Source organism: Crossiella sp. NPDC003009 (assembly GCF_053591555.1).
This window is the reverse complement of record NZ_JBSFUA010000054.1, coordinates 1-50,899: the sequence shown is the minus strand read 5'-3', so window position 1 is coordinate 50,899 and position 50,899 is coordinate 1. Positions and strand designations below refer to the sequence as shown.

The 50,899-nt window shown below is 70.9% G+C and carries 47 protein-coding genes and 1 pseudogene; 32 read left to right on the top strand and 16 right to left on the bottom strand.

Annotation, left to right across the window (positions count from 1 at the left end; all coding sequences use genetic code 11):
• The 3 genes from ACWDY5_RS35770 to ACWDY5_RS35760 form a co-directional block, all read left to right on the top strand.
• A partial coding sequence (locus ACWDY5_RS35770; protein WP_449726554.1) for a carbohydrate ABC transporter permease occupies positions 1–920 on the top strand: 920 nt, incomplete at its 5' end.
• A gap of 16 nt (positions 921–936) precedes the next feature.
• Positions 937–1,803 carry a carbohydrate ABC transporter permease gene (locus ACWDY5_RS35765; protein WP_449726553.1) on the top strand — a complete coding sequence of 289 codons (867 nt, stop codon included), beginning with the start codon at positions 937–939 and terminating at the stop codon, positions 1,801–1,803.
• Positions 1,800–3,743 carry a DUF5107 domain-containing protein gene (locus ACWDY5_RS35760; RefSeq protein WP_449726552.1) on the top strand — a complete coding sequence of 648 codons (1,944 nt, stop codon included), beginning with the start codon at positions 1,800–1,802 and terminating at the stop codon, positions 3,741–3,743. Before ACWDY5_RS35765 ends, ACWDY5_RS35760 begins: the two co-directional genes overlap by 4 nt.
• Here ACWDY5_RS35760 and ACWDY5_RS35755 read toward each other — a convergent pair.
• On the bottom strand, positions 3,708–4,502 hold the full coding sequence (locus ACWDY5_RS35755; RefSeq protein ID WP_449726551.1) for an alpha/beta fold hydrolase: 795 nt from the start codon (positions 4,500–4,502) through the stop codon (positions 3,708–3,710). The two genes, ACWDY5_RS35760 and ACWDY5_RS35755, sit on opposite strands and share 36 nt — an antisense overlap.
• Positions 4,503–4,567: 65 nt before the next feature.
• Here ACWDY5_RS35755 and ACWDY5_RS35750 point away from each other — a divergent pair, with 65 nt between their 5' ends.
• Positions 4,568–5,863 carry a cytochrome P450 gene (locus ACWDY5_RS35750; RefSeq protein ID WP_449726556.1) on the top strand — a complete coding sequence of 432 codons (1,296 nt, stop codon included), beginning with the start codon at positions 4,568–4,570 and terminating at the stop codon, positions 5,861–5,863.
• On the opposite strand, the gene ACWDY5_RS35745 is transcribed toward ACWDY5_RS35750, so the two are convergent.
• Positions 5,844–6,218 (bottom strand): hypothetical protein, encoded by a 375-nt coding sequence (locus tag ACWDY5_RS35745; RefSeq protein WP_449726550.1) that lies wholly within the window; start codon positions 6,216–6,218, stop codon positions 5,844–5,846. The two genes, ACWDY5_RS35750 and ACWDY5_RS35745, sit on opposite strands and share 20 nt — an antisense overlap.
• 112 nt (positions 6,219–6,330) lie before the next feature.
• Positions 6,331–8,112 (bottom strand): discoidin domain-containing protein, encoded by a 1,782-nt coding sequence (locus ACWDY5_RS35740; RefSeq protein ID WP_449726549.1) that lies wholly within the window; start codon positions 8,110–8,112, stop codon positions 6,331–6,333.
• 291 nt (positions 8,113–8,403) lie between these two features.
• Between ACWDY5_RS35740 and ACWDY5_RS35735 the strand changes: the two genes are divergently transcribed.
• The 3 genes from ACWDY5_RS35735 (at position 8,404) to moaA (ending at position 10,598) form a co-directional block, all read left to right on the top strand.
• Positions 8,404–8,976 carry a hypothetical protein gene (locus ACWDY5_RS35735; protein WP_449726548.1) on the top strand — a complete coding sequence of 191 codons (573 nt, stop codon included), beginning with the start codon at positions 8,404–8,406 and terminating at the stop codon, positions 8,974–8,976.
• Positions 8,977–9,131: 155 nt separating this feature from the next.
• Positions 9,132–9,557: an alternative ribosome rescue aminoacyl-tRNA hydrolase ArfB gene (gene arfB / locus ACWDY5_RS35730; RefSeq protein ID WP_449726547.1), complete on the top strand. Its 426-nt coding sequence runs from the start codon at positions 9,132–9,134 to the stop codon at positions 9,555–9,557.
• Between the two features lie 42 nt (positions 9,558–9,599).
• Complete coding sequence (gene moaA, locus ACWDY5_RS35725; protein ID WP_449726546.1) at positions 9,600–10,598, top strand: GTP 3',8-cyclase MoaA; 999 nt, start codon at positions 9,600–9,602, stop codon at positions 10,596–10,598.
• Here the strand turns inward: moaA and fdhD are convergent.
• Genes fdhD through ACWDY5_RS35710 form a run of 3 tightly spaced genes read right to left on the bottom strand, consistent with a single transcriptional unit; the run spans position 10,595 to position 13,922 of the window.
• Entirely contained in the window at positions 10,595–11,428 is an 834-nt protein-coding gene (gene fdhD, locus ACWDY5_RS35720; RefSeq protein ID WP_449726545.1) for a formate dehydrogenase accessory sulfurtransferase FdhD, read from the bottom strand. The genes moaA and fdhD overlap by 4 nt on opposite strands.
• 1 nt (position 11,429) lies before the next feature.
• Positions 11,430–12,875, bottom strand: a complete 1,446-nt coding sequence (locus ACWDY5_RS35715) for an NAD(P)H-dependent oxidoreductase subunit E (RefSeq protein ID WP_449726544.1) — start codon at positions 12,873–12,875, stop codon at positions 11,430–11,432.
• 54 nt (positions 12,876–12,929) lie between these two features.
• Entirely contained in the window at positions 12,930–13,922 is a 993-nt protein-coding gene (locus tag ACWDY5_RS35710) for a 2-dehydropantoate 2-reductase (protein WP_449726543.1), read from the bottom strand.
• Between the two features lie 105 nt (positions 13,923–14,027).
• Between ACWDY5_RS35710 and ACWDY5_RS35705 the strand changes: the two genes are divergently transcribed.
• From ACWDY5_RS35705 to ACWDY5_RS35675, 7 genes are all read left to right on the top strand, one after another.
• Complete coding sequence (locus ACWDY5_RS35705) at positions 14,028–15,779, top strand: SelB domain-containing protein (RefSeq protein ID WP_449726542.1); 1,752 nt, start codon at positions 14,028–14,030, stop codon at positions 15,777–15,779.
• Positions 15,780–15,999: 220 nt separating this feature from the next.
• Positions 16,000–17,727, top strand: a complete 1,728-nt coding sequence (locus tag ACWDY5_RS35700) for a thiamine pyrophosphate-binding protein (RefSeq protein ID WP_449726541.1) — start codon at positions 16,000–16,002, stop codon at positions 17,725–17,727.
• Positions 17,728–17,748: 21 nt separating this feature from the next.
• Positions 17,749–18,978, top strand: coding sequence for a formyl-CoA transferase (gene frc, locus ACWDY5_RS35695; protein WP_449726540.1), 1,230 nt, complete (start codon positions 17,749–17,751; stop codon positions 18,976–18,978).
• Between the two features lie 3 nt (positions 18,979–18,981).
• Complete coding sequence (locus tag ACWDY5_RS35690) at positions 18,982–21,120, top strand: acetate--CoA ligase family protein (RefSeq protein ID WP_449726539.1); 2,139 nt, start codon at positions 18,982–18,984, stop codon at positions 21,118–21,120.
• A 114-nt stretch (positions 21,121–21,234) separates the two neighbouring features.
• Positions 21,235–22,752: an Nramp family divalent metal transporter gene (locus tag ACWDY5_RS35685; protein ID WP_449726538.1), complete on the top strand. Its 1,518-nt coding sequence runs from the start codon at positions 21,235–21,237 to the stop codon at positions 22,750–22,752.
• Between the two features lie 4 nt (positions 22,753–22,756).
• Positions 22,757–23,311 (top strand): hypothetical protein, encoded by a 555-nt coding sequence (locus ACWDY5_RS35680; RefSeq protein WP_449726537.1) that lies wholly within the window; start codon positions 22,757–22,759, stop codon positions 23,309–23,311.
• On the top strand, positions 23,311–24,345 hold the full coding sequence (locus tag ACWDY5_RS35675; RefSeq protein WP_449726536.1) for a TerC family protein: 1,035 nt from the start codon (positions 23,311–23,313) through the stop codon (positions 24,343–24,345). The genes ACWDY5_RS35680 and ACWDY5_RS35675 overlap by 1 nt, the downstream gene beginning before the upstream one ends.
• Positions 24,346–24,419: 74 nt before the next feature.
• Here the strand turns inward: ACWDY5_RS35675 and ACWDY5_RS35670 are convergent, their stop codons facing one another.
• From ACWDY5_RS35670 to ACWDY5_RS35660, 3 genes are all read right to left on the bottom strand, one after another.
• Positions 24,420–24,623 carry a hypothetical protein gene (locus tag ACWDY5_RS35670; protein ID WP_449726535.1) on the bottom strand — a complete coding sequence of 68 codons (204 nt, stop codon included), beginning with the start codon at positions 24,621–24,623 and terminating at the stop codon, positions 24,420–24,422.
• Between the two features lie 108 nt (positions 24,624–24,731).
• Positions 24,732–25,496 carry a GntR family transcriptional regulator gene (locus tag ACWDY5_RS35665; protein WP_252482648.1) on the bottom strand — a complete coding sequence of 255 codons (765 nt, stop codon included), beginning with the start codon at positions 25,494–25,496 and terminating at the stop codon, positions 24,732–24,734.
• 239 nt (positions 25,497–25,735) lie between these two features.
• Positions 25,736–27,079 (bottom strand): MFS transporter, encoded by a 1,344-nt coding sequence (locus tag ACWDY5_RS35660; protein ID WP_449726534.1) that lies wholly within the window; start codon positions 27,077–27,079, stop codon positions 25,736–25,738.
• A 122-nt stretch (positions 27,080–27,201) separates the two neighbouring features.
• Between ACWDY5_RS35660 and sucC the strand changes: the two genes are divergently transcribed.
• The 7 genes from sucC to ACWDY5_RS35625 all read left to right on the top strand — a co-directional run bounded on the left by sucC (position 27,202) and on the right by ACWDY5_RS35625 (position 36,115).
• On the top strand, positions 27,202–28,374 hold the full coding sequence (gene sucC / locus ACWDY5_RS35655) for an ADP-forming succinate--CoA ligase subunit beta (protein ID WP_449726533.1): 1,173 nt from the start codon (positions 27,202–27,204) through the stop codon (positions 28,372–28,374).
• Between the two features lie 4 nt (positions 28,375–28,378).
• Positions 28,379–29,272: a succinate--CoA ligase subunit alpha gene (sucD, locus tag ACWDY5_RS35650; protein ID WP_449726532.1), complete on the top strand. Its 894-nt coding sequence runs from the start codon at positions 28,379–28,381 to the stop codon at positions 29,270–29,272.
• 23 nt (positions 29,273–29,295) lie between these two features.
• Positions 29,296–30,144, top strand: a complete 849-nt coding sequence (locus ACWDY5_RS35645; protein WP_449726531.1) for a hydroxypyruvate isomerase family protein — start codon at positions 29,296–29,298, stop codon at positions 30,142–30,144.
• Positions 30,141–31,031 (top strand): 2-hydroxy-3-oxopropionate reductase, encoded by an 891-nt coding sequence (locus ACWDY5_RS35640; RefSeq protein WP_449726530.1) that lies wholly within the window; start codon positions 30,141–30,143, stop codon positions 31,029–31,031. The genes ACWDY5_RS35645 and ACWDY5_RS35640 overlap by 4 nt, the downstream gene beginning before the upstream one ends.
• A 14-nt stretch (positions 31,032–31,045) precedes the next feature.
• Entirely contained in the window at positions 31,046–32,743 is a 1,698-nt protein-coding gene (gcl, locus tag ACWDY5_RS35635) for a glyoxylate carboligase (protein ID WP_449726555.1), read from the top strand.
• A gap of 188 nt (positions 32,744–32,931) precedes the next feature.
• On the top strand, positions 32,932–33,126 hold the full coding sequence (locus tag ACWDY5_RS35630; protein WP_449726529.1) for a hypothetical protein: 195 nt from the start codon (positions 32,932–32,934) through the stop codon (positions 33,124–33,126).
• A gap of 43 nt (positions 33,127–33,169) precedes the next feature.
• On the top strand, positions 33,170–36,115 hold the full coding sequence (locus tag ACWDY5_RS35625; RefSeq protein ID WP_449726528.1) for a helix-turn-helix transcriptional regulator: 2,946 nt from the start codon (positions 33,170–33,172) through the stop codon (positions 36,113–36,115).
• A 3-nt stretch (positions 36,116–36,118) separates the two neighbouring features.
• Here the strand turns inward: ACWDY5_RS35625 and ACWDY5_RS35620 are convergent, their stop codons facing one another.
• Positions 36,119–36,511: an NUDIX hydrolase gene (locus tag ACWDY5_RS35620; protein ID WP_252482696.1), complete on the bottom strand. Its 393-nt coding sequence runs from the start codon at positions 36,509–36,511 to the stop codon at positions 36,119–36,121.
• Positions 36,512–36,558: 47 nt separating this feature from the next.
• Here ACWDY5_RS35620 and ACWDY5_RS35615 point away from each other — a divergent pair, with 47 nt between their 5' ends.
• Both ACWDY5_RS35615 and ACWDY5_RS35610 read left to right on the top strand, forming a co-directional pair.
• On the top strand, positions 36,559–37,107 hold the full coding sequence (locus ACWDY5_RS35615; RefSeq protein WP_449726527.1) for an EF-hand domain-containing protein: 549 nt from the start codon (positions 36,559–36,561) through the stop codon (positions 37,105–37,107).
• A 52-nt stretch (positions 37,108–37,159) separates the two neighbouring features.
• On the top strand, positions 37,160–37,894 hold the full coding sequence (locus ACWDY5_RS35610; RefSeq protein ID WP_449726526.1) for a DUF4429 domain-containing protein: 735 nt from the start codon (positions 37,160–37,162) through the stop codon (positions 37,892–37,894).
• Here ACWDY5_RS35610 and ACWDY5_RS35605 read toward each other — a convergent pair.
• The gene (locus tag ACWDY5_RS35605) at positions 37,891–38,889 is read right to left on the bottom strand and encodes a LysR family transcriptional regulator (RefSeq protein ID WP_252482636.1); all 999 of its coding nucleotides are present in this window, start codon (positions 38,887–38,889) and stop codon (positions 37,891–37,893) included. The genes ACWDY5_RS35610 and ACWDY5_RS35605 overlap by 4 nt on opposite strands.
• Before the next feature lie 116 nt (positions 38,890–39,005).
• Between ACWDY5_RS35605 and ACWDY5_RS35600 the strand changes: the two genes are divergently transcribed.
• Positions 39,006–39,938 (top strand): trypsin-like serine protease, encoded by a 933-nt coding sequence (locus tag ACWDY5_RS35600; RefSeq protein WP_449726525.1) that lies wholly within the window; start codon positions 39,006–39,008, stop codon positions 39,936–39,938.
• A 754-nt stretch (positions 39,939–40,692) separates the two neighbouring features.
• Here ACWDY5_RS35600 and ACWDY5_RS35595 read toward each other — a convergent pair.
• Positions 40,693–41,256: a TetR/AcrR family transcriptional regulator gene (locus tag ACWDY5_RS35595; protein WP_449726524.1), complete on the bottom strand. Its 564-nt coding sequence runs from the start codon at positions 41,254–41,256 to the stop codon at positions 40,693–40,695.
• 108 nt (positions 41,257–41,364) lie between these two features.
• On the opposite strand from ACWDY5_RS35595, the gene ACWDY5_RS35590 reads away from it, so the two are divergent.
• The 3 genes from ACWDY5_RS35590 (at position 41,365) to ACWDY5_RS35580 (ending at position 43,037) form a co-directional block, all read left to right on the top strand.
• Positions 41,365–41,829 (top strand): DoxX family protein, encoded by a 465-nt coding sequence (locus ACWDY5_RS35590; RefSeq protein WP_449726523.1) that lies wholly within the window; start codon positions 41,365–41,367, stop codon positions 41,827–41,829.
• A 62-nt stretch (positions 41,830–41,891) separates the two neighbouring features.
• Entirely contained in the window at positions 41,892–42,311 is a 420-nt protein-coding gene (locus ACWDY5_RS35585; RefSeq protein WP_449726522.1) for a VOC family protein, read from the top strand.
• Between the two features lie 6 nt (positions 42,312–42,317).
• A complete protein-coding gene (locus ACWDY5_RS35580; RefSeq protein WP_449726521.1) occupies positions 42,318–43,037 on the top strand; it encodes a DNA alkylation repair protein in 720 nt (239 codons plus the stop codon).
• Here the strand turns inward: ACWDY5_RS35580 and ACWDY5_RS35575 are convergent.
• Entirely contained in the window at positions 43,027–44,031 is a 1,005-nt protein-coding gene (locus ACWDY5_RS35575; RefSeq protein WP_449726520.1) for an MBL fold metallo-hydrolase, read from the bottom strand. The genes ACWDY5_RS35580 and ACWDY5_RS35575 overlap by 11 nt on opposite strands.
• A gap of 87 nt (positions 44,032–44,118) precedes the next feature.
• Here ACWDY5_RS35575 and ACWDY5_RS35570 point away from each other — a divergent pair, with 87 nt between their 5' ends.
• On the top strand, positions 44,119–45,072 hold the full coding sequence (locus ACWDY5_RS35570) for a LysR family transcriptional regulator (protein ID WP_449726519.1): 954 nt from the start codon (positions 44,119–44,121) through the stop codon (positions 45,070–45,072).
• Positions 45,069–45,923: a serine hydrolase gene (locus tag ACWDY5_RS35565; protein WP_449726518.1), complete on the top strand. Its 855-nt coding sequence runs from the start codon at positions 45,069–45,071 to the stop codon at positions 45,921–45,923. Before ACWDY5_RS35570 ends, ACWDY5_RS35565 begins: the two co-directional genes overlap by 4 nt.
• 158 nt (positions 45,924–46,081) lie before the next feature.
• Here ACWDY5_RS35565 and ACWDY5_RS35560 read toward each other — a convergent pair whose 3' ends face one another.
• Positions 46,082–47,095 carry an ArsR/SmtB family transcription factor gene (locus tag ACWDY5_RS35560; RefSeq protein WP_449726517.1) on the bottom strand — a complete coding sequence of 338 codons (1,014 nt, stop codon included), beginning with the start codon at positions 47,093–47,095 and terminating at the stop codon, positions 46,082–46,084.
• A 116-nt stretch (positions 47,096–47,211) separates the two neighbouring features.
• A complete protein-coding gene (locus ACWDY5_RS35555; protein ID WP_449726516.1) occupies positions 47,212–47,877 on the bottom strand; it encodes a DUF6766 family protein in 666 nt (221 codons plus the stop codon).
• Between the two features lie 301 nt (positions 47,878–48,178).
• Between ACWDY5_RS35555 and ACWDY5_RS35550 the strand changes: the two genes are divergently transcribed.
• The 3 genes from ACWDY5_RS35550 to ACWDY5_RS35540 all read left to right on the top strand — a co-directional run bounded on the left by ACWDY5_RS35550 (position 48,179) and on the right by ACWDY5_RS35540 (position 50,643).
• On the top strand, positions 48,179–49,252 hold the full coding sequence (locus tag ACWDY5_RS35550) for a type III PLP-dependent enzyme (RefSeq protein ID WP_449726515.1): 1,074 nt from the start codon (positions 48,179–48,181) through the stop codon (positions 49,250–49,252).
• A 105-nt stretch (positions 49,253–49,357) separates the two neighbouring features.
• Positions 49,358–49,765, top strand: a complete 408-nt coding sequence (gene speD, locus ACWDY5_RS35545) for an adenosylmethionine decarboxylase (protein ID WP_252482623.1) — start codon at positions 49,358–49,360, stop codon at positions 49,763–49,765.
• Entirely contained in the window at positions 49,762–50,643 is an 882-nt protein-coding gene (locus ACWDY5_RS35540; protein ID WP_449726514.1) for a spermidine synthase, read from the top strand. The genes speD and ACWDY5_RS35540 overlap by 4 nt, the downstream gene beginning before the upstream one ends.
• 45 nt (positions 50,644–50,688) lie before the next feature.
• On the opposite strand, the pseudogene ACWDY5_RS35535 reads toward ACWDY5_RS35540, so the two are convergent.
• Positions 50,689–50,899: pseudogene (locus ACWDY5_RS35535) on the bottom strand (hypothetical protein); the annotation flags it as partial.

Sequence of the window (50,899 nt, the reverse complement as noted above, 5' to 3'; positions counted from 1 at the left end):
TCCGATCGGTCAGCGCCGGCGCGGCCGCGTCCGGACCGCTGGCCCGCCGTCGCCGCCAGATCTTCTGGCCGTTCCTGCTGCCCGCGCTGCTGCTGTACCTGGTCTTCTTCATCGGCCCGACCGCCGCCTCGGTGTGGATCTCCTTCCACCGCTGGAACGGCATCGGCGAGATGGAGCCCCGCGGCGTGCAGAACTACCTGCTGCTGCTGGACGACTCGATCTTCCTGACCTCCTTCGCCAACACCATGATCATCCTGCTCGGGGTCGGGCTGGCCACCTTCGCGGTCAGCTTCGCCCTCACCATGGTGCTGCGCGAGATGCGCGGCAAGAAGATCGTGCGCGCGGTGCTGTTCTTCCCCTACATCGTGGCGCCGCTGGTGCTGTCCATCCTGTGGGGCTTCCTGTTCTCCAGCGACGGCCTGGTGAACAAGGCCTGGCAGGCGATCGCCGGCGGCACCGGGCCGAACTGGATCGCCGACCACCTGTTCCTGATCGTGGCGATCGGCCTGGTGTGGATCAACACCGGCTTCTACACCACGGTGATCATGGCTGGGGTGGACCGGATCCCGCCCGAGCTGTACGAGGACTGCTCGCTGGCCGGGGCCAACGCCTGGCAGCGGTTCCGCTACGTGACACTGCCGCTGTCCTGGGACGTGGTGGCCACCGCGGCGGTGATCTGGACGATCTCCTCGTTGAAGATCTTCGAGTTCATCTACGCCTTCGGCGGCACCACCAACGACATGCCCACCCCTGGCATCTGGAACAGCGCCTTGTTCGTCTACGGCAACACCTTCGGCAACCGGGTGCCGCAATACCAGTTCGGCTACGCCTCCGCCGCGGCGGTGGCCACGCTGGCGGTGATCATCGTGCTGGTCGTGCTGCTGCGCCGGTTGATGCGGCGCGAGGCCGTCCAGTTCTGAGCGGGAAGGTCTTCTCATGACTGCGACCACGGAGGCCGCGCCGAAGGCCCGCCGGGAGCGGCAGCCGCTGCGCGCGGCCGGGCTCGGGCTGGTCTGGCTGCTGGTGGCCTTCAACATCGGCGTGCTGGGCTGGATGCTGATCGCCGCGCTGCGCGAGCACACCGCGATCTTCCGGCAGCCGTGGGGGCTGGACAGCTTCGGCGAGTTCGGCAACTTCGTGCGTGCCTGGGTGGACAGCAACTTCGGGCAGGCCGCGATCAACACCGTCGTGGTGGTGGCCGCCGCCTCCATCGTGGTGGTGCTGGTGTGCGCGCCCGCCTCCTACGTGCTGTCCAAGACCCGCACCCGGCTCTCCGGCGCGACCGCGGTGTTCTTCGCCATGGGCATCGGGATCCCGGTGCAGGTGATCGTGATCCCGCTGTACGTGCTGATGCAGGAACTGGGCCTGATCAACAACCTGTTCGGGCTGTTCGTGCTGTACGTGGCGCTGTCGGTGCCGTTCACCGTGTTCCTGCTGACCGGCTTCTTCGGCTCGCTGCCGGATGAGATCGAGGAGGCCGCGGCCATCGACGGCGCCGGGTCGGTGCGCACGTTCGTGCAGATCGTGCTGCCGCTGGCGCGCAACGGGTTGCTGACCGCGTTGATGCTCAACGTGATCGGGCTGTGGAACGAGACGTTCATCGCGCTGGTGTTCATCCAGAACACGGACAAGAACACGTTGTCGCTGTCGCTGCTGGGCTTCCTGCAGACCCAGCAGTACGCGGGCCTGGACTACGGCACGCTGTTCGCCGGGGTCAGCATCCTGGTGCTGCCGATGGTGGCGATCTACGTGTGGCTGGGCAGGCGGATCATCGAGGGCCTCACCGTGGGGGCGGTCAAGTGACGAGCATCGAGGCGGGCAAACTGCGGCTGCCGGTGTCGGCGGTCGGGCCGGAGAACCCGTTGCCGCCCTTGGCCGGACTGCCCGACGGAGCCGGCGCGGTGGACCTCTCCGAGGTGCCTGCCGACCTGGCGGCGGCCGCGGCCTACGGGCACGTGCGCGGCATGCTGCCCTACCTGACCCAGGACTCCTACCGGCGGGCCCCGCAAGAGTCCACTGTGGACACGGTCGTGCTGGACAACGGGCTGCTGCGCGCGAGCTTTGTGCCCGCGCTGGGCGGCAGGCTGTGGTCGCTGGTGGACCTGACCGAGGACCGCGAGCTGCTGCACGTGCCCAGGCTGCTGCAACCGGCGAACCTGGCGTTGCGCAACGCCTGGTTCGCCGGCGGGGTGGAGTGGAACATCGGCACCAGGGGGCACAGCCCGTTCACCTGCGCGCCGCTGCACGCGGCCAGGGTGCGCGGCCCCGGCGGGGTGCCGGCGCTGCGGATGTGGGAGTTCGAGCGGCTGCGCGGGCTGGTGTTCCAGGTCGACGCCTGGCTGGCCGAGGGCTCGCCGGTGCTGCACGTCGGGGTGCGGGTGCACAACCCGCGGCCGCACGAGGTGCCGATGTACTGGTGGTCCAACACCGCGGTCACCGAGACCCCGCGCACCAGGGTGCTCGCCCCGTCCACCAGCGCCTTCCGCACGCACTACAGCGGCAAACTGTCCAGAGTGGACGTTCCGGTGCACGACGGGCTGGAGACCACCTACCCGGCCGGGATCCCGGACGCCGCCGACTTCTTCCACGACCTGCCGGATGATGCGGACGGCCGACCGTGGATCGCCGCGCTGGACGAGCAGGGCTACGGCCTGGCGCAGGCCTCCACCGGGCGGCTGCGCGGCCGGAAGCTGTTCTGCTGGGGCGGTTCGGTCGGCGGGCGGCACTGGCAGGAGTGGCTCGGCGGTCAGGACACCGAGCCCTACTGCGAGATCCAGGCCGGGCTGTCCCGCACCCAGTACGAGCACCTGCCGATGCCCGCCGGCGCGGACTGGACCTGGGTGGAGACCTACGGTCCACTGCGGACGGACCCGGCGCTGGTGCACGGTGACTGGACCGGCGCGGTGGCCGAGGTCGAGCGCGCGCTGGCCGGGACCGGCCCGGCGGACTGCCTGCGCGCCGCGCTGCACGAGTACACCGAGGTGACCGCGAAACTCCCACCGGTGGCCGTGCTGCACACCGGAAGTGGCTGGGGCGCGCTGGAACGGCACCGCAGGGCCGCGGCGGGGGAGAACCCGCTGCCGCCGGAGGCCACGCCCTTCGCCGAGGACACCCTCGGCCCGGACCAGGCCCCGTGGCTGGCGTTGCTGCGCACCGGCGAGCTGCCCGAACCCGACCCCGCCAGCCCGCCTCTGTCCTATGTGGACGGACCGGGCTGGGCGGCAAGGCTGGCCGCCGCGCCGGAGCACTGGGCCACCGCCTACCACCGCGGCGTGCTGGCACACGGCGCGGGCGCGCTGGACGAGGCGGCCGACCACTACCGCCGCTCCCTGGACCTCAGCCCCTCGCCCTGGGCGGCGCGGGCGCTGGCTCTGGTCGCGGCCGAGCAGGGCGAGCTGACCACCGCCGCGGACCTGCTCCGGCAGGCCCTCGGCGGGGCGCCGCTGGTGTGGCAGCTGGCGGTGGAGACGGTGTCCGCGCTGCTCAAGGCCGATGACCCCGCTGCGGCGCTGACGGTGCTGGACGCGCTGGCACCGGAAGTCGCCGGGCACGGCCGGGTGCAGCTGCTGCGGGTGCAGGCGCACCTCGCGGCCGGTGAGCGGGACCGGGCGGCCGAACTGCTGCGGGCGGGCATCGAGGTGCCGGACCTGCGCGAGGGCGAGATCAGCCTGGACCACCTGTGGGCCCAGGCCTGTCCGGAGACCCCGCTACCCGCGCGCTACGACTTCCGCATGCACGTCTGACAACAGCGGCAGCAGGTCGGCCGGGGCTTCCACGTGCGCGTTGTGGCCCCGGCCCGGCAGGATCACCGGATCATCGACCAGCGCCCTGAGGTGCTCGGCCGGGCTCATCGCGTCATGCTCGCCCGCGGCCAGGATCGTGCGGCACTTCGCGGTGGCCAGCAGACCGGGCAGGTCCGGCGCGCCGACGGCGAAGGCCCGCTGGTCGAAGGCCAGCCGCCAGCCGCCGTCGACGTGCACGTAGTCCGTGGCGACCAGGCCACCGCCGTTGGTGGCCACCAGACCGGTGTCCACCGCGCGGGAGTCCTCGGCGACCAGGCCGAGCAGGCCGGAGACCTTCAGGTGCCGGTCCGCGGCCTCGGCGCGGGTGTCGAACTCCTTGGCCGGTTTCGCGGCCAGCGCGGCCGCCTTGGCCAGCTCCTCCGGCTTCCAGCGCACCTTGACGCCCAGTCCGATCGCGGCGGCCACCGGCACGCCGAACCAGCCGGAGGCCAGGGTCAGCGCGAGCACCCCGCCCAGGGAGTGGCCGAGCAGGACCACCGACCGGTCGACGGGCAGCCGCTCGGCGACCGCGGCGGCCATGCCGCCGAAGGAGTAGCGGGGCAGGTGCTCGGCGGCCCCGTGTCCTGGCAGGTCAGGGGCCATCCAGTCACCTGGCCAGTGCTCGGGCAGCAGCTCGTCCAGACCGTCCCATACCGCGCCGGTCGCGCCCAGGCCGTGCAGCAGGACCAGCAGCGGGCCGCCGTCGTGCATGTCTCCCATGACCGAGATCCTGCCGGAAAACGTCCCGCGCGGGTAAGAATCCATCCGTGGCCGATGCGACCGAGGTGATCTTCAACCCGGACACCTACCTGACCGGGGTGCCGCACGCCGAGCTGGCCGAGTTACGGGCACGGTCGGCGGTGGTGTGGGTGCCCGAGCCCGCGGTGGACCGCTGGCCCGCCGGGCCGGGGTTCTGGGCGGTGCTGCGGCACGCCGAGGTCAAACAGGTGCTGCGCGATCCCAGGGTGTTCTCCTCCCAGCTGGGCGCCACCCAGATCCGGGACCCGGCCACGCCCGCGGACCTGGCCTACGTGCGGCGGATGATGCTCAACCTGGACCCGCCGGAGCACGCCCGGCTGCGCACCCTGCTGGCCAAGGCGTTCACGCCGAGGACCATCGCCCGGCTGGAGCACCGCATCCAGGGCTGGGCGCGGGAGCTGGTCGCGGCGGTGGCCGGGCGGGGGGAGTGCGACTTCGCCAAGGAGGTGGCCGCCGACCTGCCGCTGCTCACCCTGGCCGAGGTCTTCGGCGTGCCGCGCGAGGACCGCTGGCTGATGTTCGACTGGAGCAACCGCGCGATCGGCTACCAGGACCCCGAGTACGCGGTCAGCGCCCGGGTCGACGGCAGCGGCTCCAGCCCGATGGCCCAGGAAGCCCTGGCGCTGCGCCCGGTGCCGGATGAGCACGGCCGGGTGCCGGACCCGCGCACCCGCGCCGGGATGCCGGACCTGTACGCCTACGCGCGGGCCCTCGGCGAGCACAAGCGGCGCAACCCGGGCGAGGACGTGATGAGCAACCTGATGCGACACGGCGACGCCGTGCGCATCGAGGAGTTCGAGAACCTGTTCTGGCTGTTCTCGGTGGCGGGCAACGAGACCCTGCGCAACGGCATCCCCGGCGGCCTGATCGCGCTGATGTCCAATGTGGACGCCTACCGCCGGGTGCTGGCCGACCGCTCGCTGCTGCCGGGGCTGGTGGAGGAGATGCTGCGCTGGTGGACGCCGGTGATGCACTTCCGCCGAACGGCCACAGTGGACACCCGGCTGGGTGGGGTGGACATCGCGGCGGGGGAGAAGGTGGTGGTGTGGTTCAGCTCGGCCAACCGGGACGAGCGGGTCTTCGCCGATCCGGACCGGTTCGACCCGGCCCGGCAGCCGAACGACCAGCTGAGTTTTGGGCACGGGCCGCACTTCTGCCTCGGCGCGCACCTGGCGCGGGTGCAGCTGCGGGCGATGTTCACCGCGGTCTTCGACCAGCTGGGCGAGGTCGAGCTCGCGGCCGACCCGGTGCGGCTGCGCTCGAACTTCCAGAACGGGGTGAAGCGGCTGCCGATCCGCTGGCCTAGTCGATCCGCTGGCTGACCGTGCCGGCCGCGCAGCTGTTCACGATGACCCTGGGCGTGTCCTTGCCGGCCTGCACGCCGAGCTTGCAGCGCAGCGCGCCCTCGGCTGCCGGCAGCAGCTTGGCCTCCACCTGGAGCACCGTGCCGTCCGGCACCACCTGGGCGTGCTGGCCCTCACCGACCCGCAGCGTCTGGGTGAGCCGGATCTCCACCTTGCCGTCGGTGCTCTTGCCGGTGCGCTCCGCCGTGGCCTCACCCTGGCGGACCGGCGCGCCGCTCAGGTCGGTCATGATGCCGCGGATGAAGTAGCCAGCCACGCCGATGGCGGCAAGGCAGCAGGTCAGCAGCAGGATGTCCCGAGTTCGTTTCCCCACGACATCCACCATGCGGCAGCGGCGGCGCGTCCGGCTCGGACTTTTGGCCAAGGTCACTCGGCCGACTGGCCAGAGCCGGGCGCACCGCCGGTGGCCGACTGGTCGCGCTGGGTCAGCTCACGTGCGCTGAGCCGAGCCAGGCCTCGTCCACCCGCAGCTGCTTGTGCCGCTTGCCGTCGCTGGCCGCGGCCCAGGTGCTGACCACCTCCAGGCGGACGTGCCGGGCCGTGGTCTGCGGGATGTCCACAAAGGACACGCCGCGGTGGCTGGGCAGCTGGCCGGAGGCCACCGGGGAGCCCCAGTTGGCGCCGTCCTCGCTGACGTAGACCCGGTAGTCCTTGATCCGGGCGGACTGCTCGGTGGCCGAGCGGGCGTAGCTGACCGAGTCCTCCCGCTGGTTCAGCGCCAGGTAGCGCACCGGCTTGCGCGCGCCCAGGTCGAAGCGCAGGGACACCGGGGTGGTCTTGTCGCTGTCCCAGTAGGTCGCGTGGTTGCCGTCGTTGAGCAACGCGGGGCCGTGCCCGGCGGCCGAGGCGGAGGCGGTCACGGTGACCGAGCCGGCCGGGTACACGCCGGTGCGGCCGCCGGTGTCCACCCGGAAGACCGTGTCGTACTGGTCCCAGTCGGTGACGCCGGTCAGGGTGAGGGAACCGTTGGCCTGGCTGAACCGCACCGGGGCCCCGGTGCGCAGGTTGGTCACCTTGAGCACCCGGTAGCCGTTGTCCCGCAACCGGAGTGTGCTGCCCGAGGGGCGGGTGAGCGCGTGGATGTAGTGCCGGTCCGGGTTGTCCTTGGCCACCGTGGTGACGCCGTGCGCGCCGTCGTTCCAGAACCCCGGCTTCAGCCCGCCGTGGCCGTAGCCGCCGCCGTGCACGCCGTGGATGGACTCGCGGATCTGGTCGAAGTAGCCCTTGAGGAAGTTGTTGAACGCCGCCTGCTTGGCCGGGAACTTCCCGTTCACCATGGCGGTCTCGGCCATCAGCGCCTTGACGTCGGAGCCGAGGTTGGTCACGTACCGGCCGATGGTCAGCTGGTAGTCCACCGCCGAGTCGGAGCCGTTGTGCCACCAGGGGCCGGTGGAGGGCAGCTTGAAACAGGCCTCGATCAGCCGGGGTGCGGCGGTGTAGACCGCCTGCGGATAGTCGTAGCCCGGGGACATGCCGGTCTTCTGCTCGTTGCTGATCGTGTCCATGATCGGCGTGTCCTCGTTGTTGTTGCTGAGCAGGAAGTGCGGCCGTTCCTTGCGCACCCGCTCGTAGAGGCCGTTGCGCTCCCAGTAGGCGTTGTCGTTGTCGATCCAGAACCCGGCCAGTTCCGGATACCGTTGCGCCACTTCGACAATACTGTCGTAGCTGTACTCGCCGAAGCCGTCCCTGGTGGTGATGTCCACGCTGCGGCCCTTGTAGCGGGAGTAGGCGGCCGAGTCCAGCCAGCTGCCCGAGGGCCTGCCTTCCTGGTGCCACTGGGGATCGTCGGTCATGTACATGATGACCTTCATGTCCCGCTTGCCCGCCGCGTCCAGCAGCTCGCGGACGAAGTCCCGTTTGGTGGCGCAGCTGCCGGGCACCGCGGAGGGCCACGCCTTGCCGTAGCCCAGCCTGCTGTGGAAGGAGGCCAGCACCAGGTACTGGGCGTGCAGCTTCCGCGCCTCGGTGATCCAGTAGTCCGGGCTCCAGCCACCGGCGGTGATCGCGTTCTCCCAGGCGGAACAACTGGTGTAGCCGGGCGAGGTGCGCATCCCCCAGTGCAGGAACAGCCCGGCGGTGGAGGCGCGCAGCCAGTCCTGGCGCGGGTGCACCACCTCGGCGGCGGCCGGGGTCACCCCGGCACCGAGCAGGGCGAGCACGGAGAACAGAACGACGATGACGGAACGTCGCCGGACGGGTGTCGACATCAGGTGCCTCCTCGGCGCGGCGGGTGCGGTTCAGGGGTACCGGCGGGCGCGGCGAGGAGGCAAGAGGTCATCGGAGGTCTAGACCGGAAAGCGCGGGTTGTGTATCGATATAGTGCGATCGGAGGGGGCCGGACAGCCGAGGTTTCACCGGATCGGCGGGGCTCGCGGCTCCGGGGGAGTTCAGGGGCAACCCCGAGGTGAAGTCCCGGCCGGGCGGGTGATGCTGCACTGGTAGGCCATTCGGCCTATTCGTTGTGGACACAGGAAAGTCGAGGCGTGCTGATGCCACCCATGTCTGATGAGCAGGTCCAGCGGGAGCTGGTGGAGATGCGGATCTTCGCCGCGGCCTACCGGGCCGCCGAGATCGCGGGCACACCGGTGGAGGAGGTGTCCCATGCCGGGTGGCGCGCCGGTGCCCGGTTCGGGGCTGGCGCCGACCGGGGGGAGGTGATGATCCGGAACGAGTCCGGCGTGGACGGCACCTGCGTCTTCCGCGGTGAGCAGGACACCCTGTTCACCATCCTGTCCACCGGGTTCGGCGGGGACTTCACCGAGCGCCCGTACGCGATCATGAGCAGGGCGCCGGCGGTGACCGGGACCCTCGCCCCGGGGGCAGCCAGGCTGGAGCTGGTCACTGAGGACGGCACGGTCCACCCGGCCCACGTCGCTGCGGGCACCTTCGCGGTGGACCTGGATCTGAGCCGGACCAGGGTGGACGGCACCGCGCCGGTGGAGGACAAGATGGACGCGATCTGGGCGGGCTCCGCCGAGGCGACCGAGCGGCTGCGCGCGTGCACCGTCCGGGTGTTCGACGGCTCCGGCGCGCTGCTCTACGAGGGACCGGCGATCACCGACGGAGCGTAGGTCCTGTCCCGTGGATCTCGCACGCGATCGCCGGGCCCACCCCGTCGCTGGCGGCACCGCCAGGAACGACCTGGACTCCGGCGCTCACGCACGAGATCCACGGGACAGGACCTAATCGGTTGGTGAGCCCGCGGACGGTGAGGCATCCTTGAGGTATGGCCGAGGACCTGCGGGTTAACGCCGCGCTGGTGATCCCCGGCGCGGAGCTGAGTGAACGGTTCTCCAGGTCCTCCGGGCCTGGCGGACAGGGCGTCAACACCGCCGACAGCCGGGTTGAGCTGTCCTTCGACGTGGCGGAGTCGCGGGCGTTGTCCGAGCACCTCCGGCGGCGTGCGCTGGCCCGGCTGGCCGGGCGGCTGGTGGACGGCGTGGTCACCATCGCGGCCTCGGAGTACCGGACCCAGCTGGCCAACCGCAAGGCGGCCAGGGAACGGCTGGCCAGCCTGCTGCGGGACGCGGTGCTGCCGCCCGCCCCGCCGCGGCGGGCGACCAAGCCCAGCCGGGGAGCCAGGGAACGGCGGCTGTCCGCCAAGCACCAGCGCGGGGCGCTGAAGCGGGACCGGCGCGCGACGGGGGACTGAGGTCACGTACTGCTCGTCGGCTTTTCGGCATACGATATGCAGATGACCGGGCTTGGGTTGCTGGACTCGTTTGGTCGAGTCGCGACGGACCTGCGAGTTTCCCTCATCGACAAGTGCAACCTGCGCTGCACCTACTGCATGCCCGCCGAGGGCCTGGACTGGCTGGCGAAGCCGGAGTTGTTGACCGGCGCGGAGTTCGTCCGGCTCATCGGGATCGCGGTGCATGAGCTCGGTGTCACCGATGTCCGGTTCACCGGCGGGGAACCGTTGCTGCGCCGGGACTTGCCGGAGATCGTGGCCGGGGTGGCCGCGTTGACGCCCCGGCCGCGGATCGCGGTGACCACCAACGGCTTGGGACTCGCCAAGACCGCCGGCGCGCTCGCGGCGGCAGGCTTGGACCGGGTGAACGTCTCGCTGGACACCTTGCGGGCGGAGCGTTTCGCCCGGATCACCCGGCGGGACCGGCTGCCCGACGTGCTGGCCGGGCTGCGCGCGGCCCAGCAGGCCGGACTGGGGCCGGTGAAGGTGAACTCGGTGCTGCTGCGCGGGATCAACGAGGACGAGGCCGCGCCACTGCTGCGGTTCTGCCTGGCCGCCGGCTACCAGCTGCGCTTCATCGAGCAGATGCCGCTTGATCCGCAACACGGCTGGGACCGGTCGGCGATGGTGACCGCCGAGGAGATCCTCGGCCTGCTGCGCCAGGAGTTCGAGCTGACCCCGGAGCCGGGGGAGCGGGGCTCGGCGCCGGCGGAACGCTGGCTGGTCAACGGCGGCCCGGACACCGTCGGCGTGATCGGCTCGGTGACCCGGCCGTTCTGCACCGACTGCGCGCGCACCCGGCTCACCGCCGACGGCCAGGTCCGGTCCTGCCTGTTCGCGCACACCGAGACCGACCTGCGCGCCGCGCTGCGCGGCGGGGCCGATGACACCGAGCTGGCCGAGCTGTGGCGGAAAGCCATGTGGGCCAAGCCGGCCGGGCACGGCATCGACCGGCCGGAGTTCGCCCAGCCGGACCGGCCGATGAGCGCGATCGGCGGTTAGCCGACCGGTTCCCGCAAGCGATCAGCTCCGGTGTAGACGTTCATCGACGCGCCGCGCAGGAAGCCGATCACGGTCAGGCCGGTCTCCTCGGCCAGCTCGACCGCGAGCGAGGACGGGGCGGACACCGCGGCCAGGGCGGGGATGCCGCCCATCACCGCCTTCTGCGCCAGCTCGAAGCTGGCCCGGCCGGAGACCAGCAGGATGGTCTCGCGCAGCGGCAGCCGGTCCTGCAACAGCGCCCAGCCCAGCAGCTTGTCCACCGCGTTGTGCCGGCCCACGTCCTCCCGCACCGCCAGCAGCTCACCGTCCACTGTGCACAGTGCGGCCGCGTGCAGGCCGCCGGTGCGCTCGAACAGGAGCTGGGACGCGCGCAGCCGGTCGGGCAGGGCGCGCAGCACCGAGGGGTCGAGCCGGATCGGGTCCTCGCGGATGCTCCAGCGGGCCACCGTGCGCACCGCGTCCAGGCTGGCCTTGCCGCACACCCCGCAGGAAGAGGTGGTGTAGACGTTGCGCGCCAAGGAGAACTCGCTGACCGGGACGTGTGCGGCCAGGGTGACGTCCAGGACGTTGTAGGTGTTGCCGCCCTCGGTCCTCGCGCCGGGGCAGTAGGCGATGCCCGCGACGTCACCGGCCGCGCCGAGCACGCCCTCGCTGACCAGGAAGCCCGCGGCCAGCTCGAAGTCGTGGCCGGGAGTGCGCATGGTGATCGACAGCGGCGCGCCGTTGAGCCGGATCTCCAGCGGCTCCTCCACCACCAGGTCATCCAGGCGGCGGCTGCGGGTGTCCGCGCGCAGGCGGGTGATCATACGGCGGGCGATGCGGCGGCCCATGTCAGTGCTCCCTCTCCTCGTCCAGCAGCACCACCGAACCGGGACCCGCGGCCGGTAGCTGCCGGTCCAGCGCGGCCGGGCGGCTGAGCACGCCGTTGACCAGCGCGGCGCGCAGCGTGCACCCGGTGCGCACGCCGCCGGCCGCGGCGAGGAGTCGGTGCAGGGTGCTGCCGCGGGGCAGCTCGTACACCCCCGGCATGCGGACGATGCCGGAGACGCAGTACAGCCGGTTGGCCACCGGCACACCGGTGAGCACCGGGGGCACCGCGACCAGGGTCTCCACCGAGTGCACCACGGTGGGTTTGCCCAGCAGCACCGGTTCGGCCGGGAACGGCGGGGTGCTCCTCGGCTCGCCGCGCCGTCCGGGATAGGTGCCGCCGCCGCGCCGGATCTCCAGCTCGAAGCTCAGACCCGAGCCCAGGATGTTGCGGCCCAGCAGGCCTTTCTCCCTGGCCTGGGCCACGGCCTCGGTGACCACGCGATGGGCACGGGGGTACTCCCCGCGCAGGTGCAGGTAGCCGTGGCGGCTGCCGGTGGCGATGCCCGCGATGGTCATCGCCTCCACCACCGCGAACGGATCGCCCTCCAGCAGCACCCGGTCGGCGAAGGAGCCGGGATGGCTCTCATCGGCGTCGCACACCAGGTAATGCGGCCGGTTCCGTTGCCCGGCAAGGACTTCCCAGCTCCTGGCCACCGGCACCCCGGCCCCGTCCCTGCTGGGCAGGCCGGACTCCAGCGCCAGGCGGATGATCTCGGCCGGGCCCATCCGCAGCGCGTGGTGCAGCGCGGTGTAGCCGCCGGTGTTCAGGTAGTCGGACAGGCTGGCCGGGTCGACCTGGCCGATCCGGCGCAGCAGCACCAGGTGCTCCGCGCCCGCCTGCGGCACGGCGGCCTCGGCCGGGGGTTCCGGCTGGGCGTGCCGCAGGTCCAGCGCGGCGCTGACAGTCGAGTCCACAGTGGACGGTGCGGTGACCGCGGTGCGCGGCGGGTCACCGGCCTCGAAGACCAGGGCGGCCGGTGCGCGCTCGCACAGGCCGAGGCAGGGCGAAGGCTGCCAGAGCACCCCGCCCGCCGGGCGGTCGGCCGGACCCAGGCGACGTTCCAGGGTCCGGCACAGGGGAGTGGAACCCGTTGCGCGGCAAGCGGGTCCGGCGCAGACGTGCAGCACCCGGCGCGGCCGGGGCCGCAGCGAGAACAGGGCGCACGAGGTGGCCACGCCGAAGACCTCGGCAGCCGAGAGGGTCAGGCGGCGGGACAGGTAGTCCAGTGCCGCCTCGCTGATCCAGCCCACCCGGTCGTTGAGGGAGTGCAGGGCGGGCAACAGCGCGTCGTGCGGATTGGCGGTGGGCCCGCCGTCACTCCGACCGGAGGACGACGGGTCCAGCACGACATCGATGGCCGCGCGTTCCTCAGCGGAGGGTGCGGCGTCACGAAAACGGGAATCCATGAGCTGCCCCCGGGAGGTCAGGCAGGTGGGAGGGAGAGTGACGGGCCGGGCCCGTCAGGAAGCGACGGCGGCAGGCTGCCTGGTCACCGATGCGTTGAGCAGGTCGGCCATCGCGTGGATCGCTCTGAGCGTGGGAACTTCAGCGCCGGTCAGCTCCGCGAGCTCGACGACCGCCGCCAGGATGACGTCCAGCTCCAGGGGTTTGCCCTTCTCCAGGTCCTGGAGCGTGGAAGTCTTGTGCTCGCCGGCTTTCTCGGCTCCGGCCAGCCGTCGTTCGATGGAGATCTCCGGGCGGGACCCCAGCCGTCGGGCGACCTCCAGGGTCTCCCGCATCATCGACACCACCAGTCGCCTGGCGTCGTGGTGCCTGCAGATCGCGGCCATGGTGGAGCGGGTCAGTGCGGAGATCGGGTTGAACGCGATGTTGCCCATCAGCTTGAGCCAGATGTCCCGGCGGAGGTCGGCCTCCACCGGGCACTTGAGCCCGCCTTCGATCATCGCGGTGGAGAACTCCAGGCAGCGGGCGGAGATCGACCGGTCCGGCTCGCCGATGGAGAAGCGGGTGCCCTCCAGGTGGCGGATCACGCCGGGAGCCTCGATCTCGGTGGCCGCGTAGACCACGCAGCCGATGGCCCGCTGGACCGGGAGAGCGGCGCTGACCGCGCCGTCGGGGTCCACACTGTTGATGCGGTGGTTCTCGAAGGGGCCGGGCAGACCGTGGAAGTACCACCACGGAATCCCGTTCTGCGCAGCGATGATGGTGGTGCGCTCGTGCAGCAGCGGCTCGATCATCCGGCCTGCGGCGGCGTACGAGTTCGCCTTCAGACCTAGGAAGATGTGGTCCACCGGGCCGACCTCGGCCGGGTCATCGGTTGCGTGTGGGGTGGCATGGAAGTCGCCGCGGTCGGAGAGCACCCGAACCCCGGCATCGCGGATGGCCGAAAGGTGCGCACCGCGGGCGATGAGATGAACCTGCGCTCCGGCGCGGTGCAGGGCTGCACCCACGTACGCGCCGATGGCGCCGGCACCAAGAACAGCGATTCGCACATCACTCTCCTGTTCTTGTGTCGACAACTCATTCAGCATACAGTATGGAGTAGCCCGGTCAACGGGCCGCACGCGGCACGACCGCGTGGGTGAGGAGGCGTTGCGGTGCCTGAAGGGTTCGGGTTCCACTCGCCCCCGCCGATGCGCGTGGTCGCCACCGCCGGAGGCGCCGGAGCAGGCAAATCCACCTTGGTGCGCGCGCTCACCGGACGGGATCCGTGGGCACGTCTGCCCTCGGGGCGGGTGCTGGCATTGGTAGACCGCGCGGATGAGGCGGTCCTGACGAGCGTGGCCACCGCGGAGGCGGTGGTGTTCGTGGTGGCGGCCGACCAGGAGTGGTCGGAACAGCTGGCCATGCAGCTGGATGCGTTGCAGGCCTTGGACATCCGGCACGGGTTGCTGGTGGTGACCCGGTCCGACCTGGCTGATCCCGGCCCGGTGCTGCGGCGGACCCGCCGGGCCATGGCCACCGGCGCGCTCGGCCGGATCGAGTCCGCGGTGGTCAGCGCGCGCACCGGCGCGGGTATCGACCGGCTGCGCCTGGTGCTGGACCGGCTGGCCGCCGCGCTGCCGCCGCCACCGGAGGTCCCGGTGCGGCTGTGGGTGGATGGCTGCGCCGAGGCTGGCGCGGAGGACAAGGGCGTGCTCGTCACCGGCACCCTGTTGGCCGGATCGATCGAGCGGGACGCGGAACTGGCCGTGGGCGCGCAGGACCGGTGGCTGCGGGTGGGCGGGCTGGAGTCGTTGGGGCATCAGGTGTCCGCGATGTCCGCTCCCGCCCGGATCACGGTTCACCTGCCCGAGGCGCAACCGGATGAGTCGTTCACCGGCACCGCGCTGGTGACCCCTGGCCGGTGGCGGCACGTGGAGGTGGTCGACGTGCGGCTGCGCCCGCTGCCCGGCCGCAAGCTGGGCGGGGTGCACGGCCACCTGGAGCTGGGGCTGGGCTCGGCCCGGCAGCCGGTGTTCCTCCGGGTGCTCGACGGCGACATCGCGCGACTGCGGCTGAGCGAGCCGCTGCCGCTGCGCATCGGCGACAAGGCGCTGCTGCGCGGGCCGGCGGAGGTGCTGGCCGGGTGCACCGTGCTGGACATCCTGCCGCCGGAGCTGGCCACCGAGACCCAGTTGGCCGCGCGGGGCCTCGAACTGATGAGTCGGTCAGCGATCCCCAACGGCGGCGATGAGCTGCGCAGGCGCGGCCTGGTCAAGGCCGGTGACCTGCTGGCCATGGGCTGCGCGCTGCCGGTCGCGCCCAGAGCGGGGGACTGGCTGATCGACCCGGCCAAGCTGGACGAGCTGTGCCAGCGACTGGCCGCCCTGGTGCGTGCCCGTGCGCGCGAACAACCCTATGACCCCGGCGTGCCCAAGGCGGAAGCGGTGGCACTGCTGGCTTTGCCACACCGAAGACTGCTCGAACCGGTGGCGAGAGCGGCTCGTGACCTCGGTGTGCGGATCAACCAGGGCCGACTGGTGCTGACCGAAGGTGGGACCGAGCTCCCGCAGCCGGTGCGGCAGGCGGTGGAGAAGCTGCGCGCCGAGCTGGTGAGCAGTCCCTTCAGCGCGCCGGAGGCCGACCAACTCGCCGCGTTGCGACTGACCCCCAAGTCGCTCGCGGCCGCCGTGCGCACCGGTCTGCTGCTCCGGCTGGCCGACGGCGTCTACCTGGGACCGGATGCGGTGGAACGGGCGGTTGCGGTGTTGTGCACGCTCCCACAGCCCTTCACCGTGGCCGCGGCCCGAACCGCGCTGGGCACCTCCCGCCGGGTCGCGGTGCCCCTGCTGGAACTGCTGGACACCCGGCGGATCACGATCCGGCTACCCGACAGCAGACGCCGGATTCGCCCGGAACACGACTGATGAACGGACCTCGGCGGGTGAATTCCGCCGAGCGGCTGACGTGCGGACTCTGGACAACGTTACTCCGACGGAGTATCACTAAACCACCATACGGTATGCAGTATGGGGATCGAGTGGTGTGCGGTCCGCGCAACGTCGGCCTTCACCAGTCACCACCAAACACAGCCCGAGTCGACCCAGAGCAGGCGACCGGGCAGCGACGTGAGGAGATGACGCACCTATGGCGCAGACTGCCGAGGCTCTGCCCAGCGCCAGCCAGGTCGAGGTGAAGGAGACCGGAGAAGGTCTCATCTCGGGCGGCCATCTGGTGGCGAAGGCTCTCAAGGCCGAAGGCGTCGACGTGGTGTTCACTCTGTGTGGCGGCCACATCATCGACATCTACGACGGCTGTGTAGACGAAGGCATCGAGGTCATCGACGTCCGGCACGAGCAGGTGGCCGCGCACGCGGCCGACGGCTACGCCCGGATCACCGGCAAACCGGGCTGCGCGGTAGTCACCGCGGGACCGGGCACCACCGACGCGGTCACCGGGGTCGCCAACGCGCTGCGCGCGGAGAGCCCGATGCTGCTCATCGGCGGCCAGGGCGCGCTGAGCCAGCACAAGATGGGCTCACTGCAGGACCTGCCGCACGTGGACATGATGGCCCCGATCACCAAGTTCGCCGCCACCGTGCCGGACACCGCACGCGCGGCCGACCTGGTCTCGATGGCCTTCCGCGAGTGTTACCACGGCGCGCCCGGCCCGTCCTTCCTGGAGATTCCCAGGGACGTGCTGGACGCCTCGGTCCCCATCGAGAAGGCCCGCATCCCCAAGGCCGGCCACTACCGCGCCTCCACCCGTTCGGCGGGTGACCCCGGCGACATCGAGAAGCTGGCCGACCTGCTGACCAAGGCGGAGAAGCCGTGCATCCTGCTCGGCAGCCAGGTCTGGACCACTCGGGGCACCGAGTCGGCCATCGACCTGGTCCGCGGCCTCAACATCCCCGCCTACATGAACGGCGCCGGCCGCGGCACGCTGCCGCCCGGCGACCCGCACCACTTCCAGCTCTCCCGCCGCTACGCCTTCACCAACGCCGACCTGATCATCATCGTGGGCACCCCGTTCGACTTCCGGATGGGTTACGGCAAGCGGCTTTCCGCCGACGCCACCGTGGTGCAGATCGACCTGGACTACCGCACGGTCGGCAAGAACCGCGACATCGACCTGGGCATCGTCGGCGACGCCGGCATGGTGCTCTCCCAGGTGTTCCAGGCCACCACCGGCCGGGTCAGCAACGGCGCCACCGGGCGCAAGGCCTGGCTGGAGGAGCTGCGCGCGGTGGAGGAGCAGTCACTGGGCAAGCGGATGGCCCGGCAGCTGTCCGGCGCCAACCCGATCGACCCCTACCGCCTGGTGCACGAGATCAACGAGTTCCTCACCGAGGACTCCATCTACATCGGCGACGGCGGCGACATCGTCACCTTCTCCGGCCAGGTGGTCCAGCCCAAGTCGCCCGGCCACTGGATGGACCCCGGCCCGCTGGGCACCCTCGGCGTGGGCATCCCGTTCGTGCTGGCGGCCAAGTACGCCCGCCCGGACAAGGAGGTCGTCGCGCTCTTCGGCGACGGCGCCTTCTCCCTGACCGGCTGGGACTTCGAGACCCTGGTCCGGTACAACCTGCCGTTCGTGGGCATCGTGGGCAACAACTCCTCGATGAACCAGATCCGCTACGGCCAGGCCGTCAAGTACGGCGAGGACCGCGGCCGGGTCGGCAACACCCTGGGCGATGTGCCCTACGACCAGTTCGCCAAGATCCTCGGCGGCTACGGCGAGGAGGTCCGCGACCCCGCCGACATCGCGCCCGCGCTGCAGCGTGCCCGCGAGTCGGGGCTGCCGTCGCTGATCAACGTGTGGGTGGACCCGGACGTCTACGCGCCGGGAACCATGAACCAGACCATGTACAAGTAGGCCCGGAGGGGGAGTTCGGTTATGGGACAAGCACTTGAGGGTGTTCGAGTCCTGGACATGACCCACGTCCAGTCCGGGCCGTCGGCCACCCAGATCCTGGCCTGGCTCGGCGCGGACGTGGTCAAGCTGGAGGCGCCCAGCGGGGACATCACCCGCAAGCAGCTGCGCGACATCCCCGATGTCGACAGCCTCTACTTCACCATGCTCAACTGCAACAAGCGCAGCATCACGCTGAACATGAAGAGCGACAAGGGCAAGGAGCTGTTCACCAAGCTCGTGTCCGATGTGGACATCCTGGTGGAGAACTTCGGTCCAGGCGCGGTGGACCGGATGGGCTTCACCTGGGACAAGCTCCAGGAGATCAACCCCAGGCTGATCTACGCCTCCATCAAGGGTTTCGGTGACGGGCCCTACACCCACTACAAGGCCTACGAGGTGGTCGCCCAGGCCATGGGCGGCTCGATGACCACCACCGGCTTCGAGGACGGCCCGCCGCTGGCCACCGGCGCGCAGATCGGTGACTCCGGCACCGGCATCCACACCGTGGCCGGCATCCTGGCCGCGTTGTACCAGCGGGAGTCCACCGGGCGCGGCCAGCGGGTCACCGTGGCCATGCAGCACGCGGTGCTCAACCTGTGCCGGGTCAAGCTGCGCGACCAGCAGCGCCTGGCCCACGGGCCGCTGGCCGAGTACCCCAACAAGGAGTTCAGCGACGAGGTGCCGCGCTCGGGCAACGCCTCCGGCGGTGGCCAGCCGGGCTGGGCGGTGCGGTGCAAGCCGGGCGGGCCCAACGACTACGTCTACGTGATCGTGCAGCCCGTCGGCTGGCAGCCCATCGCCGAGCTGATCGGGCGGCCGGAGCTGGCCGAGGACCCCGAGTGGGCCACCCCGGAAGCCCGGTTGCCCAAGCTGGACAAGATGTTCCAGCTGATCGAGGAGTGGACGGTCAACCACACCAAGCGCGAAGTGCTGGCCCTGCTCAACGCCAAGAACGTCCCTTGTGGACCGATCCTGTCCACCAAGGAGCTGATCGAGGACGAGTCGCTGGTGGCCAACGAGATGGTGGTGACGGTGGAGCACCCCGAGCGCGGGGCGTTCAAGACCGTCGGCATGCCGCTCAAGCTGTCCGACTCGCCGGCCAAGGTCGAGCGGTCCCCGCTGCTCGGCGAGCACAACGAGGACGTGTACGTGAAGGAGCTAGGGGTTTCCGTCCCGGAACTGGCCCAGCTCAAGGCGAACGGAGTGATCTGAGCCATGGTGGCTTACGACAGGGCCGCGGTGCGCGAAGTCCTGGACAAAGCGCGCGCCGAGGGCCGCGAGTCGCTGACCGCCCCCGAGGGCAAACGACTCTGTGACGCCTACGGCATCCCGACGCCGGGCGAAGGCCTCGCCAACAGCGCGGACGAGGCGGTGAGCCTGGCGGCCGAGATCGGCTTCCCGGTGGTCATGAAGATCGTCTCGCCGGACATCCTGCACAAGACCGAGGCCGGCGGCGTCATCGTCGGCGTCACCGACGAGGCGGGCGCCCGCGCCTCCTACGAGAAGATCATCGCCAACGCCAAGGCGTACAAGGCCGATGCCGACATCACCGGTGTCCAGGTGCAGAAGCTGCTCGCCGAGGGCCAGGAGGTGATCATCGGCGCGACCACCGACGACACCTTCGGCAAGATCGTGGTCTTCGGCCTGGGCGGGGTGCTGGTGGAGGTCCTCAAGGACGTCACCTTCCGGCTGGCCCCGCTGGCGCAGGCCGAGGCGCGGGCCATGGTCACCGACATCAAGGCGGTGGAGATCCTGCACGGGGTCCGCGGCGCCGACCCGGTGGACCTGGACGCGCTGGCCGAGGTGGTCAAGCGGCTCTCCGACCTGGTCACCGACTTCCCGGAGATCCGCGAGCTGGACCTCAACCCGGTGTTCGCGGCCAAGGACTCCGCGATCGCCGCGGACGTCCGGGTGCTGGTGGAGACCGGGGAGGTCACCGAGAAGTACGTCTACTCCGACGAGGAGATCATCACCGCGATGAACCGGCTGATGAAGCCGAAGAACATCGCGGTGATCGGCGCCTCCGCCGAGGACGGCAAGATCGGCAACTCGGTGATGAAGAACCTGGTCAACGGCGGCTACCAGGGTGGCATCTTCCCGATCAACCCGAAGGCCGACGAGATCCTGGGCCGCAAGGCCTACAAGGCCATCGGCGACGTGCCAGCCGAGGTGGACGTGGCGGTCTTCGCCATCCCGGCCAAGTTCGTGGCCGGGGCGCTGGAGGAGTGCGGCAAGAAGGGCATCCCGGCCGCCGTGCTCATCCCCTCAGGCTTCGCCGAGACCGGCAACCACGAGCTGCAGGACGAGGTCGTGGCGATCGCGCACCAGTACAAGATCCGGCTGCTGGGCCCGAACATCTACGGGTACTACTACACGCCGGAGAACCTGTGCGCGACCTTCTGCACGCCGTATGACGTCAAGGGCGGGGTGGCGCTGACCTCCCAGTCCGGCGGCATCGGCATGGCCATCCTGGGTTTCTCCCGCACCACCAAGATGGGTGTCTCGGCCATCGTCGGCCTCGGCAACAAGTCCGATGTGGACGAAGACGACCTGCTCACCTTCTTCGAGCAGGACGAGAACACCCAGTGCGTGGCCATGCACCTGGAGGACCTGAAGGACGGCCGCGCCTTCGTGCAGGCGGCCAAGCGGATGACCAAGAAGAAGCCGGTGGTGGTGCTCAAGGCGGGGCGCACCTCGGCCGGGGCCAAGGCGGCCAGCTCGCACACCGGCGCGCTGGCCGGTGACGACAAGGTCTACGACGACATCCTGCGCCAGGCGGGTGTGGTCAGGGCTCCCGGGCTGAACGAGATGCTGGAATATGCCCGTGGGCTGCCGCTGCTGCCCACGCCCAAGGGCGAGAACGTCGTCATCATCACCGGGGCCGGCGGCTCCGGGGTGCTGCTCTCGGACGCGTGTGTCGACAACGGACTGTCCATGATGGAGATTCCGCCCGACCTGGACGAGGCGTTCCGCAAGTTCATCCCGCCCTTCGGGGCGGCGGGCAACCCGATCGACATCACCGGCGGCGAACCGCCGTCGACCTACGAGGCCACCATCCGGCTCGGCCTCGAGGACCCGCGGATCCACGCGCTCATCCTCGGCTACTGGCACACCATCGTCACCCCGCCGATGGTCTTCGCCGAGGTCACCGCGCGGGTGGTGAACGAGGCCAGGGCCAAGGGCATCGACAAGCCGGTGGTGGCCTCACTGGCGGGTGACACCGAGGTGGAGCGGGCTAGTGAATACCTGTTCGACCATCGTATTGTCGCCTATCCCTACACCACGGAGCTCCCGGTCGCGGTGCTGGGTGCGAAGTACCGCTGGGCACGTGCGGCGGGATTGATCGACAAGTAGGCCGACGGCTGACCGGTAGTACGGGGTCCCGTCGGCCAGGCGGGACCCCTACTACCAGGCCAGGGAGGTTCAACGGGCGGAGTCCGAGAGTTCTCGTGAAAGAGGTTTCTCATCATGGATCCTTCGAACACCCCGAGCGCGGGGCCGGCCACCAGCGGGGGTAGCGACCTCGCCGGTGGCGGCCAGGAACGCGTGTGGCGGGCCGGTCGGCTCGATCCGATGCCCATCCGGAAGCTGCCCGACGCGCCACCGTCGGTGCACCTGATCGGCCCCACGGTGTTCCTGGTGGCACTCGGGGTCGGCATGGGCGAGTCCTACATGTGGCCCCGGCTGGTCCTGATCTTCGGACCGGAGATCCGCTGGCTGTTCCTGATCGGTGTCACCCTGCAGGCCGTGGTGATGCTGGAGATGGCCCGCTACGCCATGGCCACCGGCGAGAGCATCTTCGCCGGCGCGGCCCGCGTGTTCAAACCGATCATGTGGTTCTTCTTCGTGGTCGCGATCGCGGTCTACATCTGGCCGGGCCATCTCTCCGCGGGCATGTCGGCGCTGGAGAACATCACCGGAATACCTTGGCAGCTCAGCGCAATCGTCGGCCTGATCCTGGTCGGGGTGATCTTCAGCCTGGCCAAGGTGATCTACAACCTGCTGGAGAACGTGCTCTCGGTCCTCATCGGGATCCTGGTGGTCAGTACCGCGGTGGTGGCGGCACTGGTCGGCACCTGGGGCGACCTGGCCAGCACGATCAGCGGCATGTTCACCTTCGGGTACTTCCCGAGCGAGATGTTCACCTCCACGTGGTTCCCGATCGTGGTGGGCTCCATCGCCTTCGCCGGCCCCTCCGGTATGCAGCAGATGTGGTACACGCTGCACCTGCGGGACTCCGGGGCCGGCATGGGCGCGCACATCCCGAAGATCAAGGGCCTGCGCAGCGCCGAGTCCGGCGCCGACGAACAGATGCCCGCCCGTGGCTTCATGTTCGACACCGAGGACCCGGAGGAGATGGCCAAGTGGAAGGGCTGGCGGCGCTGGGTCACCTTCGACGCGCTGCTGCTGTTCTGGGGCGTGACCATGTTGGTCACGGTCTCCTTCACCGTGCTGGCGCAAACCGCGGCCAGGCAGAACCCCAACGTGAAGGAGCTGATCGCGGCCGGTGACCGCAGTGCCGCGTTCAACGCGATGGCCGACGCCTTCTCCTCACTCGGCGGTCCCGCGCTGGGCACGGTGTTCTTCGGCTTCATCGCGCTGATCGGGTTGAACGCCACCCTGGGCCTGTTCGACTCCTTCTCCCGCGGCCAGGCCGACATGACCTACTTCTTCGTGCCCGGCGCGAAGAAGATCGGCATGTCCCGGCTCTACGCCGGCTTCCTGTGGGGCCTGATCGTCTTCGGCATCATCATCCTGCTGTGGGGCCCGGCCAAGGGCCCGGCGGCGATCCTGGACATCCTGGCGTTCCTGTCCGCCTTCGCCATGGGCGCCTACTGCATCGTGTTGCTGTTGGTGAACAACAAGATGCTGCCCAAACCGATCCGGCCGAAGTGGTGGACCAACGTCATCATCGGCTTCGGCGCGGTGTTCTACCTGAGCGGGTTGTTCTACTCCCTGTTCGCCTACGGCGTGGTATTGGACTGACATCATGAGTGAATCGCCGCAACCGCCACGCATCAGTGCCTTCGCTCAACTGGCCGCCCCCGGCGCGCTGGTGGGTGCGCTGGCCGGCTCGATCGCCGGTCTGCTGGCCCTGCTCGTCGGCCAGCCCCCTGGCTGGGCGCTGGTCACCGCGCTCGGCCTCGGCCTGCCGCTGGCCCTGCTCGGCGGGCTCTACGGGCTCGGCGCGGCCACCGGCCGCATCCGGCTCGGCGTGTTCGCGCCCGCCGCGGTGTTCTGGCTCATCGGGTTCCCGCTGAGCAGGCTCATCCAGGAGGTCGCGCTGCCACTGGTGGTGGCCGGCGAGCTGCGGGTGCCCGCGGACCTGCTCGGATTCCTTGCCTACCAAGGGATCGTGAGCGCCGGGTTCGCGATCGGCTTCATCTGGCTGCACGAACGCCTCGCCCCGCAGCTGTTCCGGCGGTTCGCCGCGACGAACCCGTTGGCCGCCCAGGCATTCACCCGCTACGCGACCCACGCGGAGACGGTGTGGGCGGCCAAGACCCGTGCCCGTGCCGCTCGCGCGGCCGCCAGAGGAGCCTGATGACCTTCTCCACCTGGGTCTGGTTCGCCACGGTGGGAGGTCTGGGCGCGATCCTCGCGTTCGACTTCTACCTGGCCGCCCGCAACCCGAGGGATCCCTCGTTCAGCGAATGTGTGGGCTGGACCGTCGCCTACGTCACCCTGGCCGTCCTTTTTGGACTCGGGGTGCTGTGGCTGGCCGGTCCGCGCTACGGCGGGGAGTTCTTCGCCGGCTGGATCACCGAGTACTCGCTGTCGGTGGACAACCTGTTCGTGTTCATGCTGATCATGAGCAGGTTCGCGGTGCCCAAGCTGTACCGGCAGAAGGTGTTGCTGGTGGGCATCGTGATCGCGCTGCTGATGCGTGCGGTGTTCATCGCGGTGGGCGCGGAAGCGGTGTCCCGGTTCAACTGGCTGTTCTACGTCTTCGGCGCCTTCTTGATCTACACGGCGTGGAAGCTGCTCCGGCAGGACCCGAACGCGGCGGAGGAGTTCTCCGAGAACGTGGTGCTGCGCACGGTGAAACGGTTCGCGCCCACCACGGATGACTACGTGGGCGCGAAGATGGTGACCAGGATCGACGGGCGGCGGATGGTGACGCCGATGCTCATCGTGATGGTCGCGATCGGCACCACCGACCTGTTGTTCGCCTTGGACTCGATCCCGGCGATCTTCGGGCTGACCAGGGAGCCGTACCTGGTCTTCACCGCCAACGCGTTCGCGCTGATGGGGTTGCGCCAGCTGTTCTTCCTGATCGGCGGCCTGCTCGACCGGCTGGTCTACCTGTCCATCGGCCTGGCCGTGATCCTGGCGTTCATCGGCGTGAAGCTGGTGCTGGAGGCCATGCACACCTCCGGCGTGCCGTGGGCGCCGACCGTCTCGATCCAGATGTCGCTGTCGTTCATTGTGGGGACGCTGGCCGTGACCATCATTGCTAGTGTGATCAAATCCCGGCGGACCGAGCGGGCCGCTGCCGCGACCGCGGCACCGGAGCCCGTTCCGTCGGCTCAGGCCTCGTCCAGCTCAGCGGCGCTGGACGAGACCGGGACCGGATGACCTCCGTCCACTGGAGCTATCCCTGGACCCAGTGAGCGGTAGTGCGGTTTCGGCGAGCACAAGGGTGGCCGGGGTCAGGAGGAGGCAACCTCCTGGCCCTGGTCCCGCCTCGTCGCGGTGGCACGCTGGCCTCGCAGGTAGTTCTCCACGCCTGCGGTCGGGTTCTTCTTGGCCTCGGCCATCGCCGTGGCCATGCCCAGACCCATCGGGCGGCTGCCGCGGTAGCCCGCGGGCTCCTCGGTCAGCGAGCGCAGCAGCTGCTTGAACTTGCGCATCATCAATACACCTCCTCACATCAAGGGATACCCGAGGGCGTCGATGCCATTCGGGACTGTGTTGGGAAACTCTTCTCGCGGTCCGCCTGCTGGGATCGCGGCCGGCGGGACCTAGACCTGGGGCTTCACCGCGGGCGAGGTGCGCGCCACGGTCCGCCTGCGGCGCCGCAGGGGCACCTCGGGGGCGGGGGTGGCGGCCTGCGTGCTCTGCCGGGCCTCCAGGTAGGACTGCCGGGTGCGGTCGGTGTGCTCGCGCATGATCTCCGCGGCCCGCTCGGCGTCGCCGGTGGAGATCGCGCTGATGAGCTTGCGGTGCTCCCGCCAGGACTGCTTGCCGCGCTGGCGGGCGACCGGGGTGTAGAACCAGCGGACCCTGCGGTCGACCTGGGCGGCCAGCTCCAGCAGCACCTTGTTCCCGGACAGCTCGGTGACCAGGCGGTGCAGGGCGGCGTTGGCCGCCACCGCGCCGTCCACGTCGTCGGCCAGCACCGCGGCCTCGCCCTGCTGGCAGATCTCCCGCAGGCGGGCCACACCCTCCTTGTCCGTGTTCAGCGCGGCCAGCCGCGCCGACTCGGTCTCCAGCAGGGTGCGCACCGCGAGCAGCTGGTCGGCCTCCTGCTCGGTCGGCACGTGCACGAACGCGCCGTAACCGGGTACCAGGTCCACCCAGCCCTCGTTGTTGAGCCACTGCAGCGCCTCACGGACCGGCTGGCGGGACACGCCGAGCATCTCGGCCAGCTCGCCTTCGACCAGGTGCTGGCCGGGGGCGAGGCTGCCGGTGATGATGAGGTCGAGCAGGGCTTCGAAGACCCGCTCCCGCAGGGGAACCGGCCGATCGATCCGGCGTGCGGCCGTGCCCTGCGCAAGCTCCGACATCGTGTGCTCCAGAGGTGAGGTGGGCGCTTTCGCCCGGTGTGCCGATCTTGATCTAATTGTGCCCGGTCGACTGCCTACAGCATACAGTGTTCCATATGCCCGAAATGCGTGAGGACTACCACAAGCATTGGATCACCCATACCGAGTACCTAATTAGGAAAGTAACCCACCGATTGCACGCTGTAGGTGACCTTCTGCCACGGTCCAGATGTCCATAATGCCCCAAATGGCCGCGCACATCACCGGACACGCTCGGTTGTCCAGACTAATGGGATACGGCCAGGCTGCCGCAGGCGCCGGCAGAGCAGTGCCGAACACAGTGCGAGCCCTCCCGCAAGTAGGAAAAGTACCGGGTACCCCGAAGTAGGGACGGCCAGTGCGGTCAGGCCCACCCCGGCTATTCCGCCAAAGGCCTTCGCGCTGTAGACCACCGCATGTATCTCGCCGTGCCGCCGGTCCCCGAAGTACTCCCGGACCAGGCTGGCCACCATCGGGTAGCAGGCCCCGCCCGCGCCGGCCAGCACGGCCGCGGTCAGCAGCAGTGGCAGCGAGCGGTCGGTGGCGCTGGCGGCCAGCGCCAGCTGTGACAGCGCGAGCACGGTGAGTGCGCCGGCCAGCGTGCGCGCCCGGCCGATCCGGTCGGAGACCCGCAGCACCACCGCCCTGGCCACCCCGTTGGCCGCCACCAGCAGCGCGGTGGCCGCGCCGATGACCGGCGCGGACAGCGCCATCCCGGTGGCGAAGGCGGCGAAGCCCGCCACGGTGAACAGGGTGACCGCGCTGGCGCAGAACAGGATCACCGCGAGCGCGGGCAGCGCGCCGTCGCGCACCGCCTCGCCGGGGGAGTACTCGCGCACCGCGGGCAGGTTGGCCGAGCCGGGGCCGCGGCGGCGGGAGAGCGCCCAGTCGCGCGGGTCCACGTGCGGCGGCCACCAGCTCGACGGCGGGTCGCGGAAGAACAGCCCGGCCGCGGCGATCACCAAGCCCAGCGCCAGGCCGGTGCCGTCGAGCACCGGGACCAGGTTCGTGGTGCTCACCGAGGGGAAGACGAAGAGCAGGAACGGGATCGCGCCGCAGGCGAACGCGCCGGTGACCAGGCTGACCCGCACCGCGGACCGGTCCGGGAACCACTTGGCCACGGTGGAGGCGCTGACCGCGTAGACCAGTCCCGCGCCCGCGCCGCCCAGCAGCGAGAAGCCCAGCAGGGCGGCCAGGTAGCTCGGCGCGTGCCCGAGCGCCACCGGACCGGTCAGGCAGAGCGCCGCGCCCGCCATCACCAGGGCCACCGGGCCGACCACCCCCCGTTCCCGCAGATAGGCCACGGGCAAGCCGACGCCCGCCTGCGCCACGATCCACAGCGCCAGCAGCCAGCAGGTCTGCGCCGTGGACCAGCCGTGCAGTGCGGACAGCGTGGGCACCAGGGCGCCGAAGGAGTACTGGAGCACGCCCGCGGCGGCCATCGCGGCCAGCGGCAGGACCAGCTGCCAGGACCGGGAACGCCCGGTCAGCAGTTCGGCGGCAGGGCCGACGTGGTAGTCGCGGCCGAAGCAGTCGCGGAGCTCACTGGGTGGGGGAGTGGTCATCGTGATCTCCCTCTACTAGATACTGTATGCAGTATACACGCGGTGGCTGGGTTGGGGACCTGCTGAAATCCATCCGCACAGGCTCTGGTGCTGGGTCTCACATACTGTATACAGTAGGCGGCGTGGATCTGTACGAGTACCAGGCGAAGGATCTCTTCGCGCAGCACGGGGTCCCGGTGGGTCCGCCGCAGCGGGTCGTCGAGGATCCGGCCGACGCCCGCGCGGCAGCGGCCGAGTGGGGCGGCAGGGTCGTGGTCAAGGCGCAGGTGAAAACCGGCGGCCGTGGCAAGGCGGGCGGGGTCAAGCTCGCCGTCGACCCGGAGGACGCGGAAGTCAAGGCCGGAGCCATCTTGGGGCTGGACATCAAGGGGCACGTGGTGCGCCGGGTGCTGGTGACCCCCGCTTCGGAGATCGCCGAGGAGTACTACTTCTCCTTCTTGCTCGACCGGACCAATCGCACGTTCCTGGCGATGGCCTCGGTCGAAGGCGGGATGGACATCGAGGAGGTCGCTGCCACCAATCCGGCGGCCCTCGCCAAGGTGCCCGTTGACGCCATCAGCGGCGTCGACCTGGCCAAGGCCAGGGAGATCGTGACCGCCGCGCACTTCCCGGCCGAGGTGACCGAGGACGTCGCCGCGGTGCTGGTGAAGCTGTGGAACACCTTTGTAGCCGAGGACGCCACCCTGGTGGAGGTCAACCCGCTGGTCCGTGACCCTCAGGGCAACATTCTCGCCCTCGACGGCAAGGTGACACTGGACGAGAACGCCGGTTTCCGGCATCCGGGACACGGCGAGTTCGTGGACCGGGCCGCGGAGAACGAGCTGGAGCAGCGGGCCAAGGACAAGGGCCTCAACTACGTCAAGCTGGACGGCCAGGTCGGCGTCATCGGCAACGGTGCGGGGCTGGTCATGTCCACTTTGGACGTTGTCGCCTACGCGGGCGAGCGGCACGGCGGGGTGAAGCCGGCCAACTTCCTGGACATCGGCGGCGGCGCCTCGGCCGAGGTGATGGCCAACGGCCTGGAGATCATCCTGGGCGACGCCGACGTGCGCTCGGTGTTCGTCAACGTCTTCGGCGGCATCACCGCCTGCGACGCGGTGGCCAACGGCATCGTGGCCGCGCTGGAGATCCTGGGCGCGGAGGCCACCAAGCCACTGGTGGTGCGCCTGGACGGCAACAACGTCGAGGAGGGCCGCCGCATCCTGGCGGAGGCCGACCACCCGCTGGTGACCGTGGTGGAGACGATGGACGACGCGGCCGACAAGGCCGCCCAACTGGCAGCGGCGGGGGTGTGACTCGATGGCCATCTTCCTGACCGAGCACAGCAGGGTCATCGTGCAGGGCATGACCGGCGGCGAGGGCTCCAAGCACACCAGGCGCATGCTCGCCACCGGTACCAACGTGGTCGGCGGCGTGACCCCCGGCAAGGGTGGCCAGCGCGTCGACTTCGACGGGGTGAGCGTGCCCGTCTTCGGCTCGGTGGCCGAGGCCATGGCCGAGACCGGCGCGGATGTCACCGTGGTCTTCGTGCCGCCGCGCTTCGCCAAGGGCGCGGTGATCGAGGCCATCGACGCGGGCGTCGGCCTGGCCGTGGTGATCACCGAGGGCGTGCCGGTGCACGACACGGCGGTGTTCTGGGCGCACGCCTGCGCCACCGGTAACAAGACCCGGATCATCGGGCCGAACTGTCCGGGGATCATCTCCCCCGGCAAGTCCAACGCGGGCATCATCCCGGCCGACATCTCCGGCCCTGGCCAGATCGGTCTGGTCTCCAAGTCGGGGACCCTGACCTACCAGATGATGTACGAGCTGCGGGACTTCGGTTTCTCCACCGCGGTCGGCATCGGCGGCGACCCGATCATCGGCACCACGCACATCGACGCGCTGCAGGCCTTCCAGGACGACCCGGAGACCGCGGCCATCGTGATGATCGGTGAGATCGGCGGCGACGCCGAGGAGCGCGCGGCGGCCTACATCGCCGAGCACATCAGCAAACCGGTGATCGGCTACGTAGCCGGGTTCACCGCGCCGGAAGGCAAGACCATGGGCCACGCCGGCGCCATCGTCTCGGGTTCCTCCGGCACCGCCGCGGCGAAGCAGGAAGCGCTGGAGGCGGCCGGGGTCAAGGTCGGCAAGACCCCCAGCGAAGCGGCTCGCCTGATGCGGGAGTGCCTCAAACCCCTGACCGTGTAAGAAGAAGTCCGAATGGAGCCGTCTTGACCAGTCCGATCCTGCGTTTCGACGTCAACCTCTCCATCCTGTTCACCGAGCTCCCGCTGCTCGAACGCTTCGCCGCGGCCAAGGCTGCCGGGTTCGACGCGGTGGAGCTGTGGTGGCCGCTGCCCGAAGCCGTGCCGCTGCAACGGGAACTGGATACGGTGCGGCACGCGATCGAGGACGCCGGGGTGCGCCTGGTCGGGCTCAACTTCGCCGCGGGCGACATGGCGGCGGGGGAGCGGGGCCTGCTGTCCCGGCCCGCCGACGTGCACCTGTTCCGGGAGAACGTCCACGTGGCCGTCGAGTTCGCCGGCCAGTTGGGCTGCAAGACGCTCAACGCCCTCTACGGCAACCGGGAACCCGGGCTGTGGCCGCAGGAGCAGGACGAGCTGGCCGTGGCCAACCTGACCTACGCCGCCCAGGCCGCCGACCGGATCGGCGCGACCGTGGTGGTCGAGGCGCTGAACTCGCACGAGAACCCGGTCTACCCCATCATCTCGCTCGCCTCCGCCTACCACGTGCTGGAGCTGGTGCGCGCGAACGGGCCGCGCAATGTGGCTTTCCTGGCTGACCTCTACCACCTGAGCCGGATGGGTGAGGACCTCGACACCCAGATCGACCGGCGGGCCGGGGAGTTCGGCCATGTGCAGATCGCCGACGCCCCTGGCCGCGGCCAGCCGGGCACCGGCGGCATCGACTACGAGAAGGTGCTCGCCCGCCTGCTGCTCGCGGGCTACCAGGGCCACATCGGCCTGGAGTACCGCCCCGTCGGCCCCAGCGCGGACAGCTTCGGCTGGCTGCCCAAGCTGCGGGCCGCGGTGGAGTCCACTGTGGAGGGATCGGCATGACGGCTGTCGGATTCATCGGCCTCGGCATCATGGGCGCGCCCATGGCCATCAACCTGGTGCGCGCCGGGCACCGGGTGATCGGCCACGACGTCTTCGGCACCGGCCCGGCCCGGCTGGCCGAGGCTGGTGGCGAGACCGCGGCCAGCATCGCCGAGGTGCTGGGCCAGGCCGAGGTGGTGATCACCATGCTGCCGGACTCCCCGCAGGTGGAGCAGGTGGCCCTCGGTGACGGCGGGCTGTTCGAGCACGCCAAGCCCGGACTGCTGCACATCGACATGAGCTCCATCCGCCCGGAGACCTCCCGCAAGCTGGCCGAGCTCGGCGCGGCGGCCGGGATCAGGGTGCTGGACGCCCCGGTCAGCGGCGGGGAGAAGGGCGCGGTGGACGGCTCGCTGTCCATCATGGCCGGCGGCGCGGCGGAGGACTTCGCCGCGGCGCTGCCGCTGTTCGAGGTGCTCGGCGGCACCATCGTCCACGTTGGACAGTCCGGCGCCGGTCAGACGGTGAAGGCGGCCAACCAGCTGGTGGTCGGCGGCACCTACGCGCTGGTCGCCGAGGCGATCGTGCTGCTGGAGGCCGCCGGGGTGGACGCCGACCGCGGCCTGGACGTGCTGGCCGGTGGCCTGGCCGGCAGCCGGATCCTGGAGCTCAAACGCAAGTCCATGGTGGCCAGGGAGTTCGCGCCCGGCTTCCGGATCGACCTGCACCACAAGGACATGGGCATCGTGCTGGCCGAGGCCCGCTCGGCCGGGGTCGCCCTTCCCGTCACGGGAGTCACCGCGGCGCTGATCGCGGCGGCTCGTGGCCAGGGCTACGGCGCCCTGGACCACTCGGCCCTGCTGAAAGTGATCGAGAACCTCTCCGGACGAGGGAGCGACCCGCGATGAACAGCATGCCCTGCATGGAGGCCGTGGTCAGGGTGCTGGAGTCCGAAGGCGTGGACACCGTCTTCGGCATTCCCGGCGCCGCGATCCTGCCGCTCTACGCCGCACTCCAGCACAGCTCCATCCGCCACATCACCGTGCGGCACGAAGAAGGCGGCACGCACTCCGCGGACGGCTGGGCCAGGGTCACCGGCAACGTCGGGGTGTGCATCGGCACCTCCGGCCCGGCCGGCACCAACATGATCACCGGGTTGTACACCGCGCTGGCGGACTCGATCCCGATCATCTGCATCACCGGGCAGGCGGCCAAGGCCAAGCTGCACCAGGAGTCCTTCCAGGCCGTGGACATCGTGGAGATCGCCAAACCGGTCACCAAGTGGGCGGTGCAGCTCAAGGAGCCGGCCCAGGCGGCCTGGGTGTTCCGCGAGGCGTTCCGGATCGCCCGCTCCGGGCGGCCGGGGCCGGTGCTGATCGACCTGCCCATCGACGTCCAAAGAGGACTGTGCCGCTACGACCCGGCGCTGGACGCCCCGCTGCCGGTGGAGGTGCCGCAACCCAGGGCCGAGCCGGTGCGCGCGGCGATCGAGATGCTGCTGGCCGCTGAACGGCCGCTGATCCTGGCCGGCGGCGGGGTGATCGTGGCCGACGCCGCCGACGAGCTGCGCGGCCTCGCCGAGCACCTGGGCATCCCGGTGCAGGTCACCCTGATGGGCAAGGGCGCCTTCCCCGAGGACCACGAGCTGTTCGCCGGCATGGCCGGGTTGCAGACCCAGACCCGGTGGGGCAACGCGGCCTTCCTGGAGAGCGACTGCGTGCTCGCCGTCGGCGCCCGCTTCGGCGACCGGCACACCGGCGACCTGGAGACCTACACCAGGGGCCGCAAGTTCATCCACGTCGACATCGAGCCCACCCAGCTCGGCAAGGTCTTCGAGCCCGACCTGGGCATCGTCGGGCACGCCAGGCCTGCCCTGGCCGCGCTGGCCTACCACGCCAAGGAGCTGACCAGGCCGCGCACCCCTGGCGAGTGGCCCAAGCGGATCGGCGAGCTGCGCGAGACGCTGCCCAGGCGGGACGACTTCGACGACGTGCCGATCAAACCGCCCAGGGTCTACCGGGAGCTCAACGAGTTCTACCCGCCGGACACCACCTTCGTCACCGCGATCGGGCTCTACCAGATCTGGTCCGGCCAGTTCCAGCGCACCTACCTGCCCCGCCGCTACCTGGTCTGCGGCCAGGCCGGGCCGCTGGGCTGGGAGATCCCGGCCGCGATCGGGGTCAAGTGCGCCTACCCGGAGCGCACCGTGGTCGCGGTCTGCGGCGACTACTCCTTCCAGTTCCTGATGGAGGAGGTCGCGGTCGCCGCCCAGTACGAGATCCCGTTCGTCATCGTCATGGTCAACAACGAGTACCTCGGGCTGATCCGGCAGGCCGAGATCCCCTACGACATGAACTACGCGGTCGACCTGCACTACGGCAGCAGCGGCATCGACCACGTGAAGGTGATGGACGCCTTCGGCTGCTCCGCGGTCCGGGTGGAGGAACCCGGCAAGATCCGCGAGGCGCTGGCCTGGGCCACCGAGACCGCCGAACGCGAGCGCAAGCCGGTGCTGGTGGAGGTCATGGTCGAACGCGAGGCCAACGCGGCCATGGGGCAGTCCCTGGACGCGATCAAGGAGTTCGAGCCCGCGCCCGAGCTGGCGCCCGCCGCGGACTGACCGCCTCAGGCGGGTGACCGGGGACCTCAGGCCCCCTTACCCCCTCAACCGGGCGGGGTAAGGGGGCCTGAGGGGTCTCGGGTAAGGCGTCCGACGCCCGGAAGGTAGGTGATCGCCGGACGCGGGCGGTCACCCCTCAGCAGGACAGTTCTCCTCACAACGACAGAAGCTCGAACGAGGAGAACACCATGATTACGTGGACTGACCAGGCACTGCGGGCCGAAATCGCCTACCGGGCCGAGCGCGCCGAGCACGCGATGGGCCACGGCGAGGGCAAGGACCGGATCGCCCGCCGGTGGCTGGGCATCGTGCGCAAGGACGAAGAGCCCCAGCCCGAGCCCGACCCCGAGGAGCCCTCGGAACACTACCGCCACGCCGCCTGAAACCGGGTCAGGAATGTCGGCCGGGTATGCCACGATTCAGGACGTGGCACGGTTGGGTTCAGGAATTCCGCTCGTCGCGCGGGGCGCGCAGCTGCGCCAGCTCCGCGCGGCGTTGCGGCAGGCGGTGCGCGGCACGCCCGGCGCGGTGCTGGTGGCAGGGGACGCCGGGGTGGGCAAGTCCCGGCTGCTCACCGAGCTGAGCGAGCTGGCCGCGGCCGAGGACGCGCTGGTGCTCACCGGCCGCTGCCTGGACGTCGGCGAGGGCGGCCTGCCCTACCTGCCGTTCGTGGAGGCCCTCGGCCAGCTGCGCGAGGGCCACCTGGACGCGCTGCGCGCCCATCCCGCGCTGGCCAAGCTGCTGCCGGAGCTGCTGCCCGAGCACGTGGTGCCCTACGACCCGCGCGCGGGCGAGCAGGACATGAGCCAGCTGCAGATGTTCGACGCGGTGCACTCGCTGCTGGTCGAGCTGGCCGCCGGGCGCACCGTGCTGCTGGCCCTGGAGGACCTGCACTGGGCCGACGGCTCCACCCGGCACCTGCTCTCCTTCCTGCTCTCCCGGCTGCGCGTGGGCAGGCTGCTGGTGGTGGCCACCTACCGCAGCGACGACCTGCACCGCCGCCACCCGCTGCGCCCGCTGCTGGCCGAGCTGGTCCGGCTGCCCGCGGTGGAACGCCTCGACCTGGCCCCCTTCACCGACACCGACGCGCGCACCTTCGTCCGCCGCCTCTCCGACGGCACCCTGGCCGAGGACAAGATCGCCCAGATCGCCGAGCGCTCCGAGGGCAACGCCTTCTTCGCCGAGGAGCTCATCGCCGCCTGCGCCGACCAGGACGACCGGGTGCCGATCGGCCTGGCCGACGTGCTGCTGGCCCGGATCGAACGGCTCGCCCCGGCCACCCAGCAGATCATCCGGGTCGCCTCGGTCTCCGGCCGCCGGGTCACCGACGCCCGGCTGCGCACGGTCAGCGGCCTGCCCGAGGCCGAGATCGAGGCCGCGCTGCGCGAGGCGGTCACCCACCACGTGCTGCTGTACAAGGACGACAACCACGCCTACGTCTTCCGGCACGCCCTGCTCCGCGAGGCCGTCTACGCCGACCTGCTGCCCGGCGAACGGGTCCGGCTGCACGCCGGGTACGCCCGGTTCCTGGCCGCCAAGGACGGCAGGCGCGGGGTGGCCGCCGAACTGGCCCACCACAGCCTGGAGAGCCACGCGCTGCCGCAGGCGCTGGCCGCCTCGGTGGTCGCCGCCCGCGAGGCCATGGAGGCCCGCGCCCCGGCCAAGGCGCTGCGGCACCTGGAACAGGCGATGAAGCTGTGGGGCGCGGTGCCCGACCCGGAACAGGTCAGCGGCGGGGATGAGCTCAGGCTGGTGCACAAGGCGATGTACACCGCCAGCCTGGCCGGGGAGGACGACCGCGCGCTGGCCTACGGGCGCACCGCGGTGCACATGGCCGAGGAGCTGGGCGACCCGGTGCGCGCGGCCGAGGTGCGGCGCAAGTACGTGCAGACCCTGCTGGCCCTGGAAGGCAAGCGGGACAAGGCGCACCAGGTGATCGAACGCGCCTGGCAGCTGGTCGCCGACCAGCCGGCCAGCCCGACCCGGGCCTGGGTACAGGCCATGCGGGCCAGGGTGGCGATGAGCGCGGACGAGCAGAGCTACGGCCCGGCCCGCGAGTACGCCGAGGGCGCGCTGGCCGACGCCAGGGCCAGCGACGCCGTCGGCGCGGAGACCGACGCGCTGGTCTCGCTGTCGGTGATCCTGGTCCGCGGCGGCGAGGTGGCCGAGGCGGTGCGGCGGCTGCACGAGGCGGTGGAGCGGGCCCGCGCCGCCGACATCCCCAGCGTCGAGCTGCGCGCCTGGTTCAACCTGGCCGTCACCCACTACGAACAGGGCCTGCTCACCGAGGCGCTGGAAGCCGCGGCCAGCGGTGGCCGCCGGGCCTCGGACACCGGCCTCAACTGGAGCCCTTACGGCACCGAGCTGCGGGTGCTGCACATCCTGCTGCACTACGTGGCGGGCGACTGGGACGCCGCACTGGCCGCCGCCGACCTCGGCACCTGCTCGGTGCCGGACATCGCCAGCGCCCGGCTCACCGCGATCTCGCTGTTCCCGCTGGTCGGGCGAGGCGAGTCGGCCGTGGCGCTGGAGCTGGTGCGGCGGCTGCGCCCGGAGTGGCACAAGGACTGGGACATCGCGGTGATCGCCGCGGCCTGCGCCGCCGACGCCGAGCTGTGGCAGGGCCGCCCGGACAAGGCCCTGGAGTGGATCGAGGAAGCCCTGTCGGTGGCCCAGCGCCACCGCGAGCTGGCGGTGATCCGGATCGGCACCCTCGGCCTGGCCGCGCACGCCGAGCTGGCGGCCAAAGCCAGGCAGCGCAAGGACATCGAGGCCCAGACCCGGCACGGGGAGGCGGCGGAGCGGCTGCTGGCCCAGATCCGCCAGGTGTCCACCGTGGCCGCCCCGCGCAGCGGCGAGCTGGGCCCGGAGGCCAGGGCCTGGCTGGCCCGCGCCGAGGCCGAGGCCGCCCGCGTGCACGGCGAGGACACTCCGGCGCACTGGAGCGCGGTGCTGGCGGAGTTCGGCTACGGCCACACCTACGAGCAGACCCTGGCCCGCTACCGCCTGGCTGCCGCCTGCCTGGCCGCGGGCGACAAACCCGCCGCCGAGACGGCGCTGTGCCAGGCCACCGAGGACGCCACCCGGCTCGGCGCGGCCCCGCTGCTGGACGCGCTGGCCAAGCTCGCCCGCCGCGCCCGCCTCAACCTGGCCGGACCGGCCCCGCAACGCGACACCGTCGACCCGTTCACCCCACGCGAACGCGCGGTGCTGGCCCTGGTCGCCCTCGGCCACACCAACCGGCAGGTCGGCGCGGAGCTCTACATCAGCGAGAAGACGGTGAGCGTGCACCTGAGCCGGGTGATGGCCAAACTGGGCGCCGCCAGCCGCACCGAGGCGGTCACCAAGGCCCATGAACGGGCCCTGCTGTAGTGCTCAGCGCAGCGAGCCTGCCGCGTGCAGCTCGTCGAAGATGATCTTGTCTACCGGTGCGACCCGCTCCCGGTCGGCGTAGCCCAGCCAGACCACCTCGGCGATCTCGCTGCTGGCCACCGGCGTGCCGGTGTACTCGGCCGAGTAGCAGGTCATCCGCACCAGCACGCCCTCGGCGTGTCCGTGCGCCTGCGCCTGGAAGGTGCCCACGTGCACCGCGGTCTCCGGCGCGACCGCCACGCCCAGCTCCTCGGCGATCTCCCGCACCAGGGTCTGCACGTCGGTCTCGCCGGGCTCCCGCTTGCCGCCGGGCAGGTAGTAGGCGTCCTTGCCGTGCGAGCGGGTGCTCAAGACCCGGCCGTCCGCCAGGTCGATCAACGCGATCTTGTCGATGATGCGCATGTTCCCCATTGTCGGCGACGGTCAACCCCTACCATGTGCGCGTGACGCCGGAACTTCAGCGCAAGCTCGACCACGCCTTCGCCGCCTTCGATGAGGACCACGACGGCTACATCCAGCTCAGCGACCTGGAGGAGCGCAGCAGGCGCTTCTGCGTGCGGTTCAACGAAACCGACTCGCCCAAGGGCAACGCGGCCCTGGAGGGCATGCGGTCGCACTGGCAGGCGCTGGTGGAGCTGACCGACAGCGACAACGACGGCCGGATCAGCAAGGCCGAGTTCATCGACGCCGTCGGCACCGCGCTGGCCGAACCGGACGCCGGTTTCGACCGGGTGTTCCGGCCCGCGCTGGCCGCCGGATTCGCGCTGGCCGACACCCACGACGACGGGGCCATCGGGGTGGAGGAGTTCGTCGCCTTCATGTACCTGGCCGGTTTCTCGCTGGCCAAGGCGCCGAGGCTGTTCGCGCTGCTGGACACCAACGGCGACGGCAAGGTCAGCGTGGAGGAGTGGCTCACCGCCTTCAAGACCCACTACACCGAGGCCACCGCCGACCTGGACCTCCCGGTCAACGCCTTCTTCGGCAGCACCTGAGATATCGGTCGCATACACACCGTCCACACGCGACGCTGACTACCATTGACCGGTGATTTCCGGGCCACCCAGCACCCTCCAGGGCCACGACGGCGACGCTGTCCTGCACCAGGACGCCGTTGAGCTGCACTTTCCGCGACGCCTGAGCACCAGGCAGGTCAAGAGCGCGCGCAGCCCCCGGCGGGTGCCGCTGTCCGCGATCACCGACGTGGAGTACGAGGCCGGCGGCCGCTACCCGTACCTGCGGCTGCGGCTGGCCGGTGAGCTGCCGGGGCACGAGCCGCCGCTGCCCGAGCTGGACGTGGACGCGCTGGTGCTCCAGCCCGCCCGCCGCGCCGACAACGACGCCTTCGTGGCTGAGCTGCGCGCCGGTCTCTCCGCCGAGCCGGCCCCGGAGCCCCGGCTGCTGTCCCCGGACGCGCACGCGCCCGGCCTGCCCCGGGTCACCGAGCCGGTGGACCTGCGGGTGTCCACTTTGGACGGTGTGGTCACCTTGGACGGGCAGCGGGTGGTCATCGAGTTCAACTCCACCATGCGCAAGCCGCGGCGGCGGGAGATCGCGGTGCGGGAGATCCAGGGCGTGGAGTTCGTGCCCGCCAAGCCGCACCGGTCCGGGCTGGTCCGGTTCCTGGTGCCGGGCGCGGAACTGCGGCCGGACCCCCGGCGTGATCCACACACCGTTCGGTTCATGGCCGGTACCGAGGAGGGCCGGATGGCCGACCTGGCCGCCGAGCTGGCCGCCCGGCTGGTGCCAGCCGCCGAATCCGTGCTGGTGGCCCAGAACTAGACCGCCAGCGGCGGGCACACCAGCATCGCCGCGTCCAGTTCCGCGTGTGCCTCGGGATGTTCGGCCCACCACTGGGCGAAGGTCGGGTTCCTGTCCACAATGGACCGATAGGCGTAGGCGGCGCTGGCGAAGACCTCGTGCGCCCGCCCGGCCAGCGCGCCGTCGGTGCGCACCCCGACCATGATCGGCACCTGTAGCGGGTCGCCGCGCAGTGGCCGCACCGCGATCCCGTTGCCACTGCGCGAAGCGGGCGCGGCCAGTGACACCGCGCCGTTCTCCACCAGCACCCGCGCCATGCCCGCTTCCCAGGTGTGGTGCCGGATCCGCGGCGTGAAACCCGCGGTGGCGCAGGCGGTGTGCAGCTGCATGCGCAGGCTGTTGGCCTCTGGCGGCGGCACCACCCAGTCGCAGTCGGCCAGCTCGTCGAGGGAGATCACCTCGCGGATGGCCAGTGGATGGTCCTCGGCGACCGCGACGAACTGCGGCTCCAGCACCAGGGTGCGGATCTCCACCCCGCTGAGCTTGCGTCGCTCCAGCCCGTCGAAGCGCTCGAACACGGCCAGGTGCAGCCGCGCGGAGTTGAGCATCTCCACCAGGGTGTGGCCGACCGGCTCGATCTCGGTGCGCACCTCCGAGCAGGGCAGCCGGTTGCTCAGCTCGGCGACCAGCCGCGCCAGGAACAGCATCGGCATGCACCCGGCCAGCAGCGGCTGCGGGGTGAAGGTGCGCGCCCGGTCCTGCGCGGAGGCGAGCAGGTGGTCCAGGTCGTCGAGCACCAGGCGCGCGGTGTTGACCACGTAGCGGCCCAGTTCGGTGGGGGTGCTGCCGGTGGGGCTGCGGTCGAACAGCCGACCGCCCACCAGGCGCTCGACCCGTTGCAGCTGCGCGGTGAGCGCGGGCTGGGTGAGGCCGAGGCGGACGGCGGCTTTGCTCATGCTGCCGGTCTCGACGATGGCGCAGACCGCACGGAGATGCCGTAACTCCAGGTCAGCCATCAGCCGAAGTTATCGCCAATTCCGATGACCGGACACCCGACGTTCGGACGATATTTCAGTTCGTCCGCCGGACTCCCTGCCCTGCTATTCCGGCGGCCCTGTGGAAAGGACGACTCATGTGGTCAAACTGGAGGGGATGGGGTGCGTCGCTGGTCGCCGCCCTGGCCCTGACGACCGGGTTCGCCTCGACGGTAAATGCTGCGACAACCAACAATGACGATGTTCAGCCGCTGATCGTCGGTGGGCGCCCGGCCAGTCAGACGTATTCGTTCATGGCCTCCCTGCAAGGCGGCCAAGGACATTTCTGCGGCGGTTCGCTGATCACCCCGACCTGGGTGGTCACCGCGAAACACTGCGTCCAGGGCCAGAGCCCCGGTAGCTTCCGCGTCCGGGTCGGCACCACCACCTGGAACGCGGGCGGCGAGCTCGCCCAGACCGCGCAGATCGTGCCGGGCCAGGGCGACATCGCCCTGGTGCGCCTGAGCGCCCCGGTCAGCCAGGCCCCGATCCCGATCGCCGCCGACGCCGGCGCCGCAGGCACCGACACCCGCCTCATCGGCTGGGGCCAGACCTGTCCCACCCGGGGCTGCGGCGGCGCACCGGTGCAGCTCCAGGAGATCGACGTCCAGGTGCAGGCCAGCGGCTGCACCGACAACTTCAACCCGCAGACCGAGCTCTGCCTCGGCGGCCAGCCCAGCGCCGGCGCCTGCTACGGCGACTCCGGGGGCCCCTCGGTCCGCCAGACCAACGGCCGCTGGGAGCTCACCGGCGCGACCAGCCGCGCCGGCCGCGGCCAGCCCACCTGCGGCCAGGCCCCGGCGATCTACCTGAACGTGCCCGCGCACAAGCAGTGGATCGACCAGGTGACCGGCGGCGACCCCGGCCCCGGCTGCGGCAGCACCGCGGCCTGGTCCGCCGAGGAGCTGTACCCACCCGGAACGGAGGTCGCGCACAACGGGCGCAAGTGGCGCTCGGCCTGGTGGAACAGGGCCCAGGAACCGGGCGCGGGCCCGTGGTACTGGCAGGACATCGGCGCCTGTACCGCGTGACCCCGGGGGCGGCGCACGGGCCTGGCCCGTGCGCCGCTGCCATGGGCGGGGCGGGGATCCGGGCTGAGGTGGCGGTGGGGCAGGCCGGAGCTTCGCGAGGGGCGGCGGGGACTGGGATCGGTGCGATGGCGCGGCAGCCCTTGGCACGGCCCAGATCGGCCCGGCTGGCGCGGCCCGATCCGGCGCGGAGTGACGGCCCGATCCCGCTGACCGCGGCGTGGCCCGCCGTGGGGTGGCGCAGCTCGGTCCGGCTCGGTCCGGCTCGGCTCGGTCCGGCTCGGCTGGGCGCGGCGCGGCGAGGCCCGGTTGGGCCCGGCCCGGTTGGGCCCGGCCCGGTTGGGCCCGGCCCGGTTGGGTCCGGCTGGGCATGGCGCGGCGCGGCTGGGCTCGGCGTGGCGCAGCGTGGCGTGGCGTGGCGTGGCGTGGCTCGGCCTTACTCGTCGGCTCGGCGTGGCGCGGCCTGGCTCGTTCCGGCCCGGCCCGGCCCGGCCCGGCCCGGCGTGGCATGGCATGGCCCGGCGTGGCATGGCATGGCATGGTCCGCTGTGGCGCGGCCCGGGTTGCCCTGAGTGAGGCGGCGTGGCTTGGCCCGGCGCGGCTCGGCGACCCCTCGGTCCGGTCCGGCGTGGCCCCGGTCTGGCGTGGCCCGCCCTGGCCGAGATCGGTTCGGCGCGGCGTGGCGTTGCTCAGCCTGGTGCTGCGCTGCTCGACCTGGCTCGGCTTGCCCCGCTCCGCGAGCTGCGGTGCCCGGCTGTCACAGCCCGCGGGTCAGCACGCCCGTGATCGCCCGTGCCGCCGACTCCGGGTCCCGGCCCAGGTCAGCGGGCAGTGCTCCGGACAGCCACAGCGTGGCGAAGCCGTGCACCAGGGACCAGGCCGCGATCTCGCCGAGTTCCACGCCCTCCGGCCGGACCGAGCGCACGCCGCTGACCAGGACCTCGTTCGCTCGCTCGCGGGCGGTGGTCAGCGTGGGGTCGTCGGTGCGGTACAGCTCCGGCCGGAACATCACCTCGAAGTGGGCGCGGTGGCCGATCGCGAAGCGCACGTAGGCCACGCCGACCTCGGCGAAGCTGCCCGTGCGCTCGGCCGCACCTGCCAGGGTCTCGGCCAGCTTGTCGAAGCCCTCGGTGGCCAGGGCGGTGAGCACGCCTGCCTTGTCGCCGAAGTGGTGGACCGGCGCGGCGTGGGAGACGCCTGCGCGGCGGGCCAGTTCGCGCAGGCTGAAACCGGCGGGGCCCGCGTCGGTGATCGCGGTGACGGCCGCGTCCAGCAGCGTTCGGCGCAGGTCGCCGTGGTGGTAGGAGCCCTTGGTGCTCATGGGGGCAAGCCTAGTCGGAATCTTGTCGTTGACAAGATGGCTGGTGGGGGTGCATCTTGTCGGTGACAAGTTGTCAGTGACAAGATTGGTCTGGGGAAGGGTGGGGCGATGGCTCCGTTGGTGATCTTGGTGGTGGTAACGGCCGGGTTGTGGGTGGCAGGGCGGGCCGGGGTACGGGTGCTGCGGCCGTGGGCGGTGCCGTTGCGGGGCGGGCTGGCGGCGATGTTCACCGCGACCGGGCTGGCGCACTTCATCGGGCTGCGGCAGGAGCTGATCGCGATGGTGCCGCCCGTGCTGCCCGCGCCGGAGCTGCTGGTCACGGTCACCGGGGTGCTGGAGCTGGTCGGGGTGGCCGGGTTGCTGTGGACGCCCATGGCACGGTGGGCCGCGGGCGGGCTGACCGTGCTGCTGGTGGTGATGTTCCCGGCCAACGTCTACGCCGCGCTCAACGGCCTCTCGCCGGGCGTGGTGGACGAGTTGTGGCCGCGGACCGCGATGCAGGTGGTGTTCCTGGCTGCCACCATCGGGGTGTTTGTCGGTGCTCGGGGAACTTTTTCTCCTGTGCGCCGATGAGTTCCGTGCGCGCGGCTGGTCTACCCGGTGTACTGGCAGCCAGTCGTAGGAGGAGAACAGCGATGAAGTGGACCCTCGAAGTCATCGTGGTCCCGGTGTCCGACCTCGCCCGCGCCCGCGAGTTCTACGCAGGCCAGCTCGGCTTCGCCGTCGACCACGACACCCGGATCAGCGAGGACCTGCACATCATCCAGCTGACCCCGCCCGGCTCCGGCTGCTCCATCGTGATCGGCCGCGGTGTGGCCAAGATGGAGCCCGGCTCGCTCAAGGGCGTGCAGCTGGTGGTCGGCGACGTGCGGGCCGCGCACGCTGAGCTGACCGCGCGCGGAGTCGAGGTCTCCGAGGTCCAGTTCGCCGGGCCCGAGGGCTTCCGGGCGGCCACCGACGAGGACGACCTGAACAACACCGGCTTCATCTTCTTCGACGACCCCGACGGCAACAGCTGGGCGGTGCAGCAGATCACCAACCGCGGCACGGACTGAGGCCGTATGGACGCCGCCACCTTCACCGCCAGGCTGCACGCGCTGGCCGATCCGGTGGAGAAGGAGAAGCTCCAGCGCTACTTCAAGACCGGGCCGGGCGAGTACGGCGAGGGCGATGTGTTCCTCGGCGTGCGGGTGGCCCGGTTGTCCGTGCTGTGCAAGGAGTTCATCGACCTGCCCCCGGTCGAGCTGGACACCCTGCTGGGCAGTCCGCTGCACGAGGTCCGGGCCGGTGCGCTGTCCATCATGGACAAACAGGCCCGCCGCAAGCGCACCCCCGAGGATCGTCGCCGGGAGCTCTACGAGCTGTACCTGCGGCGGCTGGACCGGATCAACAACTGGGACCTGGTCGACATGGCCGCCCCGTACGTGGTCGGCGGCTACCTGCACCGGCGGGACCGGGCCCCGCTGTACGAGCTGGCCGCCTCGTCGAACCTGTGGGCGCGGCGCACTGCCGTGCTGGCCACCGCCTGCTTCGTGCGCGCCGGTGAGTTCGACGACACCCTGGCGCTGGCGGAGATCCTGTTGCGGGACAAGGAGGATCTCCTGCACAAGGCGGTCGGCTGGTGGCTGCGCGAGGTCGGCAACCGGGACCAGGGACGGCTGCTGGCGTTCCTGGACCGGCATGCGGCGGCGATGCCCCGGGTGATGCTCCGCTACGCCATCGAGCGGCTCCCGGAGGATCGCCGCCGCCACTACCGGGAGCTCAAGCGCGTCACAGCGTGAACGGCGTCAGGTGGCCCGCCGGCTCGATCACCGTGCTGCGCGGGCTCACCCTGGCCACCGCGGCGCGGAACTCCGGCAGCAGCCGGGGATCGATGTCCGGCTGGCCCAACGGGGTGTCCATCTTGTCGTGGTGGCTGGGGATGACGAACCTCGGCTTGCCCAGCGCGGTCAGCGCGCGCTCCACGAACTGGTAGGTGCCGCCGTTGCCCGCCGCGCTGAGCACCACCACGTCCGGGCGCTGACCGGCCAGCTCGGTCTCGATGAAGTTGCCGGTGCCCAGGAACAGCACGGAGAGCCGGTCGGCGATCTCGATCCGGTAGGCCAGCGTGCCGCCCTCCACCAGTTCGCCCACCGTCCTGGGCCGGGGCGGGGTGCTGACCAGGGTGCCGGGCAGGAAGTACTGGTGCGAGGAGCCGATGCTGTGCAGGCTGTGGAAGGCGCGCATGGTGAAGCCGCCGAAGTCCAGGTACTCGCCGCCGTGCAGCCCGCCGACCCGCTTAGGGTCCGCGCCCATCGCGGTGAGCAGGAGCCGGTTGGTCTCGGTGCCCACCGCCTTCGGCGTGCCCTTGTCCTTGCGGTGCAAGGCGTTCATCAGGTACGGCACATCGGCCATGTGGTCCCAGTGGCTGTGCGTCACCATGATCAGCTCGACCGGGGCCGGGTCGTCGACCACCGCGGCCAGGTTGCGCGGGTTGTTCGACAGCGGCGTGTTCAGGTCCACGTTGCCGTCCGGGCCGGTGTGCCGGAAGCGGCTCAGGTACGGGTCGAGCAGGACGCGGCGGTTGTCGAAGGTCAGCTCCCAGCCGGCCACGCCCAGCCAGCGGAACCGCACGCCGGCTGAACGCCAGCGGCCGAAGGCGGGTGCGGAGTCAGCGGCCGCGGCCGGGGTGGTCACGGCGGCGGCGGTCAGCGCGGCGCCCGCGGTGCCGGCCAGCGCGCCGCGCAGCAGGGAGCGGCGGCCCAGGGTCGAGGTGTCGGTGCAGTCGAGGCACATGCCGGCGAGTTGATCAGACGCCGAACCGGCATGTCCAACATCGGTATCACACCCGCTGCGATAAATAATCCGATATCATCCCTGGTCGTGGACCTGGTTCGGCATCTCCGCTACTTCCTCGAGGTGGCCGATGAGCTGCACTTCGGCCGGGCCGCGCAGCGCCTGGGCATGGCGCAGCCGCCGCTGTCCCAGCGCATCCAGCGGCTGGAGCGGGAGCTCGGCGTGCGGCTGTTCGACCGCTCGGCGCGGGCGGTGGCGCTCACCGAGGGCGGACGGCTGCTGCTGGCCGAGGCGCGGGAGCTGGTCGAACGGGCCGAGCGGCTGCGCGCGCTGGCCGGGCAGGTGGCGCGCGGGGAGATCGGCACCGTGCGGGCCGGCATCCTGCCCGACCTCGGCGGCGGGGTGATCGCGGCGCTGGTGGCCGCCTTCCGGGCCCGCTGCGCCGGGGTGGAGCTGGAGCTGCACGAGATCACCACCGCCGAACAGCAGCGCGGGCTTGCCGAGCGGCGGCTGGACGTGGGCATCCTGCGGCATCCTTTTGATGTCCACAGTGGACTGGCGCTCGGTCCGGTGCTGGTGCGGGACCTCGGTGTGGCGCTGCCCGCGCGGCATCCCCTGGCGGAGCGGGAGGAGATCGGATTGGCCGAGCTGAGCGGGGGACTGGTGCTCTTTCCCAGACAGGCCGCGCCCGCCCTGCACGATGAGCTGCTCACCGGCTGCGCCCGGCACGGGTTCACCCCGGCCGAGGTGCACCCGGCCAGCAACCCGGAGTTCGCGGCCGGGCTGGTGCTCAGCGGCGCGGCGGTCGCCCTGGACGACGGCAGCCTCGCGGGCAGGCACCCCGACCTGGTGACCCGGCCGTTGCGCGGCGCTCCGCTGACCCTGCGCACCTCCCCGGTCTGGCCGGCCGACCGGCCCACCGCGGCCACCGCCGCCTTCGCGGCCGCGGTGGCGGAAGTGCTGTGCGCGGCCGGTATGCGCCTGGCCGGGGGAGCGGGCGGCACCCTGCACCCGCGGCCGGTCTCGGAGTTCTGGGTATGAGCGGCGTCCGCGACCGGATCGAGGCCGCCTTCGCCGAGGCCGGGGTCACCGGCTGCCTGCACGCCGCGCACATCGACGGCCCAGGTCAGGTCGCCGTGCGCGCGGACACCCCGGTCACCCTGGCCAGCGTGTTCAAGGTGCCGCTGCTGATCGCCTGGCACCGCAGCGGACTCGACCCGGCCGAACAGGTCACCCTGCGCCCCGGCGAGCGCAGCGGCGGGCCGACCGGGATCGGCGCCATGCTCGACCCGGTCACCATGTCCCTGCGCGACCTGGCCTACCTGGCCATCGCGGTCAGCGACAACGCCGCCGCGGACGCCCTGCTGGACCGGGTCGGCCTGGCCGCGGTGAACCGGGCGATGGCCGAGCTGGGCCTGACCGGCACCACCATCCGGCACGGCGGCCGGGACTTCGCCGCCACCATGGCCGAGGACGCCGGCGGCCCCGACCCGGCGCTACTGGCCGACCCGGCCGTGCTGGCCCGGCTGCGGGTGCTCGACCCGGCGCGCACCAACCGCTCCACCGCCCGGGAGATGACCAGGATGCTCGGCATCCTCTGGCGGGACGAGACCCCCGGCGCGGGGCAGATCCGGCGGCTGATGGGACTCCAGGTCTGGCCGCACCGGCTGTCCTCCGGCTTCCCGTTCGACGACGTCCGGGTCTCCGGCAAGACCGGCACGCTGCCCACGGTGCGCAACGAGATCGGCGTGGTGGAGTACCCCGACGGCGGCCGGTACGCGGTCGCGGTGTTCACCCGCAGCGCCAGCGCCGCCTTCGCCCTGCCTGCCGCCGACGCGGTGATCGGCGCGGCGGCCCGCCTCGCCGTGGACCACCTGCGGGCACGCGGCTAGGCCGTGTCGCCGGAGCCCCGCCCGCGGTAGCCGCGCCGGTTCGGCCGCTGGCGGCACGGCCGGAACACCCGGATACGCCCGGTATGAGGGCGTCCCGGCCGCACCGCCAGCGACCGAACCGATCACGACTTCCGCAGACGGGGCTTCGGTGACACGGCCTAGCGCGGCTGCCGGGGAGCCAGGCGCGGCTGCGCCAGCGAGGTGTCCAGCAGCGCCGAACCGCCGGCGCTGAGCCGGTGGTAGGCCGCCCCGGCCCGCCGCTCGGTGGTGATCAGCCCCGCGTTGCGCAGCACACTGGCGTGCTGGCTGGCCCCGGCCAGGGAGATGTGCAGCAGCTTGGCCAGCTCGGTGGTAGTCAGGCTCGGCGTGGTGGCGATGGTGTCCAGCAGCTGCGCCCTGGTCCGGCCCAGCAGCGTGCCCAGCGAGGCGCTGCCCGCCGGGCGGTCCCGCAGCGACCAGGCCCAGTTGTCCACCCTGGTCACCGGGTAGACCAGCACCGGCGGCTGCTCCGGGTCCTCCAGCGTGATCGCGTGCCCCCAGCAGAAGAACGAGGGGATCAGCCGCAGGCCGCGGCCGCCCAGGTGCAGGTCCTGCTCGACCGGGTAGTCGACCTCCAGCACCGGGGGGCGCCAGCGCACCGAGGAGTGCAGCGTGCTGAACAGGGCGTCCAGGCCCCCGCCCAGCAGGGTCTCGCCCCTGCTCTGCCGGTCCAGCCGCACCGTGGCGGTCACCGCGGGCCAGTACGGGGCCAGCGCGACCTGGTGGTACTGCCGCAGCGCCGCGCCGAGGCGGTGCATCATGGTCGCCTCGCCCCTGGCCAGCTCCCCGGCCCAGCTGGGCAGCCTGCGTTCGACGGCCAGCCTGCTCAGGTCCCGGTGCAGCACCGGTTTCGCGGTGCCGCACAGCTGCTCGATCCCGCCGAGCAGGGTCTGCCCGTCCGTCGGCGGGGTCAGGAAGTCCACCGAGTAGCCGTGCGGCGGGGCGAGCATGGTCAGCAGCCCGGCCGAGGCGTCCAGCTCGGCGCGGGCGCTCTTGCGCCAGTGGCCGAAGGTCTGCGACCCGGTGGCCGCCTGCAACAGGTGCAGGCTGAGCAAGATCTCCCACAGCGGGTCAGCGCTGTCGTTGATCCGGACCCTGGCCAGGTCCGCTGGCGTGAAGTGGATGCGGAGCACGGGCGACTTCCAGCACAAGTCGGGTGGACGGGGCGCGGCTGGCGGACCGCTCGACCTATATGTTACAGGCTGCAACAGTTAGCTGACCCGTTAAAAATTGAACATCGAAAACTCTGTCAGGCGCCGGTCTCGTGGTGCGGCTCCGCCACGTTCTTGGACTGCGCGGAGTTGCGCTGCCGCAGGAAGATCGTGAACACGATCAGCACCCCGACCGCGAGGAACTCCGACTGCCAGTTCTGCATCGACTGCGACCAGAACTCGCTGCTGCCCAGGAACTCCCCGACGCCGACCGGCGGCTTGCCGTGCAGCGCCTGCTGGTCGTTGTGGGCCGCGGTGCCGGTGAGCAGGTGCAGGACGAAGGAGAGCAGGAACATGCCGATCAGCGCCAGGCCGAGGCTGTTCTCGTAGAGCTTGAGCACCCAGCCGCCGCGCTTGACCGGCGCGGGCGCGTCCGGGTGCGGCCGCGACTCCTGGTCCTTGTAGCCGTCGAGCGGGTTGGACTCCGGCGACCCCTTCTGCACCAGGAAGGCGGTCAGCAGCACGTAGGAGCCCATCTGCAGGAACTCCGACTCCCAGTTCTCGAAGGTCTGCTCGCCGAAGTCCCCGCTGAGCACGTAGTCCCAGTACGCCATGGCCGGTCGCCCGAAGTCGGCCAGCTCGTTGTTGTTCGCCTGCCAGCCGAAGACGCTCTGCAGCACCAGGAAAACCAGGAAGCTGCCGAACATCGCCAGGGACAGGCCGTTGAGCCACAGCCAGTGACGTCCGTCTCGTTTCGTGCTCATGCGTGCCTGGGTACCCGCTCTGACCTGCGTTGACGCGTGTCTACTTCGGACAGACCCGGGGACCGACCGGATCGGAGTATGGATCACCCCTGGCGGTGGCCTAGAGTTGCAGGCTGCGCTGCGTGTCGTGCGTAGCGGGACGGAGGTATTTAGCGGAATGGTCGAGCGCCTCGCCGTTGCCGGAGTGCACACGGATTCACGCACCCGCCCCACGGTCGCTTCGACTTTTCCGCCGACAGCCGCCGATACCGGCCGAGTCCAGCGTTTTCTGGACACCCAGCGGCCGGCCACCCCCTGCCTGGTGATCGACCTCGAGATCGTGCGGCAGCGCTACCTGGACCTGCGCGCGGCGCTGCCCGGCGCGGAGATCTTCTACGCGGTCAAGGCCTGCCCGGCGCCGGAAGTGGTGGCGCTGCTGGTGGAGCTGGGCGCCTGCTTCGACGTGGCCAGCCCGGCCGAGATCGACCTGTGCCTGGCCCAGGGCGCCCGCCCGGAGACCATCTCCTACGGCAACACCATCAAGAAAGCCGCCGACATCGCCCGCGCCTACGCCGCCGGGGTCCGCCTCTACGTCACCGACAGCGCCGAGGACCTGGCCAAGCTCGCCGAGCACGCGCCGGGCTCGGCGGTGTTCTGCCGCGTGCTGGTGGTCAACGAGAGCGCGGGCACGCCCTTCGGCAAGAAGTTCGGCTGCGCCGAGGACATGGCCCTCGACCTGCTGGCCGAGGCGCGCGAGCTCGGCCTGCGCCCGGCCGGGGTGTCCTTCCACGTCGGCTCCCAGCAGCTCGACCCGCACGCCTGGCACGACGGCATCGCCCAGGCCGGCCGGATCACCGCCACCCTGCGGGCACGCGGGATCGAGCCGGCCCTGGTCAACCTGGGCGGCGGCTTCCCGGCCCGCTACACCGAGGCCGCGCCGCCGCTGACCGAGTACGCCGCGGCGATCGAGCAGGCGCTCACCGAGCACTTCGGCACGGCCCGCCCCAGGGTGCTGATCGAACCCGGCCGCGCGATCGCCGCGGACGCCGGGATCATCCGCACCGAGGTGGTGCTGGTCGCGCGGAAGTCCTATGTGGACGACCGCCGCTGGGTCTACCTGGACATCGGCCGCTACAACGGACTCGCCGAGACCGAGGGTGAGATGATCACCTACCGGCTCGCGGCGGGCGCTGAGGACAGCGAACGCGGTCCGGTGGTGCTGGCCGGGCCCACCTGCGACGGCGACGACGTGTTGTACCAGCGCACGGTGTACGAGTTGCCCATGGCGCTCCGCGCCGGGGACCACCTCGACATCCTCAGCGCGGGCGCGTACACGGCCAGCTACGCCTCGGTGGAGTTCAACGGCTTCGCGCCACTGCCCACGCACTGCGTCTGAGGACACGACACCACCCACACCCATCCAACTCCCCATTCCCGTGCGGGATGGGCCTTCCCTGCGCGCGAACCCCGCGCGCTACTTCGACAGTAGGGAGGTTGATAGATGTCCATTGCTCCTGAAGCAGTGCAGACCGTCGGTTTGTTCAGCGGACAGCATGTCCTCGCTGAATTCGACGGGATCGACACCGCGTTGCTGGATGACGAGGTGTTCCTCTGCCAGATCCTGGATGACGCCCTGAAGCGGGCAGGCGCCACCGTGCTGCAAGTCATCTCCAAGCAGTTCGACCCGCAGGGGGTGACGGTGCTCGCCCTGCTGTCGGAGTCCCATGCCTCCCTGCACACCTATCCGGAGAACGGGTCGGTGTTCGTCGACGTGTTCACCTGCGGCACCAAGGCGCAGCCGGAACTGGCGGTCGCGCTGCTGGCCGAGGCCATGGGCGCCAAGTCCGCGCAGAGCCGCACCATCCGGCGCGGCCTGGAGAACGAGAACGAGATGAAGGTGACCCCATGACCAGTGTCATCGAGTCCACGCGGGTCATCCGCGAGCCCATGGGCGCGGGCCTGACCCGCGTCTGGGAGCTGAACGAGGTGCTGTGGGAGGGCGACACCGCCTTCCAGCACGTGGTGATCGGCCGCACCGAGCAGGGCGTGTCGCTGTTCTGCGACAACGACCGGCAGAGCACCGAGCTCAGCCAGGTGACCTACCACGAGGCGCTGCTGGTGCCTGGCCTGCTGCTGGCCGAGAAGGTCAAGCGGGTGCTGGTGGTCGGCTCCAGCGAGGGCGTGGTCTGCCAGATGTCGGTGGCCTTCGGCGCGGAGGTGGTCGACCACGTCGACATCGACGCCGAGTGCGTCAAGGTCTGCGCCGAGCAGCTGCCCTACGGCTACACCCCGGCCGAGCTGGCCGCGGCCGAGCGGCACGAGGGCCCGGTGCGGGTGCACTACACCGACGGCTGGCAGTACCTGCTCGACGCCGCCGCCGACGAGAGCCTGCGCTACGACATCGTGCTGGTCGACCTGCCGGACGAGCGCGAGGAGGAGGCCCAGCACAACCGCCTCTACGGCGAGGAGTTCCTCGGCATGTGCAAGGCGGTGCTGGCCCCCGGCGGCGTGGTGATCACCCAGGCCGGCTGCCAGACCATGTGGCGCAACACCACCCTGGTCCGCTCCTGGCAGCGGTTCAACGACACCTTCGGCACCGTCGTCTACTACGGCTCCGACGAGCACGAGTGGGCCTACCTGTTCGGCCGCGCCGACGAGGTGGACAACCCGGTGGAGAAGATGGTCGACCGGCTCAAGACCAGCAGCTACGAGCCGGAGTCGATCGACGCGGATGCCTTGCGCGGCAACAGCGTGCCGCCGTACCTGGTGCGCAAGAGCTACCGCTGATGCGCGCCTGCCGGTCCGCCGTGGTGGCGGACCGGCAGTGCGGCCTCAGCCGTAGGGGCCGCCGGACTCGCCGATCACCGGCGGCGCCACCGTCCTGATGTCACCGAAGATGTCCTCGGTCTCGATCAGGTACTCCGGCCGCCGGTGCTCCTTGTCCTCCTCGCCGCGGTCGTGAGCTGACCAAGCAAGAGCCGGCCACCGACCTGTTGCGAAAGAGGCGTGGCGCGCCAGCGACACGTCGTGAATCATGACTGTG

Coding starts and splice junctions, on each gene's coding strand:
- ACWDY5_RS35740 (WP_449726549.1), bottom strand. CDS start 8,112: ATGTCGACACCCGTCCGGCGACGTTCCGTCATCGTCGTTCTGTTCTCC.
- ACWDY5_RS35640 (WP_449726530.1), top strand. CDS start 30,141: ATGACGGCTGTCGGATTCATCGGCCTCGGCATCATGGGCGCGCCCATG.
- ACWDY5_RS35630 (WP_449726529.1), top strand. CDS start 32,932: ATGATTACGTGGACTGACCAGGCACTGCGGGCCGAAATCGCCTACCGG.
- ACWDY5_RS35690 (WP_449726539.1), top strand. CDS start 18,982: ATGGTGGCTTACGACAGGGCCGCGGTGCGCGAAGTCCTGGACAAAGCG.
- ACWDY5_RS35685 (WP_449726538.1), top strand. CDS start 21,235: ATGGATCCTTCGAACACCCCGAGCGCGGGGCCGGCCACCAGCGGGGGT.
- ACWDY5_RS35590 (WP_449726523.1), top strand. CDS start 41,365: ATGGCTCCGTTGGTGATCTTGGTGGTGGTAACGGCCGGGTTGTGGGTG.
- frc (WP_449726540.1), top strand. CDS start 17,749: ATGGGACAAGCACTTGAGGGTGTTCGAGTCCTGGACATGACCCACGTC.
- ACWDY5_RS35755 (WP_449726551.1), bottom strand. CDS start 4,502: ATGGGAGACATGCACGACGGCGGCCCGCTGCTGGTCCTGCTGCACGGC.
- ACWDY5_RS35565 (WP_449726518.1), top strand. CDS start 45,069: ATGAGCGGCGTCCGCGACCGGATCGAGGCCGCCTTCGCCGAGGCCGGG.
- ACWDY5_RS35735 (WP_449726548.1), top strand. CDS start 8,404: ATGTCTGATGAGCAGGTCCAGCGGGAGCTGGTGGAGATGCGGATCTTC.
- ACWDY5_RS35670 (WP_449726535.1), bottom strand. CDS start 24,623: ATGATGCGCAAGTTCAAGCAGCTGCTGCGCTCGCTGACCGAGGAGCCC.
- ACWDY5_RS35595 (WP_449726524.1), bottom strand. CDS start 41,256: ATGAGCACCAAGGGCTCCTACCACCACGGCGACCTGCGCCGAACGCTG.
- moaA (WP_449726546.1), top strand. CDS start 9,600: ATGACCGGGCTTGGGTTGCTGGACTCGTTTGGTCGAGTCGCGACGGAC.
- ACWDY5_RS35585 (WP_449726522.1), top strand. CDS start 41,892: ATGAAGTGGACCCTCGAAGTCATCGTGGTCCCGGTGTCCGACCTCGCC.
- ACWDY5_RS35700 (WP_449726541.1), top strand. CDS start 16,000: ATGGCGCAGACTGCCGAGGCTCTGCCCAGCGCCAGCCAGGTCGAGGTG.
- ACWDY5_RS35665 (WP_252482648.1), bottom strand. CDS start 25,496: ATGTCGGAGCTTGCGCAGGGCACGGCCGCACGCCGGATCGATCGGCCG.
- ACWDY5_RS35660 (WP_449726534.1), bottom strand. CDS start 27,079: ATGACCACTCCCCCACCCAGTGAGCTCCGCGACTGCTTCGGCCGCGAC.
- ACWDY5_RS35765 (WP_449726553.1), top strand. CDS start 937: ATGACTGCGACCACGGAGGCCGCGCCGAAGGCCCGCCGGGAGCGGCAG.
- ACWDY5_RS35600 (WP_449726525.1), top strand. CDS start 39,006: ATGTGGTCAAACTGGAGGGGATGGGGTGCGTCGCTGGTCGCCGCCCTG.
- ACWDY5_RS35540 (WP_449726514.1), top strand. CDS start 49,762: ATGACCAGTGTCATCGAGTCCACGCGGGTCATCCGCGAGCCCATGGGC.
- ACWDY5_RS35680 (WP_449726537.1), top strand. CDS start 22,757: ATGAGTGAATCGCCGCAACCGCCACGCATCAGTGCCTTCGCTCAACTG.
- arfB (WP_449726547.1), top strand. CDS start 9,132: ATGGCCGAGGACCTGCGGGTTAACGCCGCGCTGGTGATCCCCGGCGCG.
- sucD (WP_449726532.1), top strand. CDS start 28,379: ATGGCCATCTTCCTGACCGAGCACAGCAGGGTCATCGTGCAGGGCATG.
- ACWDY5_RS35715 (WP_449726544.1), bottom strand. CDS start 12,875: ATGGATTCCCGTTTTCGTGACGCCGCACCCTCCGCTGAGGAACGCGCG.
- ACWDY5_RS35580 (WP_449726521.1), top strand. CDS start 42,318: ATGGACGCCGCCACCTTCACCGCCAGGCTGCACGCGCTGGCCGATCCG.
- ACWDY5_RS35605 (WP_252482636.1), bottom strand. CDS start 38,889: ATGGCTGACCTGGAGTTACGGCATCTCCGTGCGGTCTGCGCCATCGTC.
- ACWDY5_RS35675 (WP_449726536.1), top strand. CDS start 23,311: ATGACCTTCTCCACCTGGGTCTGGTTCGCCACGGTGGGAGGTCTGGGC.
- speD (WP_252482623.1), top strand. CDS start 49,358: ATGTCCATTGCTCCTGAAGCAGTGCAGACCGTCGGTTTGTTCAGCGGA.
- ACWDY5_RS35575 (WP_449726520.1), bottom strand. CDS start 44,031: ATGTGCCTCGACTGCACCGACACCTCGACCCTGGGCCGCCGCTCCCTG.
- fdhD (WP_449726545.1), bottom strand. CDS start 11,428: ATGGGCCGCCGCATCGCCCGCCGTATGATCACCCGCCTGCGCGCGGAC.
- gcl (WP_449726555.1), top strand. CDS start 31,046: ATGGAGGCCGTGGTCAGGGTGCTGGAGTCCGAAGGCGTGGACACCGTC.
- ACWDY5_RS35555 (WP_449726516.1), bottom strand. CDS start 47,877: ATGAGCACGAAACGAGACGGACGTCACTGGCTGTGGCTCAACGGCCTG.